Below are 54,125 nucleotides of genomic sequence, written 5' to 3' on the forward strand. Positions count from 1 at the left end.
TCGCGGCGCGTCGCCCGCTCGCGCCTGCACCGGCTGGCCAAGGACGCCGAAGTGCCATGGGAGGACGAGAAGTTCATCTATGTCGCGGCTTCGAGGCAGCCGGCGCCAGTCCGCGCGGCGCGGGTGATCGCGCCACCGAAAACCGGCTCGGGCAAGGCGGCGCTCAAGCTTTGCCGGCCGGACGGCAGTGCCGGCGAGACGCTTTTCAGCAAGCGTGACGGTGAACTGTTCAAGGCGGCACGGCGGTCGGACTGGGGCGATGTGCTCGATACAGCCTAGGGATTCGGGTGACGATTGTTCTTGCTTTGTTCTAAACCGTCGCGTAGAATCAGCACCTTGTCGAGTCAATCGGAATCAGGGCACGGGAATACTGTCCTGTGGACGGTTTTTTGTTTCTGTGAACAGTGGGCATCAAATCTGCTTGGGTGATAACTGTTGCAGATAAGTCAGCACTCAATTTTCCGATTCTGATATCGAGAGACCGGGATCGAAATCGGGGACATCATGGCAGAGGCAGCGCGGAAATTCGGCGTGGCGGAGCAACCGCTCTATCGCGAGGCGCCGAACAACATCGAGGCGGAACAGGCGCTGCTCGGCGCGATCCTGGTCAACAACGATGCCTTCTATCGCGTCTCCGACTTCCTGAAGGCCAGCCACTTTTACGAACCCCTGCATCGCAAGATCTTCGAGATCGCGGCAGAGCTCATTCGCATGGGCAAGGTGGCAACGCCGATCACGCTGAAGACCTTCCTGCCGGCCGACGAGAAGGTCGGCGACATGACGGTAGCACAATATGTCGTGCGCCTGGCGGTCGAAGCCGTCACGGTCGTCAACGCCGCAGATTACGGTCGCGCCATCTATGACCTTGCGACGCGTCGCGCCCTGATCACCGTCGGCGAGGACATGGTCAACATCGCCTATGACGCGCCGGTCGACATGTCGCCGTCCGAGCAGATCGAGGATGCCGAACGGCGCCTGTTCGAGCTGGCCGAAACCGGACGCTATGACGGCGGCTTCGAGAGCTTCACCGACGCGGTCAAGACCGCGGTCGACATGGCCAACGCCGCCTACATGCGCGACGGCCACCTGTCGGGGCTGGCCACCGGCATGCGCGACCTCGACCGCCGCATGGGCGGCCTGCAATCGTCCGATCTGATCGTCCTTGCCGGCCGTCCGGGCATGGGCAAGACGTCGCTCGCCACCAACATCGCTTTCAACGTCGCCGAGGCCTATGTGCCGGCGCAGCAGGCCGACGGGTCGTTCAAGGCGGCGAATGGCGGTGTCGTCGGCTTCTTCTCGCTCGAAATGTCGTCGGAACAGCTCGCGACCCGTATCATCTCCGAACAGACGGAAATCTCCTCCTCGAAGATCCGCCGCGGCGAGATTACCGAAATGGACTTCGAAAAGCTGGTCGCCTGTTCGCAGACCATGCAGAAGATTCCGCTGTTCATCGACCAGACCGGCGGCATCTCGATCGCCCAGCTCTCGGCCCGCGCCCGGCGCCTGAAGCGCCAGCGCGGCCTCGACCTCATCGTCATCGACTATATCCAGCTGATGCAGGGCTCCAGCGCCAGGGCCTCGCAGAACCGCGTGCAGGAAATCACCGAGATCACCACCGGCCTCAAGGCACTGGCCAAGGAGCTCGCGGTGCCGATCATCGCGCTGTCGCAGCTCTCGCGACAGGTTGAAAGCCGCGACGACAAGCGCCCGCAGCTCTCGGACTTGCGCGAATCCGGCTCGATCGAGCAGGACGCCGACGTCGTGATCTTCGTCTACCGCGAGGAATACTACCTCAAGAACCGCGAGCCGAAGCTCGGCACCGACGAGTACATCAAGTGGGAAAACGAGATGAACGAGATGCGCGGCAAGGCCGAGGTGATCGTGGCCAAGCAGCGTCACGGACCGACGGGCACGGTCACGCTAGCCTTCCACGGCGAATTTACCCGCTTCTCGGATCTGGCGGAGGAACATCATATCGCGGAAAGGTTTGAGTAGCTTTTTTGACTCACCGTCACGCTCCGTCAAACCCCCTCTGTCCCGCCCACCTATCCAGCATCGGCGATCCCGAAGCAGGCCTCGCTAATGGCTAAATCCCGCGTCCAGTTCATCTGCCAGAACTGCGGATCGGTGCATCAGCGCTGGGCCGGAAAATGCGACGCCTGCGGCGAATGGAACACGCTGGTCGAGGAAGGTACGTCCGGCGGCATCGGTTCCGGGCCGGCCAATACGCGCAACGCCCGCAAGGGCCGCGCGGTGGTGCTGACCACGCTTTCCGGCGATATCGAGGACGCGCCGCGCATCGTGTCGGGCATCGGTGAGCTCGACCGCGCCACGGGCGGCGGCTTCGTGCGCGGCTCGGCGCTGCTGGTCGGCGGCGATCCCGGTATCGGCAAGTCGACGCTGCTCACCCAGGCTGCTGCTGCCCTTGCCTCGAGGGGCCACCGCATCGTCTATGTCTCGGGTGAGGAGGCGGTCGCCCAGATCAGGCTGCGCGCGCAGCGCCTCGGCGTCGCTTCCTCGCCGGTCGAGCTCGCGGCCGAGACCAATGTCGAGGATATCCTTGCCACGATCGCCGATGGCAAGCGGCCGGACCTGGTGATCCTCGATTCGATCCAGACGCTGTGGACCGACCTCGCCGATTCGGCGCCCGGCACCGTCACCCAGGTGCGTGCGGCCGCCCAGGCGATGATCCGCTATGCGAAATCCACGGGTGCTGCGATCGTGCTCGTCGGCCATGTCACCAAGGAAGGCCAGATCGCCGGCCCGCGCGTCGTCGAGCACATGGTCGACGCCGTGCTCTATTTCGAGGGCGAAGGCGGCCATCACTACCGTATCCTGCGCACCGTCAAGAACCGTTTCGGGCCGACCGACGAGATCGGCGTCTTCGAAATGTCGGACAAGGGGCTGCGCGAGGTTGCCAATCCGTCCGAGCTGTTCCTCGGCGAGCGCCATGCGAAATCGCCGGGAGCGGCGGTTTTCGCCGGCATGGAAGGCACAAGGCCGGTGCTGGTCGAAATCCAGGCGCTGGTCGCGCCCTCCTCGCTCGGCACGCCGCGCCGCGCCGTCGTTGGCTGGGACGGCGCCCGGCTGTCGATGATCCTGGCGGTGCTCGAGGCGCATTGCGGCGTGCGCTTCGGCCAACAGGACGTCTATCTGAACGTAGCCGGCGGCTACCGCATTTCCGAGCCCGCGGCCGATGTGGCGGTGGCGGCCGCACTGGTTTCCTCGCTCACCGGTCTTGCCCTTCCCGCCGATTGCGTCTATTTCGGCGAAATCAGCCTTTCTGGCGCCGTGAGGCCGGTTGCGCATGCGCAGCAGCGTCTCAAGGAGGCCGAAAAGCTGGGTTTCGCAAGCGCGGTTCTGCCCTTGGGCAGCGAGGAACTTGCCGGAGGAATCGGGGCCGGCGCTTTCCAGCCCACCGAGCTCGCCGACCTCGTGGCGCGCATAGCCGGCTCACGGCGCAGCCGCGCCAACGACGAAGAATGACGGGCTCACCTGGTGGTGAGCGACAGGGAGTGGGGCGACAAAGATGCCGATAACGCTGCTTGACGGAATTCTCGTCGGCTTCACCCTGGTCTCGGCGATGCTCGCCATGGTTCGCGGCTTTTCACGCGAGGTCCTGTCCATCGTGTCCTGGGCGGCGGCAGCCGCGGCGGCGTTCTTTTTCTACAAGCCCGTGCTGCCCTACCTGAAACCCTACATCGACAATGAAAAGATCGCCATGGCGGCCTCCGCCGGCGTCGTCTTCATCATCGCTTTGATCGTCGTCAGCGTCATCACCATGAAGCTCGCCGACTGGATCATCGATTCCCGCATCGGCGCGCTCGACCGCACGCTCGGCTTCCTCTATGGCGCCGCCCGCGGCATTCTGGTGGTTGCCGTGGCCCTGCTGTTCTTCAATTGGCTGGCCGGCGCCAAGGCACCGGCCTGGGTCACGGAGGCCAAGTCGCGGCCGCTGCTGGAACAGATCGGCGCCAAGCTTGAAAGCCTGCTGCCCGAGGATCCGGAAAACGCCATCCTCAAGAAGCTCAATCCGAATCAGCCGGCCGCCGAAACGCCCGCCGCACCGGACGCACCGGCCACGGATGCCCCGGCGGGAGGGGACGATGCCAATGCGCCGGCTCCTGACGACAGCGATGCCGGAACGCCTCCCGCGGACAACGCACCGGCCAATCCGGCCCCGGCGGCGCCGGCGAATTGATGAGTGATCGGGCGCCGCAGAACAGGCGCCCGAGACTGGCGGTGATCGTGAACCATCGCCGGGCGCGTTGCTTTTACGGCGCTGTCGCCTTATATGGCGATTTTAGCGGAGCTTGAGCCCCATGGCAGACGCAGACCACGTGCTTTCCGCGGAAGCTGACGATCACTTCCACGACGAATGCGGCGTGTTCGGCATTTTCGGCCGGCAGGACGCGGCGGCCATCGTCACGCTCGGCCTGCACGCGCTGCAGCATCGCGGCCAGGAAGCGGCCGGCATCGTCTCCTACGACGGCACCCAGTTTCATGTCGAACGCCATGTCGGCCTGATCGGCGACACCTTCACCAAGCAACGCGTCATCGACAGCCTGCAAGGCAATCGCGCCATCGGCCACACGCGCTACGCCACGACCGGCGGCGCCGGCATGCGCAACATCCAGCCCTTCTTCGCCGAACTGGCCGATGGCGGTTTTGCCGTGGCCCATAACGGCAATCTGACCAACGCCATGACCGTGCAGCGCGCGCTGCAGAAGCAAGGCGCGATCTTCTCCTCGACCTCCGACACCGAGACGCTTCTGCACCTCGTCGCCACCAGCAAGGAGCGCGATCTCAACTCGCGCTTCATCGATGCGGTGCGCCAGGTCGAGGGCGCCTTTTCGCTGGTGGCGATGACGGCCAAGAAGATGATCGGTTGCCGTGACCCGCTCGGCATCCGCCCGCTGGTACTGGGTGACCTCGACGGTGCCTGGATCCTGGCCTCCGAAACCTGCGCGCTGGACATCATCGGCGCGCGTTTCGTGCGCGACCTGAAGCCAGGCGAGATGGTCGTCGTTACCTCCAAGGGCATCGAGAGCCTGTTCCCGTTCGAGCCGCAGAAGACCCGCTTCTGCATTTTCGAATATGTCTATTTCGCACGCCCGGACTCTTCGGTCGAAGGCCGCAACGTCTACGAGGTGCGCAAGCGCATCGGCGCGGAACTCGCGCAGGAAAATCCCGTCGAGGCCGACATCGTCGTGCCGGTGCCGGATTCCGGCACGCCGGCGGCAATCGGCTTTTCGCAAGCCGCGGGCATCCCCTTCGAGCTCGGCATCATCCGCAACCACTATGTCGGCCGCACCTTCATCCAGCCCGGCGATTCGATCCGCCACATGGGCGTCAAGCTGAAGCACAACGCCAACCGCCGTATGATCGAGGGCAAGCGCGTCGTGCTGGTCGACGATTCCATCGTGCGCGGCACGACCAGCCAGAAGATCGTGCAGATGGTGCGAGACGCCGGCGCCAAGGAAGTGCACATGCGCATCGCATCGCCGCCGACCAGGGCCTCCTGCTTCTACGGCGTCGACACGCCGGAAAAATCGAAGCTTTTGGCATCACGCATGTCGATCGAGGAGATGGCCGAATTCATCCGCGTCGATTCGCTCGGCTTCCTGTCGATCGACGGACTCTATCGCGCCGTCGGCGAGGCCAACCGCGACAACGAGCAGCCGCAATTCTGCGACGCCTGCTTCACCGGCCAGTATCCGACCCGCCTGCTCGACTTCGAAGGCCACGACAATGTGCGCACGCTGTCGCTGCTGGCGACGAGCGGCGCATAGGATTGCCGCACTGCCAGTTGCCATAGCCATATTTCCGGAATCTATCGCATGACCTTCGACCTTTCCGGCCGCGTTGCGGTCGTCACCGGCGCCTCGCGCGGCATCGGTTACTTCATCGCCAGGGAACTGGCTGCCGCTGGCGCCCACGTCATTGCCGTGGCGCGCACCGTGGGCGGGCTGGAAGAACTCGACGACCAGATCAAGGCCGAGCGCGCCAAAACCGGCAAGGGCGAAGCGACGCTGGTGCCGCTCGACCTTGCCGACATGGCCGGCATCGACCGCCTGGGCGGCGCCATCCATGAGCGGTGGGGCAAGCTCGACATTCTCGTCGCCAATGCGGGCGTGCTCGGCGTGATCTCGCCGATCGGCCATGTCGAGGCGAAAACCTTCGAGAAGGTGATGACCATCAACGTCATCTCGACCTGGCGGCTGATCCGCTCGGTCGACCCACTGCTGCGGCTCTCCGACGCCGGCCGGGCCATCATCCTGTCGTCCAACGCTGCTCACTCGGCGCGCGCCTTCTGGGCGCCCTACGCGGCTTCCAAGGCGGCGGTCGAGACGATGATGCGCTCCTGGGCACATGAGACGCAGAGCCTGCCCTTGCGCGTCAATGCCGCCGATCCGGGGGCCACCCGCACCGCGATGCGCGCGCAGGCCGTGCCCGGCGAGGACCCGGAAACGCTGCCGCATCCCTCCGAGATCGCCAAACGCATCGTGCCGCTGGCAAGCCCCGATCTGAAAGAGACAGGATTGATCTTCCAGGCCAAACACAACCGTTTCGTCGCCTACCGACAGCCGGAATAGCCGCATCTTTTTTATCGGAAGAATTCGGCTCCGGGCGGCGTTCCTCGAATGTAGATTCGAAGCTCAAACCCGGAGGACCGACATGCGCAGACTTATTCTCATCGCCGCCACCGCCATTGCCTCAGCCTTGGCCGCCGGCACAGCCTTGTCACAAGATGCCAAGATGAGCTTCTTCGTCACCAGCGTCGGCTCGGGCAAAGGGGCAGACCTCGGCGGCCTGAAGGGCGCCGACGCGCATTGCGCCTCGCTGGCGGAAGCAGCCGGCGTCACCGGCAAGACCTGGGCCGCATATCTGTCGACCAGCACCGAGGATGCGCGCGACCGCATCGGCAAGGGACCCTGGGTGAATGCCAAGGGCGTCAAGATAGCCGACGACGTCGCCTCGCTGCACGGCGATGCCAACGGCATCACCAAGCAGACGGCGCTCAACGAAAAAGGCGAGATGGTGAACGGCCGCGGCGACACGCCGAACCGCCACGACATGCTGACCGGCTCGAAGCCCGACGGCACCAGGATCGCCGACCAGACCTGCGGTGACTGGACCCTGAGCGGCGCGGAAGGCGCTGCCATGATGGGCCATCACGACCGCACCGGGCTCGACGATTCGGCTGCCGCCAAATCCTGGAACTCTTCGCATGCTTCGCGCGGCGGCTGCGGCCAGGAGGCGCTGAAAGGCACCGGCGGCGACGGCTTGTTCTATTGTTTCGCAACGAATTGACCAGACCCCGCCCGCCCGCCACATCACGCGGCTGTGATGTGGCGGCGGAAAGCTGAGTCGCGGTCATGCTTTCGTCATTTCCGCAGAGTTGATAGGATCGCATAGATTCCCACAACAAGCCCGGCTGGGCAGAGCAAGGAAATTCCCATGGCTTCGAGCGTAGCGTTGGTCTGGTACCTAGTAATCGCCGGCCCGCAAGGCGGCATGGTCGTGTTGCCCAGCACGTTCGACAAGCGCGAACAATGCACCGCCGCCATCACCGAATACCAGAAGCAGCCGGCCCCGACCGGCTGGTCGCTGCAATGCGTGCCGAGCGCGTCACCCTTCACCGACGAGGGCGACGCGGAGGAACCGGCAGCGCAGTAAGGCGCGATGCGGCGTCAGCGCCGTGCGCTGACCGTCAGTTCCGGCTTCTGGTTGATGGTCTGGAACACCACGCAGTAGCGTTCGGTCAGCTTCAGCAAGGAATCGATGCGCTCCTGCGGCTCATCGGTGTCGAGACTGAAATTCAGCCTGATGGCGCGAAAACCGACCGGCGCATCCTTGGCAACGCCAAGCGTGCCGCGAAAATCAAGGTCGCCTTCGGCCTCGACCGTGGCGGCGCCGAGCTTGAATTCGAGCGCCGTCGCCACCGCCTTGAGCGTCACGCCGGCGCAGGCCACAAGTGCCTCCAGCAGCATGTCGCCCGAGCAAAGCTCGAGCCCCGAGCCGCCCGTTGCCGGATGCAGACCGGCAATCGCGAGAGCCCTGCCCGTCTCGACCTTGCAGGCGATCGACTGGTCATCGAGACTGCCTCTGGCCCTGAGCGTGATGAGCGCGCGCGAAGCATCATCGCGATAGGTCTCTTTCAGCGGCGCCTGCATGGCCTTCAGTGCGGTGGCGTCCATTTCGCTGCCCCTTTCGACGATCGTTTCTGGCGCTGGCATGCGTCAACCCACCGAGATTTGACCCGATCACACCGGAAAGCAAACATAATCATCGCGTTGGGACACAGGCGCGCAATCACTATCCCAAATGGACATTGACGGACGAGGTCTCAAAGACCGTCTGAGCCGTGCGAGTGCCGTCGTCCCATTTTCTGGTGACCGACTCGGGTCAACAAGGGCTGGCGATGGGCAGTCGGGTGTGCCAACGGTTTCTCCTGATAGGAATTTTTTCTTGACAGGGTGAAGGCAGCTATGGTACATTTCTGGTTATGGTGCTGAGTTGCGCCAGGGACCCGCCGTACAGGCGGTTTTTTTCATTCAATGCTCTCTCAATAGCGCGTCGAGAAGGCTTGCACGGAACCCGCTGACCCGGATTCGTTGCTTGATGGCGGGCGATCCGTCTTCAGCCGGACAAGCCTTTCCTTTGACTTCGATCGCATCGGCTATAGCTATGCGACAAGCGTTCTCGCGGAGGCGTCATGCCGTTCAAGTTGAAACTGATCTCTCTCATCCTGCTGATGCTTGCTGCCTTCGCACAGCCTGTCCTGGCTGAAACGCCGGAGAGGCCGGCGCCGACCGGCGGTGTGCTGTCGCTGCTGCCGCCGCCGCAGGTCACCAGCCATTCGATCACGGTTGCCGGACGCAAGCTGGACTATCAGGCCAAGACCGGCACGCTGTCGCTGCTTTCAGGCAAGGCCGACGTCACGGCGGAGATCTTTTATGTCGCCTATACGCTGCGGCCACCGGCTGACGCGGCAAAAACGGCACCACGCCCCATTACCTTCGTCTTCAATGGCGGCCCCGGGGCGGCTTCCGCCTATCTGCATCTCGGTGCGCTCGGTCCGCGCATCATCACGACCGGAGCCGATGGCGAATTCCTGCCGCCGCCGCAAAAGATCATCGACAATCCGGACAGCTGGCTCGACATGACCGACCTCGTCTTTGTCGATCCGGTCGGCACCGGCTACAGCCGCGAGGCTCCCGGGCAGAACACCCACGACTTCTGGGGCGTCAACCAGGACGCCAGCTCGATCGGCGCCTTCATCCGGCTCTATCTGGCGCAGAACGGCCGCAGCAGCTCGCCGCTTTTCCTGGCCGGAGAAAGCTATGGCGGGTTTCGCGCGGCGCTGCTCGCCAGGACTTTGCAGGAAGATGTCGGCCTTAGCCCGAGCGGCATCGTGCTGATCTCGCCGGCGCTGGAATTCATGCTGGTGCAACCCGACGAATTCGAGCCGCTGCACTGGGCTCTCGAACTCCCCTCGCTGGCGTCGGTGCGGCTCAGTGCCGACGGCGTTACCGGCGAGGCGCTGCGGGCGCAGTTGGCCGCGGTCGAGCGCTATGCGCTTGGCGACTACCTCACGGCGCTGGCCAGCGGGCTGGAGCAAGGCGGGCGGCTGGCGAGCCAGCGGGTGGCCGAGATCACCGGCCTGCCCCTCGACCTCGTGCAGCGGAATTTCGCGCGTATACCGACCAGCCTTTTCGCGAGGGAGTTTGCCCGCTCGAAAAGCAAGGTGCTCAGCCCCTATGACGCCATGATCGGCACGGCCGACATCGCTCCTGAAAGCGCTCGCACCGCCGGACCCGATCCGGTGCTCGACCGCAGCGTTCCAGCATTGACCTCGGCTTTTGTCGGCTATGCCCGGGACGAATTGAACTACCACACCGATGTCAGCTACCGGCTGCTCAATGGCGAGATCAGCCGCAATTGGGACTACGGCACATCGCGGCAAGGCTATGCCGGCGTGATGAACGATCTGCAGCGGGCGCGCTCGCTCAATCCCGCACTCGGCGTCGTCATCGTCAACGGCTACACCGACCTCGTCACGCCCTATCTGGCGTCTCGCTATCTGGTGAACCAGGTACCGACGCTGGCCGGTGCAAAGCCCATCCGCGTCGATGTGCTGGACGGAGGACACATGATGTATTTCAGGCCGGACGGAAGGCGGGCGCTCAAGGCAGCGGCGGCGGAGCTTTACCAAGCGACGCAGTAAGCGTCGCTTGGTAGCACCGGAGTGACCGGCAGTCCGCGACACGCTGGCGGGACAGTGCCCTCCTCTGTCCTCCAGGCAAAGGAGCCGCGAAGGACATTGCAGTTCATCTTGGCGGCCGGCCGCCTTCAACCGGCCTGCGGCGCCGAAGCGATCTCACACCCGTGGCTGTGACTTCACATGGGCAATGTAGCCGCGCACGTCGCTGGCCGGGTCTGCATAGGCCTTGCCGAGCTTCTTCTCCATCGCGGCCATGTAGTCGCTGGCCCATTCGGGCAGGGCATAGTCGATGACGGCGAGAAATTCGAGTGTCGCCGCCAGGCGGATATCGGCGATAGACGGGTTCTTGCCTCCAATGAAGGGCTTGCCGTCCCTGAAGAAGGAGTGGAACACCTCCAGCGGTTCGGAGATGGCGGCGATCGCCGCCTTCTGGGCCTCGGCCTTCCTGTCGGGATGAGCGTCGCTGTGGCCGACCTCTCCGGCATATTGCGGGAAACCGAGCGCCGGATAGGTGGCGCGCGCCACATAGGGATAGAGCGTGCCGATCAGGTAGAACATGGCGCTGTCGATCATCGCCCGCTTGGCAGGCGCCTTGGGGTAGAATTTCTCCAGCCCGTGCTTGTTGGCGAGATACTGCATGATGGCGCAGCTTTCCCAAAGCACCCCTCGCGGCAGGCCCTTGTCCTCGATCATCGGAGTCAGATGGGCCGGGTTGCGCGCCATGAATTCGGGCGAACGCGTGCTGCCCCAGGCGTCGGCCTCGGCATGGTCCAGCCCGGCGGCGCGGGCAAACACCCGAACCGTCATGTTGTTGACGCTCGGCTTCAGCATGCTGATCATCAGGGCGGGTTTCTTCGCCGACTTCCCCTTGGTCCTGGACGCGGCTTTGCCGGCAGTTGCTGCTTTTGACGTCGCCTTGGCCGAAGGCTTTGCCGATATTTTTGGCGCCGGCTTGGTTGAAGCTTTTGCTGCTGGTTTTGCCATAGCCTTTGGTGTGCCCTTAGCTGCCGGCTTCCTCGCACCCTTCGTCGCTGTCTTTGCCATGTGTTCCTCCCTTTGCTTATTCAAAAATCAATAAGGATTGCGCGGCGCCCTGTCGGCCGACAATGTCGCGCGCGAGCGCTCGACCAGCGCCTGGATGGCGTCGGCCAGATGCGCCTCGGCGATGTTGTAGTCGCCACGCGCGACGCGGAGCTTGTGCGCTTCCATCAGCACGTCGGCATGGCTAAAGCCGGCCGGCGGCTCGAAACGGTAGGAAGCAAGTTCGATCAGCAGGCCAAGCGGATCCTCGAAATAGATCGAATCCATGAAACCGCGGTCCTTGACGCCACTGTGCTTGATGGCGCGCTCGTCAAGCCGGGCGACCGCCTGCAGGAAGGTCACGCGCGACACGGCAAAGGCGATGTGGTGGACGCAGCCCGTGTCGGTCGGCGTGCGGCGCTTTGCCGGCGTGCGGGTCTCGTCGGTAAAGATGGTGATCAGCCGCCCGTCGCCCGGATCGAAATAGAGATGGCTTTCGGCTGCCTTGTCGAGGTTGGGTTGCTCGAAAATGAATGGCATGCCCAGCACGCCTTCCCAGAAATCGATCGACGTCTGGCGACCGGCGCCGACCAGCGTGATGTGATGTACGCCTTGCGATTGCAGTTTCTGCATTGCGTTCTCCCCCTGATGTCGGCGTCTCGATGTCCGTAAGTGCCGGCTGTCAGGCCCGCCGCGCATGATGCGAATGGCGTCTCTTATGCGAGGGCTTCCTGATCCGCACCGTTCCCTTGGCCCGCCGACCTTACGCGCCGGCTTTGTGAGACGATGCTAAACCAATCAGCTGCGCCGCGCCAGAAGCCGCATCCGGGATCGGACCTGCCCCAACGCAAGAATGGCGCTGGAGCAGCGCCATGCAAGGTTTCGCCCCTATAGCTGGCGGGAGCGGAGCCGACAGGGGCCGGAGCCGTTTTCACACAAGGCCGGTTGCCGCATGGCCGACGTCGCCATTCTCGAAACACGCGAAAGGGTTCTCGCCGGTATCCTTCTGACCGGCGCCGCCTATTTGCTTTTTTCGACGCAGGACGCTTCGATCAAGCTGCTCGTCGCCGGCATGAGCGTCTGGCAGATCATGTTCTTCCGCAGCATCACCATACTGACCGCCTGCGCGGCGATCGGCGGACGGCATCTCTATGCGGAGACGGCGCGGTCGCCGATCGTGTGGCCGATGCTGTTGCGCAGCGTCTTCACCCTGGCGGCGTGGCTTTGTTATTACAATGCCGCGCGCAGCCTGCAGCTCGCCGAACTGACCACCGTCTATTACGCGGCCCCGATCATCGTCATCGTGCTTTCGGTGGTGATGCTTGGCGAAAAAGTGCCCATGCTACGCTGGCTGGCGGTGGCGATCGGCTTCGCCGGCGTCTTCGTCGCCTGCGACCCTGCCCATCTCGGCCTGTCCGTGCCGGTGCTGCTGGTGCTGGCCGCCGCTTTCCTGTGGGGCGTCGCCATCGTGCTGTTGCGCAAGACAGCACTTGCCGAGCGCTCGATGATCCAGCTCCTGCTCAACAATTTCTATTTCCTGATATTCTCGGCGGTGCCCGCGCTACTCTGGTGGCAGATGCCCGGCTGGAGCGAACTGCTTCTGCTTGCCAGCGTCGGCGCGCTCGGCGGCTTGGCGCAGTATCTTCTCTTCGAAGGCATGAAACGGACGCCGGCCTCGATCATCGCGCCGCTGGAATATACTTCGCTGTTGTGGGCCTTCGCGCTCGGCTTCGCCATCTGGGGCGACGTGCCGCGTCGCGAAGTGTTTTTCGGCGCTGCTCTCATCATCACCGCAGGGCTCCTGATCGTCGGCGGCGAGCATTTCCGCAAACGGCTGTGACGGGCCAGACTGCTGACACTACGATGTCAGGACAGAACCACGTAAATTGGCTTTCATGACCGATGTAGCAGCCGCCACCGACACCGCAGAACGGACACTTGGCATCATCCTGGTGTCGTCGTCGGCGGCGGTGTTCGGATTGACCGGCGTGCTGACGAAATCGATCCATGCCGATCCGCTGACCATCACCTGCTGGCGCGGTTTCGTCGGCTCGATCCTGATCAGCCTCTATGTGCGGTGGCGCCGCCACCGCTCCGGCAACCGCGAAACGCTGCGGCTCGGCTGGCGCGGCTGGCTGCTGGCGGTGGAAGGCGCGCTGGCCAGCATCGCCTTCATCTGCGCCTTCAAATTCACCTTCGTCGCCAATGTCACGGTCATCTACGCGACGTCGCCTTTCATTGCCGCGCTGCTCGCCTTCCTGCTGGTGCGCGAACCCTTCCGCCTGCAGACGATGTTAGCCGCCGCCCTCTCGCTTTGCGGCGTCGCGGTCATGGTCTGGTCGAGCTTCGGCACTGGCAATCTGTTCGGAGACGGGCTGGCGCTGCTGATGACGATCGGCAGCGCGCTCTACATGATCATGGTGCGCGCCTTCCGCGACACCCCGGCGGTCTGGGCAGGCGCGGTCTCGGCCCTGCTGTTGTTCATACTCGGCTGGTTCGTCACCGACCCGCTTGCCGTCTCGGCAAGGGATGCCGTGCTGCTCGTCGCCTTCGGCTCGAGCTTCGCACTCTCCTCGATCCTGTGGACGGAAGGCGCGAGGCTCATCCCGGCGGCTGAATCCGGCCTGCTCGGCTCTGCCGAAGTGCCGTTCGCGATCCTGTTTGCCTTCCTTTTCCTGGCCGAGATACCGCCCATGGCCAGCATGATCGGCGGCGCAATCGTGCTTTGCGCGGTCTTTGCCCATGCCGGCCGCGACTGGCTGTCGGCAAAGCAGCAACAAGCGCCAGGGCCGTTGTGAAAGCCGAGCCCAAAAAAATTTGCGCAGTCACGGAACCATCATCCCGTTCAGGCATTGTTGAGCTGACGGACCACCCCCCGAGTCCCCCCAAACCCCTCGGTCCGTCCTACTCCAAGCCGACCGCAAGGTCGGCTTTTTCTTTGGCCCCGCGCGGGACGACAGGCGGCTGTCAGCCAAAAAGTTCTGGCACAGCCAGGCCGGTGCCGAGCAGTGCGGCCAGATCCCGCGCCGGGTTCTCGGCATCGGCGCGCAGCCGGATGGCGAATTCGGCAACGGGCACGGGCGGCAGGTCGAACGCGCGCGGTGCTTCGACGATGCCGGAATGGGCAAAGCGCGCGGTGCGCAGCGTCAGCGCGATGCCGGCCTTGACCGCCGTGCGCAGGCCGGCCAAGCTCGCGCTGCTGGCCGCGATGCGATAGCGCCGGCCGGCCGCATCGAGCGCCGAGATAGCCGCTTCGCGGAAGCCGCAATGCGGATCGAGCAGTGCAAGCGGCAACTCGTCCTGTCGCGCTGCCAGTCCTTTTTGCGAACAGAGCCACATCATCGGCTCGCGCAGCATGCCGATTTCGTCCGGCGTCGCAGCTTGCCGCATAACGATCGCCAGATCCAGGCTACCGCCCTGAAGGGCTTGCGCCAGCTCGGCGGAGCGGCCGACGCGCAGCTCGATCCTGACGCGCGGATGGCTTTCGGCGAAGGCACGCAGCAGATCGGGCAAGCCGCTGTCGGCGAAATCCTGCGTCGTGCCGATCGCGATGCGTCCATCGGCCTTTGCGCCCTTCAAGCCGAGCCAGGCTTCACGATGCGCTGCAAGGATACGCCGGGCATAGCCGACAAGCTCCTCACCGGTCGGCGTCAGGCCGCGGCCCCTGCCCTGCGGCGCCAGGAGCGGTTCGCCGACAGCCTCTTCCAGCCGCTGCATCTGCGCCGTCACAGCCGACGGTGAACGGCCGACAATAGAGGCCGCCTGCGCCAGCGAGCCGCCGTCGGCGAAGGCGAGGAATGTCCTCAGGAAGTCGGGATCGAGCGTTTTCATAATTTGATATTATCGAACTATTCTTTGAAAACAATTCGATTTTCATGATTCATGGTTGGTGACATGGTTGCGTCATCGGCTGACAGAGGCCGCCAGAACCAAGGAGAAGGACAATGCCCATCATCAACGTCAGCGTCACCGGGAAGCCCGACGCCACGCTGTCCGCCAGGATCGCCACGGAGGCGACCGAACTCACCGCCACGCACCTTCGCAAGGATCCGACCATAACGGCGGTTGCCGTCTCTTATCTCGATCCGCAGCACTGGTTCGCCGGCGGCACGTCGCTGGCCGAGCATGGGACCAATACGTTCTGGCTCGACATCAAGGTGGTCGACGGCACCAACACCAAGCTCGAGCTGGAAGCCTATCTCAAGGCGATCTTCGCCGCCTTCGGGCGCCTGCTCGGGTCCGTGCACGAAGAAAGCTACGCCTTCGTCCACGAAGTGCCGGCCGCCGCCTACGGTTATGGCGGCAAAACGCAGGAATTCCGCTTCATCAGCGGGAGACTGAAGGCGGCGTAAAGGATGCCGCTTTTGCCCTTCCCTTCGTGAGAGGCGGCAAGAGGCCCTTGCGCATTGACCTTGCCCGCACATCGTCTAGGTTCTTGCCGAAGCGGCCGCAGAGCCGAGGTGCAAGGAACGTTGGGAGAGACGCGGCATGATCCTGACACTGGCGCTGCTTGCGGGTCTGGTCGTGGCCTGGCTGCTGATCGGGGTAGTGGAAAAGTTCCGCCTCGGCCTGCGCTTTGCCCAGGCGCTGCTCTACGTGCCGTTCAAGCTCGCCTACCGGATCAGCGACAGCCGCATAGCAATCGCGCGCGATGCGGCGGCGCCAGTCATCTATGTCATCTCACATCAGTCGCACTTCGAACCGGCGCTGATGCTGTCGCTGCTGCCTGACGACACGCTGCACATCCTCGACGGAGCCTCGGCCAGGGCGCCATGGCTAGAGCCGTGGCGCGAGCTTGGCCGCACCATCGCCTTCAACGCCGAGCACGTCTTCGTCAGCCGCAGGCTGGTGCGCGTGCTGAAGGGCAAGGGCCGGCTTGCCGTCTACCTGCCGGACGCGGTCGAGCCCGACGTCAAGTCGTTCCGGCTGTTTCGCGCTGTCACCCGCATCGCCATGCAGGCCGACGCCCGCATCGTGCCGATCTTCGTCGGCGGCGCCCGCGACCTTCCTGTCTCGCTGACGCCGGCCAGCATCGCGCCAAGGCGCTGGTTCCCTCGCCTGTCGATCAGCGCATTGGAACCAATGACCATCGCCGAGCTGGTGGCGCGCATTCCCGACCAGGCCTCGAACACCAACGCGCTGTTCGACCGCTTCGCCGAGGCGCGCTTCGCAGCCGCCGATCTCGATCGCGGCCTGTTCCTGGCCATGCGTGACGCCGCAACCAGGGTCGGCGCATCGCATCCGATCATCGAGGACGTCGTCTCGGGCGCGCTCAGGTATCGAAAACTGTTTATCGGCGCGCGCGTGCTGGGCAGGCGTTTCGAGACGGTGACGGCGCCCGGCGAAGCGGTCGGCCTGCTCCTGCCCAACGCCAATGGCGTGGTGCTGTCCCTGGTCGGGCTGCTCTCGGCCGGGCGGGTGGCCGCGATGATCAACTACACCGCGGGTCCGGCCAGCGTCACCGCCGCCATCCGCACGGCGGTGATCCGCACGGTCGTCTCCTCCCGCGCCTTCATCGAGAAGGCCGACCTCGGCGATATCGTGACGGCGGTCGAAAAGAGCGGCGCGAAATTTCTCTGGCTGGAGGATACACGCGCAAGCGTGACAGCGCTGGAAAAGCTTACCGCCGCCTTGCTGTGGCGCTGGCCGCTGCAGCGCCAGGACGCAGCCAAACCCGCGGTCATCCTGTTCACCTCCGGTTCGGAAGGCACGCCGAAGGCGGTGGTGCTGTCGCACAAGAACCTTTACGCCAACGCCATGCAGGCGGAAGCCCGTATCACCATCTCGCCGGCCGATATCCTGCTCAACGTATTGCCTGTGTTCCACTCCTTCGGGCTGACGGGCGGCACCATCCTGCCGCTGGTTACAGGCGTAAAGCTGTTCCTCTACCCCTCGCCTCTCCACTACAAGATCATCCCCGAGATCGCCCGTAAGGTGAAGCCGACGGTCATGTTCGGCACCGACACTTTCCTCGCCAATTACGCGCGCACCGCCAAGGACGGCGATTTTTCCAGCCTGCGCTTCGTCGTCGCCGGCGCCGAAGCGGTGAAGCCGGAAACCCGCCGCACCTATCGGGAGCGTTTCCAGGCCGAGATCATCGAAGGCTTTGGGCTGACCGAGGCCGCGCCCGTGGTTGCCGTCAACACCGCAATCCATAGCCGCGACGGCACCGTCGGGCGGCTGCTGCCGGCCATCCGCATGAAGCTCGAACCCGTCGACGGCATCGATGGCGCCGGCCGTCTGTGGCTCGACGGTCCGAATATGATGATGGGCTACATGACCGCCGACCGCCCGGGCGAATTGCAGCGGCTCGAGGGCTGGCACGACACCGGCGACATCGTCTCGGTCGACCGCGAGGGCTTCATCACCATTCGCGGCCGGGCCAAGCGTTTCGCCAAGATCGCCGGCGAGATGGTGTCGCTGGGTGCGGTCGAGATGCTGGTGGAGTCGCTGTGGCCGGAAGAGCGCCATGCCGCCGTGGCGGTGCCCGACAAACGGCGCGGCGAGCGCATCGTGCTGGTGACCACCGCCGACGATGCGAGTGCCGAGGAACTGCGCCAATTCGGCAAGAAGGCCGGGGCGGCCGAACTGATGGTGCCCAACGACATCGTCAAGGTGGAAGAGATCCCGGCGCTGGGCTCGGGCAAGACCGACTACGTGTCGGCCCGCAGACTGGCCATCGATCGTCTGGGGCTGAGTGCGGCGGCGTAGGCGAAACGGCCTGAAGGGTCGTCTCGCCTAAATCGCAGGCCCGGGCGCAAAGCGTTGGCGTTCAATGCACCCTCTGTCGCCTTCAAAGAGGGATAACAGCGTTATCCTATATCCGAAGGCGGCACCTGCTCGCCTTCCAGCCTGGCGCGCTTCGAATAGGCACGCACGCTGAACGGCAGGAAGAGGAGATAACCGGCGACGGAGGCCGTCAGCGTGTACCAGGGATAGGTCATCAAGAGCAGGATGTAGAGCACGACCCCCAGGATGACCGGCAATACCTTGTCACCCGGCACCTTGACGCTCTTTCCCGAATAGACCGGCAAACGGCTGACCAGCAGGAAGGCGACCAGTATGGTGAAGCCGGTGGCGATGAAGGCGGCCGGGCGGCCGGGCTCCAGCCCAAGCCGCAGGAAATACAGATAAAGCGGCAGCATCACCAGCACGGCGCCCGCCGGCGCCGGTACCCCAACGAAATATTCGGTCTGCCATGCCGGCCGCTCGGCCTTTTCCTCGTCAAGAACATTGAAGCGGGCGAGCCGCATGCCGCAGGCGATGGTGAACAAAAGGGCGGCAATCCAACCCGGCGATCCCGCGCGGTCGAGCAGGAAAGCGTAAAGCACCAGCGCGGGCGCGACGCCGAAATTGACGATGTCGGCCAGCGAATCCATCTGCGCGCCGAATTTCGACGTTGCCTTCAGCATTCGCGCCAACCGGCCGTCTATGCCGTCGAGGAACGCGGCGAGCAGCACCATGACCACCGCGGGCTCGAAGCGGTTCTCGAAAGCGAAGCGGATGCCGGACAAGCCGGCACAGATGGCGAGCACCGTAACCAGATTGGGCAGCACCATGCGCATCGGGATTTCGCGGATGCGCGGGCCGCCGCTGGCATGCGCCTCGAATTTCTTGAACGGCGCGCCCACCGGTCAGGAGATCCGCACGAGAGGCGTGGCGGCGATACCGCCGAATTCCGCCAGCACCGTTTCGCCGGCGACGGCCGTCTGGCCGACGGCCACCCGTGGGGTCGCCGCCTCCGGCAGGAAGACATCGACGCGCGAACCGAAGCGGATCAGGCCGAAACGCTCGCCGATGGCGATCGAGCCGCCGGTCTCGGCCCAGCAGACGATGCGCCGCGCCACGAGGCCGGCGATCTGCACCGCCGCGACGGTGCCGTTGGGGCTGTCGATGACCAGCCCGTTGCGCTCGTTCTCGGTGCTTGCCTTGTCGAGTTCGGCATTGAGGAATTTTCCGGGCCGATGCTCGATGCGGGAAATCTTGCCGCGCACCGGGGCGCGGTTCACGTGGCAGGAAAAGACGTTCATGAACACCGATATCCGGGTCATTTCGGTATTGCCGAGGCCAAGCTCGCGCGGCGGCACGGCCGGGCCGACCGCCGAGATGACGCCGTCGGCGGGGCTCACCACCAGACGGTCGTCGACCGGCGTCACCCGCTCGGGATCGCGGAAGAAATAGGCGCACCAGGCGGTGAGGATGAGCCCGATCCAGAACAGGATCGAGGAGAAATAGCCGAGGAAAAGCGTGCCCGCGCCGAACGCGGCGATGAACGGATAGCCCTCGCGATGGATCGGTACGAACGCGTTCTTGACCGTATCGACAAGGCTCATGGGATGGGGCAGTCCCTGTTTCAGGTCCGGCCTCAATAACCGAAACACCCTCTGCCCGCAACGCGACAATGGGAAAGGAGGGTGGACGAGCTAGCCCGCAGCAGCGGAACGATCAAAGTGCTCGGCGAGTTCCGGGATTGTAGCGTCGGCAAGCTTTTCGTTATCTTTGCCACGCAAGAGCACACTACCATTCCACGAAGACAGCAAGAGGAAGGCCCGGTCAGACGCCAACACCACCCAGTTCACGACCACGCCTTCCGCCGTTTGCACGATTGAGTTCGCTGAAACGATGGCGTCCGTCGGGTCGAATCCGGCTTTGCGCAGTAGAAGGTCGACAGCAGCCGGGGCATGATACTGCTCAGCCAATTCGACAACCATTTTGATTTCCGAGCCTTCAGCGTGGCCAAGTCGGTTGCCTACTCGCGGAGCGATGGCTCCCAAAGAATTCTCACCCGGGCGTATGACCGGTGGGTCTTCCGCCGCGATGTATTCGTAGATATCGGCGTGCGTCTCAGTTGCAACGCATAGCCGAGGCTCCTTCGCACTGGTACGCAGTTGGAAAACCATCTGCATCTCACCCCCGACATCCAGCATTCTTGCCATGCCAAAGCCCAATCTGACCTCAGGCGGAGACACCTTGGCGCAGGCGAGACCGGCCCCAACGTCGCGCCAGCCGATCATCTGGCGCACCAGCTTGCTAATCGAACGATGAAGAAGCCTGGCTTCGCGTTGCGGGTTGGCCATCACCAGACCGTGTATAACATCGCTGTAATCGTCATCTTCGACAATCTGTAGATCAGGCCACGAGACGATCCAGCGCGCCAAGAAACCCTGCATCGGTGCAGCCTCATCTGCGTGGTAGAACTCACCGTCAAGCGCATCCAGAAAATCGTCGCAACCACCCTCGAAGCCCGTTTGTTCGGCCGCCTCATCGGGATGCTCGGCAATCCAGGAGGACATCTTTTCCAAAGTCGCCAATTGGCCGCTCGCACCGCTAGCAGCGAGTCCAACTCGGGCGTTCGTAATCATGGCGTTGGTTTCCTCTGCGCCATTGTAGATGAATTGACTGTGCCCGCCATTCTTCACCTCAGCCGAGTACGAGTTTGCGTGGGAAACCTGCATCGCCCTCGGGCTGATCTCCGGATATCGGTAGAGCCCTTCATAAGTCATGGTTTGGATGAAATCTCAACGGCGAAGACGAGCTCCGAGGGGCTATCGATTGCCTGTTCTACTGTTGAACGGCGCACAAAAACCGGCAGCGGCAGCCTGACCTGTGGCCACCTGGCAGCATTCGACGCGAGTTTTTCAGACGTTTTTCTGGACTTGCGAAAGAAAAATCCGAACATCGAAAATGCTTTCATAGACCGCAAAGCAACCGCAGCTGGTTGTTCCCGAGGTGACAATATCACCTGTTCTTAGATTTGAAAGAGACCCAGGTATGTGCAGATTTGGCGGGGTCACCATCGCGCAGTAGCCTTTTAGAATTGTCGGCCGCCATGTCGGCAAGCCATACGCTCGCCCGTCCTTGGCAGGACAGTGCCCCGCGACGCCTTCGGAACGGTGACGTGGGTCACGCAGCCAAGGAGCCAGCCAATGTCATCCGTTGCCGAGAACGCCAAGATTATCGCCAAGGGCCTCGCTTTCGGGGAATCGCCGCGTTGGCATGAGGGACGCCTGTGGCTCTGCAACTGGGGTACCGGAGAGATCGTCGCCGTGAGCGACGAGGGCAAGAGCAGGGTGATGCTCACCGTGCCAGCGGTCCTGCCCTACTCCATCGACTGGCTGCCGGATGGCAGGTTGCTCGTGATTTCAGGCCGCGAAGGCCTGCTGCTAAGGCAGGAGGTGGATGGCAGGCTCGTCACCCATGCCGATCTGCGCGACCTTTCGAAAAGCCCCTGGAACGAGATCGTCGTCGATGGGCGCGGCAATATCTATGTCAATGGCGGCGGCCCGGCGCCGGCACCCGGCCAGCATTTCGGCCCGGGCACGATCGTGCTGATCACGCCGGACGGGACGGCCAGGCAAGTGGCTGAGAATATCGCGTTTGCCAATGGCATGGCTGTGACCCCGGACAACAGGACGCTGATCATTGCCGAATCCCACTCCAACCGGCTGACCGCCTTCGACATAGCCGCCGACGGCACTCTGGCTAATCGGCGGGTGTGGGCCGATCTCGACGGCTATCCCGATGGCATCTGCCTCGATGCCGAAGGGACGGTCTGGTACGCGGATGTTCCCAACAAGCGCTGTGCGCAGGTACGCGAAGGCGGTGAGCTGCTGCAGACCGTGACCGCCGATCGCGGCTGCTTCGCCTGCATGCTGGGCGGTGTCGACGGCAGGACGCTGTTCATCACCGCAGCCGAGTGGCGCGGCTTCGACCACATGTCGAGCGACGCCCGCACTGGTCAGGTGCTGGGCGTCGCTGTTTCCTCGCCTGGCGCGGGATGGCCGTCTTACATTTCGGGCACACGCTGATTGGCGAAAGCGACGGAGATAGCCAACGCCGCTACGACAGCTCCGACGTGCGCCTGCGCACCACAACACCCAGTTCGTCGCTTTCGCGGGCGATGCGCAGACGCTCCTCGGCTTCGGTCGCCTCGCGCTGGCGGTCCCACATCGAGGCATAAAGCCCGTGCTTGCGCATCAGATCGGCATGGGTGCCGCGTTCGGCGATCTGGCCGTCCTTGAGCACGATGATTTCGTCGGCCGTGATCACCGTCGACAGCCGGTGGGCGATGACGATGGTGGTGCGGCCCCGGCTGACCAGGTCAAGCGCGGCCTGGATCTCCTGTTCGGTATGGCTGTCCAGCGCCGAGGTCGCCTCGTCGAGCATCAGGATCGGCGGCGCCTTGAGAATGGTGCGGGCAATCGCCACGCGCTGCTTCTCGCCGCCGGAAAGCTTCAGCCCGCGCTCGCCGACCATCGAGCGGTAACCCTCGGGCAGCCGCTCGATGAAGGGGCCGATCTGGGCGAGTTCGGCCGCCTTGCGCACCTCCTCCTCGCTGGCGCCGATGCGGCCGTAGCGGATGTTGTAGGCGATGGTGTCGTTGAACAGCACGGTGTCCTGAGGCACCATGCCGATCGCCGCGCGCAGGCTCTTCTGCGTCACTTCCCTGACATCCTGGCCGTCGATCAGCACCTGGCCCGACTGGATGTCGTAGAAGCGGAACAGCAGCCGCGAGATGGTCGACTTGCCCGCGCCCGAAGGACCGACGATGGCGACCGTCTTGCCGGCCGGCACCTCGAAGCTGATGCCTTTCAGGATCTTGCGGTTCGGATCATAGGAGAAATGCACGTCGCGGAATTCGACCTTGCCGGCTTCGATCGCGAGCGGCCTGGCACTGGGCTTGTCGACGATCTCCTGCGGCACGTCGAGCAGGTCGAACATCTGCTCGATATCGGTGAGGCCCTGGCGAATCTCGCGGTAGATGAAGCCGATGAAATTGAGCGGCACCGAGAGCTGCATCAGCATGGCGTTGATGAAGACGAAATCACCGACAGACTGCGTACCGCGCTGCACTTCGAGCGCGGACATGCACATGACGATGACCGTGCCCAGCCCATAGATGACGCCCTGGCCGAAATTCAGCCAGCCGAGCGACGTCCAGATTCTCGTCGCCGACATCTCGTAACGCGCCATGGAGCGGTCGAAGCGCTCGGCCTCCATGGCCTCGTTGTTGAAATATTTGACCGTCTCGAAATTGAGCAGAGAGTCGATCGCCTTGGTGTTGGCGTCGGTGTCGCTGTCGTTCATGTCGCGGCGGATCGAAATGCGCCAGTCGCTGGCGCGAACCGTGAACCAGACATAGAGCCAGACGGTGACCGCCACCACGGCTACGTATTTCCAGCCATAGGTGTAGGCGAAGATGCCCGTGGTCAGCGCGAATTCGAGGATGGTCGGCGCCGTGTTGAGCATGATGAAGCGCACGATCGTCTCGATGCCCTTGGTGCCGCGCTCGATGATGCGCGACAGGCCGCCGGTGCGTCGTTCGAGATGGAAGCGCAGGGACAACTGGTGCATATGGACGAAGGTGCGGAAGGCAAGCTGGCGCACAGCGTACTGGCCGACGCGGGCAAACAGCGCGTCGCGCAACTGGTTGAAGCCGAGTTGCACGAGCCGCACGACATTGTAGGCGACAACCAACATGACCGGGGCGAGCAGGAAGGCGGGCAGCGGCGGCGTCGATCTGCCGTCACCGGCCAAGGCGTCGGTCGCCCATTTGAAGAAATAGGGTCCCGCGACCAATGTCAGCTTGGCAACCACCAGCAGAATTGTCGCCCAGGTGACGCGCGCGCGCAGATCGGCACGATCCGCCGGCCACATATAGGGCCAGAGGTTAAGCAGCGTCTTGAAGGTCGGGGAATCGGCGGAGACGGTTTTTACGGCCACTTTTCTTGCCTTTTGGGTGAGAGGGTCAGCGGCTGGTCGAGCAGGAAACGACGAGCGCGCTCAGCGAAGCCGACACGCCGGCAAGCGCGGCTTGGTCCACCTCGTAGCGCGAGCGCTGGCGGTCAGGCGCGAAGCGCACCAGCCCCGCCTCGACCAGGATCTTCAGATGCTGCGAGACGGTCGACTGGGCGAGATCGAGATGGTCGACAACGTCCCGACAGCAGCAGAAACCGCTGGCGGACAGGCGTTTCAGGATCTCGATGCGCGCAGGGTGCGAGAGCGCGGCGAAGCGGGCCGCGATGGAGTGGCTGTCGGTGGTGCAAGAGGTTGGCGCGCTCGTCGCGCGGTCCAATTCAGGCAGGGATTCGGTCATCGTTCATCGGCGATAGACGATGAACGATGACGAGGCAAGCTGGCCGGATGGGGAGATTGCAGGCGGAGGGCTGCGAAGGATCGGCTTCGGAACGGCTTGCAGCCGCCCCGCTGACGCTTGCCTACTCCGTCTTCGCCGAATGCGTCGTCATCTGGTCACCCATCGCTTTGAGGTCGGCGGCCTCGCCTTCCTTCGACCGTGGCGGGACCTTGAACACCTGTCCCGGCCAGATGCGGTCGGGATTGCGGATCTGGTCCTGGTTGGCGAGATAGATGGTCGAGTAGCGCATGCCATAGCCGTAAACGCGCCGCGAAATCCGCCACAGCGTGTCGTGACGGCGGATGATCACGGCTCCATTGGCATGTTCGAGCTTAGGTGAAACGGTCTCGGCCACATCGGAAGGCGGCGTAGCCGCTGCATCGGCCGGAGCCGGTTCCGCCGGGTTGGCGGGCGCTTCAGCGGCAGCCGACGGTTCGGCAGACTTTGCATCGGCCGCCTTGGATCCAGCAGGCGCCACGGCAGCGACCGCCTCGCCCGGTTCGCGCTCGAACGGTACGGCGGCGCGGGCCACCACCTTCACCCCGTCGGCATCGAGGCCATCGACACGGATGGTGTAACTGCCGACCGGCACGTCGCGCCTCGCCTCAACCAGGAAGTGGCCATTCGGCGATGCCTGCGCCTCGCCAAGCAGGATGTCGTTGGCATAGGCGCGCACCTTGCGGCCCGGGTCGGCGAGGCCGGCGACAAAAATCTTGCTGCCGTCAATCTCGACCGCTTCGACGACGATCTTGGGTTCAGCCACGGATGGCGCGGGCGGCGTTGTCGGCGCCGCAGGAGCAGGCGTTGCTTCGATGGCGGCGGACGTGCCTGGCGCCGGAGCCGCGGCTGCAGGCGCTTCCGATGTTGTCTGCGGCTGGGGCACGGTCAGCAGTTCGGCCGGCTTGCCCGGTTCCTCGACCATGGCCAGCACCTGGCCGCTCGCATTGGCGGGAATGGAGACGACGGCCGTCTGGGCGGAAGCGGTCGCGACATCGCCGGCGGTGGAGCGCAAGGCAATCGTATAGTCACCAGGCTTCAGCGGATCATCGAGCACGATGACGAAGGCGCCATCCGGACCGGCGACCGTCGAGCCGATCACGGTCGAACCGTTGAGGATCTCGACCTTTGAATTGGGCGCGGCATTGCCGGCGACGACGATCGAACCATCGCCTTCAACGCGCACCACGTCGAAGGTCGGGGCGATCGGACCCGCGACGGCAGGCGCGGTTGCCTCAGAGGTGGGAGCGGACGGTGCCGCAGCCTGCGGCAGCCGCGCTTCCGTGCCCGGATTGGCCGGCTCCGGCGCCACAGGCGGAGCCTGCGCCGCGACGTCCGCCGGCGGCGTGCGATTGAAATATGGGTCGAGCGCGCCCGACACATAGGCGGTTCCCGCGACCGCAACGGTCCCACCCGCCGCGAACAGAAACGCCTTCAACGGATTGATCGCCATCTACTTCCCTGCCCCTTAGCCACCTAACGCCGGTCTAGCCTGTTTTACCATCACCGACAAGAAAAAGCCCGGACTTCTCGGCCCTTAGGGCTTGACCGCGCTTTCAGACCCAATCACCAATCATCGGCATGAATACGATTCGATCCGTCTGCGTGTATTGCGGCTCGTCTCCGGGCCGTGATGAAACCTATGCCAAGGCTGGTCACCTGCTCGGGCGATCGCTTGCGCGCTCCGGCCTCAGGCTGATCTATGGCGGCGGCACCAAAGGTATCATGGGCGCCGTCGCTGAAGGCGCGCTCAAGGCCGGCGGCAAGGTCACCGGCATCATTCCCCGCTTCCTGATCAACAGGGAAGCAACCGAAACCGCGCTAGACCGGCTCGACGAGCTCGTGATCACCGAAAACATGCACGAGCGCAAACATAAGATGTTCGAGAAATCCGACGCCTTTGTGGCGCTGCCGGGCGGCATCGGCACAGTCGAGGAGATCGTCGAGGTCATGACCTGGGCGCAACTTGGCCATCACCGCAAGCCGATCGTCTTCGGCAATGTCGGCGGATTCTGGGATCCCATGCTGGCGCTTATCGACCATATGGCAACCGAAGGCTTCATTCACACCGCACAGCGGGTCAAGCCGCTGGTCGTCAATGACCCCGAGGCAATCGTCGCCGCCATCATGGTGGCAGGCTCCTCGGTCGATGCGCCGACGGAGGGCGTGCAGTCGGTGATAGATAAGATGTAGGGGAGTAAGGGAGTAGCGGAAGACAGAACCTACTGCCCTACTGCCCTACTGCCCTACTGCCCTACTGCCCTACTGCCCTACTGCCCTACTCCAGCCTGCCGCAGATCAGCGATTACCGCCCGCCGATCTTGGCGCCGCCAGGCAAAATGGATCGAGACCTTGCGCTCGAACCATGGCAGGTCCCGAAACAGGATCCCGGGAGGCGCGGCGATGCGCAGGCTCGACTGGACGGTGGCAAGACCGAGGCCGGCGCTGACAAGGCCGAGCGAGGTCAACGGGTCCGCCGTCTCATAGGCGATATCGGGCAGGAAACCCGCCTTGGCGCAGGCGGCCAGGAACTGGCCGCGATTGGTGTCGTCTGGCTGGCGCACGACGGTGATCCAGACGCGGCCGTCGAGATGGTGCGGCTGGATATCGGCCACTTCGGCGAGCGGATCGCCTTCGGGCATCGCTAGCGCCAGCGGCTCGTGGCGCAGCGGCATGCTGGCGACATCGGGATCGTCCGCGGCGGGCGGCGAATAGACCAGGCCCAGATCCAGCGACCGCTGCCGCAGCTCCTCGATCTGCGCCGCCGAGCGCAGGCTTCTCAACTGGAGATGAAAATCCGGCCGGTCGCGGCGGAATTGGCGTAGCATCGCGGCGACAAGCCCGGCATGCACGGCGCCTTCGACATAGCCGATGGCAAGACGCCCGACAGACCCTCTGGCAAGGTTTCGACCAAGTTCCTCCAGCCGGCGCGCGTTTGACAGCAGCGCGCGGGCCTCGGCGAGAAAGGCGCGGCCCTCGGCATTGAGATGGACGCGCTGTTTTACCCGTTCGAACAGGGTTACGCCAAGCTGCTGTTCAAGCTGCATGATCTGCCGGCTCAGCGGCGACTGCGAAATATGCAGCAGCTCGGCGGCGCGACCGACATTGCCGGTTTCCGCGACGGCGACGAAATATCGGATCTGGCGCAAGTCGAACATTTTTTGCTCCGCGCGGCATCAAGTCTTCAAAAGTCTCAACTTTAGCCTAATCAGTCTTGGACAGTCTGACCATCCAGCGCGATACCTGCCGTCACCTACCGCTGACAAACAGGAGACCGACATGCAGTTCTTTGCCCTCCTCACCCGCAACACCGAAAAATTCGCCGATGCCGATTTCGCGCCGCTGCTGCCCGGCGAGGCCGAGCAGCGGCGCACGCTCTACGCCCAGGGCGCGGTTCGCCAGGTCTGGAACCGTGGCGACATTCCCGGGAGCGGCATGATGTTCGAGGCGGCCAGCGATGCCGACGTGCGCAGTCATCTCGGCAGCTTGCCGCTGGTCAAGGCCGGCATGATGGACATTGCCGCAATCGTGCCGCTGAACCCTTATCCCGGTTTCGGTCCGAAGCGCTAAGTGTGGCAGTCGCAATGCGGTGGCGGCGAAAGGCGCCGCCGCACTGACGCGGCCGCTCGAGAGAGTGTGATCGGCTGTCAAGGAACCGTCACACGAAACCCCGCCGCCCATGCTAGATGTTGCAATCACGCGCCGCCAAGCGGTGCGATGCTCGAAATATGCATCCGGCACTACACCATGGATACTGCTCTCGCCCCGGAAGGCGCCGACCTGTCGCCCTACCTGCCAGACGAGCATGGGCTGTTCTTCATCTATCATTTCACCGCCGACGGCCTGCGCACCAAGGATGCCGCCGGCGCGCAATGGACGTGGCGCAGCTACCAGCTTTCCGACATGCGCGCACGCCACGAGATCGCCGCCGAACAGGCCCTGCCGGCGCCAGTGCGCGAGGCCTTCCTGTCCGCCAGCCATGGCTGCCACATCGACCTCGAGGATGACTGGCTCTACGGCGACCTGCCGGACCTGCGTCACGACTATTCGGCGGAAGCCGGCGGGCTTGGCCATTTCCGTTTCGCCCTCAACGACACCATGCTGGTCGGCGCCCGCAAGCAGCCCTTGCAGTCGGTCGACAATATCCGCAAGGCGATCGAGAACGGCTCGCGCAAGTTTCGCTCGCCGGCCGAGCTGATCGAGGCGGTCGTGGGCCAGTCGTTCGACGGCATGGCGGTGGAACTCGCTGCACTTGGCGACAGTCTCGACGGCATCGAGGACCGCATCGTCTGCGACGCATGGCACAATGAGCGGCAGGCGCTCGTCGATGCGCGCCGGCACCTGGTGGTGATTCACCGGCAGATGGCGACCCTGACCAATCTGTTTCGCCATCTCGACCATTCGCACCGCAACGACCTGCCCGATTCGATCAACGACATGGCAGCACGGCTTTCGCACCGCGCGCAGACGCTGCACTATGATGGCGAGCAGTTGCAGGCGCGCGCCAGGCTGTTGCAGGACGAGCTGATGGCCAAGCTGACGACGCAGTCGAACCGGCTGCTCTACGTGCTGTCGGTGATGACCGCGGTGCTGTTGCCAATGACGATCATCTCGGGCCTGTTCGGCATGAATGTCGGCGGCTTGCCGCTGGTCAACACGCCGATAGGCTTCTGGGTGGTGACTGCGGTTTCGATGCTGATCGCCGGAGCGACCTATCTCTTCGTCAGGCGGCTCGGGCAGATGTAGCCCGGCGCGCCGTCGCCAGCATCGACCAGGAATACATGGCCAGCGCCGCCCAGATCAGGGCAAAGGCGACAGCCTGGGTGGTGTCGAACGGCTCTTTGAAGATCAGCACGGCGATCAGGAACACAATGGTCGGCGCAATATATTGCATGATACCTATGGTGGAGAGACGCAAAAGCCTGGCGCCGAATGCGAACAGCAGCAGCGGCACCGCGGTCACCGGCCCGCAACCGGCCAGCAACGCCGCATCGACGCCGTTGCCGGAAACGAAATGGTCCTGTCCGGTGGCGATCAGCCAGGCGATATAACCCAAGGCCGGCACCGACAACAGAAGCACTTCGAGCAGAAAACCCTGGCTGGGGCCGATCGGCAGCGTCTTGCGGAAAAAACCGTAGGCGGCGAAGGAAAAGGCCAGCGCCAGCGATACCCATGGCAACTTGCCAGCCTCGATCGTCAGCACGGCGACCGCGATCGCCGCAAGCACCACGGCCGCGATCTGCAGCCGATCGAGCCGCTCGCCGAGCAGCAGGGCGCCGACCACGACGCTGACCAGGGGATTGATGTAATAGCCAAGGGCGGTTTCTACGGTGCGGTCGACGGCGATCGCCCAGACGTAGACGCCCCAATTGACCGAGATCAGCGCCGCCGTCAGCGCCGCCATGGCGATCGTGCGGGGCGAACGGATTGCCGCCTTGAAATCCGCCGTGCGGCCGGCCCAGACCAGAACCGCGGCGGCGATCGGCACCGACCAGACGATGCGGTGGGCAATCACCTCGGCAAGCGGCAGGTGCGCAACCGCTTTCATGTAGAAAGGCAGCAAACCCCACAAGAAATAGGCACCCAGCGCCAGCAGGAAGCCGCGGCGGGCTTTTGAAACTGCGTCCTGGGTAATTGCTTCAGCGGCCATGGCCCAACGCTATGGCCCAGTAACCTTGGCAAGACCATCGCAAAGTTCTGATGGATCAATGGACTTTCGCTGATGGTTCAAACTTACTCCGCCGCCACCAGACCCGCCATGTCCCGGTTCTTCATCAGCTTGTAGATGATGGAATCCATCAGCGCCTGGAACGAGGCGTCGATGATGTTTTCGGAAACGCCGACCGTCCACCAGCGGGCACCTGTCGCATCATGCGATTCGATCAGAACGCGAGTGATCGCCTCGGTGCCGCCATTGAGGATACGCACCTTGAAGTCGGCGAGTTCCAGATCGGCGATTTCGCCCTGGTATTTGCCGAGATCCTTGCGCAGTGCGATGTCGAGCGCATTGACGGGGCCGTGCCCCTCGGCCACCGACATCTTCTCCTCGCCCTCGACCAGCACCTTGACCACCGCTTCCGACACCGTCTTCAACTGGCCATTGGCATCGAAGCGGCGTTCGATCATGCAACGGAACGAGGTGACGTGGAAGAACTCGGGCAAGCCGTGCAGCATCTTGCGTGCCAGGAGCTCGAAGGAGGCGTCGGCGCCCTCATAGGCATAGCCGGAGGCCTCACGCTCCTTGACCACCGATATCAATGCGTCGAGCCGGTGATCGTCCTTCGGCACATCGATGCCGCGCCGCTTCAGCTCGGCCAGGAAATTGGCCTTGCCGCCCTGGTCGGAAACCATGACGCGGCGGCGGTTGCCAACCGCTTCCGGCGGCACATGCTCGTAGGTCGCAGGTTCCTTGGCGAGCGCCGAAGCGTGGATGCCGGCCTTGGTGGCGAAGGCGGAAGCGCCGACATAGGGCGCCTGCGCCTCCGGAGCGCGGTTCAAGAGTTCGTCGAAGGCGCGCGACAAGCGCGAAATGCCGGTAAGCGCCTCGGCGGAAATCCCCGTCTCGAAACGGTCGGCGAAGGCCGGCTTCAACGCCAGCGTCGGCACGATGGAGATCAGATTGGCGTTGCCGCAGCGTTCGCCAATGCCGTTCAGCGTGCCCTGGATCTGGCGCACGCCCGCTTCGACCGCGGCCAGCGAATTCGCCACCGCCTGGCCGGTGTCATCATGGGCATGGATGCCGAGATGGTCGCCGGGAATGCCCGCGGCGACGACCCTTTCGACGGTTGCGCGTAGTTCCGAGGGCTGCGTGCCGCCATTGGTGTCGCACAGGACCACCCAGCGCGCGCCGGCATCATAAGCGGTCTTGGCGCACGCCAGCGCATAATCCGAATTGGCCTTGAACCCGTCGAAGAAATGCTCGCAATCGACCATCGCCTCCTTCCCCGCGGCAATGGCGGCTTCCACCGAGGCCTTGATGGACTCCAGATTCTCCTCATTGCTGCAGCCGAGCGCCACACGGACATGATAGTCCCAGCTCTTGGCGACAAAGCAGATGGCGTCCGACCGCGACTGGACGAGTGCGGCAAGCCCAGGATCGTTGGAAGCCGACACCCCCGCCCGCTTGGTCATGCCGAAGGCGACGAACTTTGCCTGCGCGGTGCGCTTCTCCCTAAAGAAGGCCGTGTCGGTCGGGTTGGCGCCGGGGTAACCGCCCTCGACATAGTCGAGGCCGAATCCGTCGAGCAGCTTGGCGATGGCGATCTTGTCCTCGACCGAGAAGTCGATACCGGGCGTCTGCTGGCCATCGCGAAGTGTTGTGTCGAAGAGGTAGAGGCGTTGCTTTTTCATCGTCCTGTGGGCGCTTGAACGCCCCCCTCTGTCCTACCGGACATCTCCCCCTCAAGGGGGGAGATCGGCAGTTCGAATGTCCCGCCATCACCTGCGGCGCTGAAAATTTGCGAAACCCCAGGTGATGGCCAATCTCCCCCTTTGAGGGGGAGATGGCCGGCAGGCCAAAGGGGGGTGAGCGCCGACATCAGTTTTTCCCCACAAACCGATCCGTCGCCCGGATCAGCCGGTCCAATATCCCTGGCTCGGAATAGGCATGGCCGGCACCCTCGATCAGGTGAAAATCCGCCTTCGGCCAGGCCTTGTGCAGCGCCCAGGCGTAGCGTGCCGGGCACGGCATGTCGTAGCGGCCGTGGACGATGGTGCCGGGAATGTCCTTCAACTTCCAGGCATCGCGCAGCAACTGTCCCTCCTCCAGCCAACCGGCATGGACGAAGTAGTGGTTCTCTATGCAGGCGAAGGCGACGGCGTAGTCGTCCTCACCAAACGGTCCGCTGGTCTCCGGCTCGGGCAAAAGCGTGATCGTCTCGCCTTCCCACAGGCTCCAGGCGCGGGCCGCCTCGATCTGCGCGTTTCTGTCGGACCCCACCAGCCGCTTGCGATAGGCGGCCATCAGGTCGCCGCGCTCGGCCTCGGGGATCGGCGCCAGGAAGCGCTCCCACTTGTCGGGAAACATCTCGGAGACGCCGAACTGATAGTACCATTCGAGTTCGGGGCGGGTCACCGTATAGATGCCCCGTACGACGAGCTCACTGACGCGTTGCGGGTGCGTCTCGGCGTAGGCGAGCGCCAGCGTCGAACCCCAGGAACCGCCGAAGACCAGCCATTTGTCGAAGCCGGCCATTTCGCGCAAGCGCTCGATATCGGCGACCAGGTGCCACGTGGTGTTGGCCTCCAGCGAGGCATTCGGCGTCGACTTGCCGCAACCGCGCTGGTCGAACAGGATGACGTCGTAGAGATCGGGATCGAACAGCCGCCGATGCTTTGGCGAGATGGTGCCGCCCGGCCCGCCATGCAGGAATACCGCCGGCTTGGCGCCTTTGGTGCCGGAGCGTTCCCAATAGACCTGGTGGCCGTCGCCGACGTCGAGCATACCGCTCTCGAAAGCTTCGATCTCGGGATAAAGCGTGCGCAGTTCAGAGCTCATAGTTGCAAACCTTTGGACGGCCAGTCCGTCGTTTCATGGTCGGGATGCTGGAAGGAGATGATCTCCTCCTGCCTAGCGTAATAGTCTGGATCCTGGTGGACGGGCTGGTCGAAGATCGTCTCCACCCAAGGCAGCCGCCCGGCGTAATTGACCTGGATCTGCGGCGCCAGGTCGGAGCGATCGTCGAAGGCGCCGATGGCGATCTCGAAGCCGCCGGGCTGGCGGTAGGTCAGCGGCGTGCCGCAGCGGGCGCAGAAACCGCGATCGATGTTGACCGAGGACTGGAAATAGCTCGGCTCCTCACGGGTCCATTCGACGCCGTCCTTCGGCGCTGTCACCAGGGCGCCGAAAAAGGAACCGAACTGTTTCTGGCACATGCGACAGTGGCAGATGGACGGGCGTCCAAGCTTGCCTTTGATGCGGAAGCGCACGGCGCCGCACTGGCAGCCGCCGGTTCGAATGGTCTCGCTCATGATGTTTTCTCCGGCGGCCATTGCTCGGTGTCGTGGTCGGGATGCTGGTAGGAGACAAGCTCTGCCAGATAGGGGGCCGAACCCATATCCGCCATCGTATCCTCGCCCGGCAATTCTGGAATGGAATCGACGTAAGGCAGCTTTGCCTCGGTGCCCCATTGGATGGTCGGCGCGATATCAGCCGGAGCGTCGAAGGCGGCAATCGCCAGCGCCATGCCGTCCGGCGCCTCGAAAGTCAGCGGCGTTCCGCATTCGGCGCAGAACCCACGCCAGGCAGCGTTCGACGAGCGGAAGCGCTTGGGCTCGCCGCGCGTCCAGTCCACCTTGGCGCCGCGCACCGAGACCAGCGGAAGGTAGAAATTGCCGCTCGCCTTCTGGCACATGCGGCAATGGCAGACCGAGGCATCGCCGAGTGCGCCCTCGACGCGAAAGCGCACGGCGCCGCACTGGCAGCCGCCGGTGTAGATCGGCCGGTTGTCGAGGCTCATGGCAGGTCACTCCGCATCATGGCAGACGGCCTCGACATTGTTGCCGTCGGGATCGAACACGAAGGCGCCATAGTAGTCCGCATGATAGTGCGGGCGCAGGCCCGGCCCGCCATTGTCCTTGCCGCCGGCGGCGAGAGCGGCAGCATGGAAAGCATCAACCTCGGCGCGGCTGCGCGCGGTGAAGGCAACGTGCTGGCGGGCCTTTTGGCCCTCCTTGCCTTCCTGGAGCCAGAACACCGGCCGATCGCGGCCGTAGCCACCGACCTTGGCGCCGCCGGTGTATTCCAGCGGCACCATATGGAGCAGCGAGGCCCCAAGCGGCGCCATCGCCTTGTCATAGAAAGCCTTCGAAGCGTCAAAGTCAGCAACGTCGATGCCGAGATGGTCGATCATGGAACGAACTCCTCCGTTGCTGGTTCCGGCATTTCCGCGCCAGCCAGGCCGGCCGCAATCACGATGTGCTGACAGACATTGTCGATATCCCGGATCACGTCATCATTCCAGAAGCGCAGGGCGGTCCAGCCGAGCGCTGTGAGCTTGGCTGTTCGCGCGGCGTCAGACGCCGAGACCTCATGAGAGGCGTGCTGAGAACCATCCAGCTCAACGATCAGCTTCCTGTTAGGGCAAGCAAAATCGACGATGTAGCCCGCTATTGGCATTTGACGTCGAAACGCCAGCCCCATGAGTCGGTGTGCGCGTATCTCATTCCAAAGCTTCAGTTCGGCGTCGGTCATAGCCTTGCGCATCTTGCGCGCATTGCCTCGATTGACAGGAGACACACGATAATGGATCACGGCGAGGCGCCCCCCTCTGTCCTGCCGGACATCTCCCCCTCAAGGGGGGAGATCGGCAGTTTCGCTGACGGTACCCAACCTCCAACGTCAGCGATTGGCGAAAGCCTCGGTGATATCCAATCTCCCCCCTTGAGGGGGAGATGTCCGGCAGGACAGAGGGGGGTGCTTCGCGCCAACCTCTCCATTCCCGCCACAAGAACAGTCGCCCTCACCGCTTTACCTCCCACGTCGTCACACGTTCGCCGGTGACCGGGTCCTTGCCGTCCTTCAGTTGTACGCCTTGCGCCAACAACTCGTCGCGGATGCGGTCGGCTTCGACCCAGCTCTTGGCGGCGATCAATTCCAGGCGCCTGGCGATCGCCTTGGCGAGCGCGGCTTCGTCGACCTTGGCCGCCCCGACATCGAAACCCAGGAAGGCAAGCGCACCCTTCAGCGAGGCCGCTGCGGCGTTTTCGCCATCGCCGCTGAAGTCGACCGCCTCGCCGGCCAACTGGGTCAAAACCTGGAAGGCGGCGTAGGTGGCGAGATCATCCGACAACGCCTGCACGACCTCGTCCGGCAATTGCCCGACCGCCGGCGCCAGATCGGCCGCGCGTTTCCACTTGCGCAGCGTGTTCTCCGCTTCCTCGAGCTTGCGCACGGAAAAGTCGATCGGTTCGCGATAATGGGTCATCAGCATAGCCAGCCTGAGCACCTCGCCGGGCCATTTGCGGCCGCCGAACGTTTCGGTCTCCAGCAGCTCGTTGATCGAGTAAAAATTGCCGAGGCTCTTCGACATCTTCTGCCCTTCGACCTGCAGGAAGCCGTTGTGCATCCAGATGTTGGCCATCACATCGGTGCCGTGCGCGCAGCGTGACTGGGCGATCTCGTTCTCGTGGTGCGGGAAGATCAGGTCGAGACCGCCGCCATGAATATCGAAGACCTCGCCCAGATAGGCGGCGGACATGGCCGAGCATTCGATGTGCCAGCCCGGCCGGCCCCTGCCCCATGGGCTCTGCCAGCCCGGCTCCTCCGGGGACGACAACTTCCACAGCACGAAGTCGCCAGGATTCTTTTTGTGCGCGTCGACTGCAACGCGAGCACCGGCCTGCTGCTCGTCGAGATTTCGCTTCGACAACTGGCCGTAGTCGGACATCGAAGCGGTGTCGAACAGCACTTCGCCTGCGGCAACATAGGCATGGCCGCGTTTGATCAGGCTTTGAATCAAGGTGATCATGTCTGCCTTGCCGTCGGCGCGGGGCTCGACGAACTCGGTGGCGCGCGGCTCGACTGTTGGCTCCAGGCAGCCGAGCGTCGCGACGTCCTTGTGGAATTGGCCCGCGGTCTTCTCCGTCACCCGCCTTATCGCCTCGTTGAGCGACAGTCTGCCGGCTGATATCTCGCTGCCGAAATCGCGCAGTGCGCGTGCGTTGATCTTGTCATCGACATCCGTGATATTGCGCACATAGGTGACGTGCGTCTCGCCATAGAGATGGCGCAGCAGCCGGAACAGCACGTCGAAGACGATCACGGGCCTGGCATTGCCGATATGGGCGAAGTCGTAGACGGTCGGACCGCAGACATACATGCGCACGTTCAGCGCGTCGATCGGGACGAAATCCTGCTTCGCGCGCGTCAGCGTGTTGTAGAGGCGCAGGCCCTTCGATGCGTCAGACATTCCATGCCTTTCCGGTTCAGAACTTTTGCCTGGATGAAGCCAGCTCCGCGCCGAGGCGCAAAACGGACTCCAGCCTGCTGGCCGGGGCGTTTGTCCAATCTAGGGGAAGATGAGGCGAAAACGTCCGGACCAGCGCGAAGCTAGCCAATAATGCAAATGCCACAAATGGCGAAAGACGTTTTCATAGGCGGCTTTATCGCCTTGGCCAGTGTTGCCGTCAAGTCGCTTATCCCGAGAAAAACGACGCCAGAACCTGCAAATGCGTCGCCCGATCACACGGAATCAGCCACTGAAACATTTTATTAAACATGTCGGCACAGTCATGAAACATACGCCGGCTAGATCAACCTGCGTCACGATTTGGTCGGATTCGGCCGCCAAACGCAGACACGGAAACGTTATCTGGGAAGAGACACATGCCTCGAAGCAAGCAGGAAGCCAACCGCGCCAAGCAACCAGCGCTGGCAAACCATTATCGCGCAATCGGCCCGGCCGCGATCGTCGCCGCCCTGCTCCACACCGCGAAGAAGAAAAAGCCGGTGCAGAAAATCGTATCGCCCCGCGCTGCCTGAAGCAGTGCGCGATCGGCCCAAGGGTCGGAACGAGGCGCCAAACCGCACCTCGAACAGAGTTCCTGCTAAAACAGCGTCATCTGACTGTCGTCCGCGCCGGGTTTCCGGCGCTTGACCTTCTCGGGCTCGGGCCCGATCTCCCCCTTCTCCTGAATCTCCGGCCCGGTGTTGGCGACCTTGTTGACGAGGTCGGAGACCGGAATCGCTTCGAAGAAGTCGCGTTGCGCCGGCCGCAACAGGTCGGCGACGTCGCGCGGCTCAAGTCCGCGGCAATCGAGCCAGCGGGTGAAGTCTTCAGGTGCGATCACCACCGGCATGCGGTCATGGATATGCGCGATGTCGGCATTGGCCTCGACCGTCAGAATGGCGCCGGTGTCCAACTCCGAGCCGCCCGGTTCCGCATAGGTTTCAACCAGCCCGGCAAAGGCGACCAACTCGCCATGCCGCGGCCTGATCCAGTAAGGCTGCCCCTTCCTGCCGCCCGCCTCTCCGGGCCGCGCCTGGCGCCATTCGTAAAAACCTGATGCCGGCACCAGCGCCCGGCGATGGCGCATGGCGGCTTTGAACGAGGCCTTTTCGATCACGCCTTCGGAGCGTGCGTTGAACAGCAGCGGAAATTCGCCGACATCCTTTACCCAGGCGGGGATCAGGCCCCAGCGCACCAGCATCGGCCGGCGGTCCGGCAGGTTGGAACCCGGCGCCCGCGGCGGGCCTGAGATCGCCATCAGCACCGGCTGCGTCGGCGCTATATTGTAGCGCGTAGGAAACTGCTCCACCTCCGCCAGCCCGAGGAAAGCGGCTGTCTGGTCCGGTGTCGCGGTCAAGGCAAAACGTCCGCACATGTCTATTGGTCCTGATGTCCGGTTTCGAAAGTGGCGATGGAACAGCTGCACTGCAACCGTTAAAGCTGTCCGGCGTCGGCCGGTCCACAACAGGCTGCCGTAAATCAGGGCGATCGGATATCCATGGACGAAGTGCGAAAAGTCATTCCCGCGGTCTCGGTCGCCGTTGTGCGCGGCGACGCCGTGCTTCTGGTCAAGCGGGCGCGACAACCCTCGCAAGGGTTCTATGCATTCCCGGGCGGCAAGGTCGAAGCCGGTGAGACGCTGGAACAGGCGGCACGGCGCGAATTGCTGGAGGAGACGCAATTGCAGGCCGAAAACTACCGACGGCTGCGCGAAATCCTCATCGACGGCACGCTCGACGGGCATCCGGTCGATTACCTGCTGACGGTATTCGGTGCGGCCCATGCCGGGGGCGAGGCCGTGGCCAGCGACGACGCCGAGACCGCCGCCTTCTACACGCTGGCCGAAATGGCTGATCTGCCGCTTGCCGGTTCGGTGCTCGCGGTCGCCGAGGAACTGCTCGGACGGCCGTCGCAAACCCCTGAGCGACCCTGAAATCCGGAATTCGCCCGGCACAATCGCCTTGCAGGCGGCAAATTGTTTGGCCAGATTGACTTATGCGTTGCCTTCCTCTCCTTCTCGCGACATGCCTTGCCGTCAGCCCTGTGGCGGCACGACCGGCGTTCAGCGCCGAGGCACCCTTCGAACCGGGGCTGATGCGGCTGGCGGAGGTTCTGGGGTCGCTGCATTTCCTGCGCAATCTGTGCGGCGAAAAGGGCGACCAGTGGCGCGGCGAGATGCAGAAGCTGCTCGAATCGGAGAACCCGGATCCGCAACGGCGCGCCCGCTTCATCGCCAGCTTCAATCGCGGCTACCGCTCATTCGGCGGCACCTACACGCAATGCACCGCGTCGGCGACCGAAGCCATCGGCCGCTACATGAAGGAAGGCGAGACCCTGTCGCGCGACATCGCCTCGCGCTACGGAAACTAGCCCATATCGCCCAAAGTGCCCTCGCAAGAGCGCATCCGGCCTTCATCAACAGATATCCGGTCCATTGGCGGCGACTGCGGGCATATCCAGCTTGTGTCGAGAACTGTCATGGTGCAATCCTTTTGTTGCGCTTATGCAACAGCGTTAATGAAACGTTAGCGCGCGGATGTGGAATTAACTCAAACTGAAGGTTTTCACCCCGCAGGCACGCCTAATCGGCTAAGTTTGACCAGGATTGAATGCAGCTTCGCAAGCGCAACCGGCCTCCTGTAAAGAACGATCAAAAAAATGTCGTATTTACAAAGACTTATTTGCGGCTGCGTGTAAACGGAACAGATCAAGCCTGATCCATCGAAGGATCGCTGCTTGCAAGGGTGGACATCGCTTATGGAACATGGTGTCAACGACATCGACGCGCTGGTCAGGGAAGAAAAGCGCCTGACCGCGGTGGAGAGCCACAGCGAGGCCTGGGCCGAAGGTCTTTCGGCAGGCATAGAACCCGAGATCATCGCCGAAGCGGCGCTTGAAACCGCGTTCGGCGAAATGCTGCGCGCCAACGGCGAGACATCGGCCCTTGCCCTGCTCGACCGCATGCGTGAAAAGGTGATTGCTGGCGCCTTCGAACCCGAACGGCTGCGGCACTGAACCGACGTCCGGTTCTTTGACGGCAAATGCCGCTCGGGCATCATGCCCGGAAGCAGGGAGAAACGGGCAGTGAATTTTTCGATGTCAGGCGAGCCGCGCGGCTTGGTCCTTTGCATCTGTTTCGCCGCGTGCAGTGCCGCGATTCCCTTGGTTGCGTGTCTGACAAGCAGTCCCGCTTATGCGCTGAGCGAGATCAAGCGCGAAGAACTCCCTTCGCCGGTCCAACCGATGGTAGACGACGACGTGTCGTCGCCGGGAAGCACCGTGCCGATACCCGATCCGGTCGGAACGCCATCTTCGACCAGCCAGCCAACCGCCCCGGACAAGGCCGAGCCGGTCACCCCGCCGAACGGCGATGGTGCCACCAACAGGCCGCGCGTCGATCCCGACGCGCCCACGCCGGAGGTCGTCTACGACCTCGGCAAGCTGCCTGAACCGGTGCGGCGCATGCATGACCTGATCATCGAAGCCTGCGAGAGCGGCGACGTCGAAAGACTGAGGCCTTTGATCGGCAAGGGCGACGGCATGACCCAATTGTCACTGACCGACATAGATGGCGACGCCATTACCTTCCTCAAGGGGCTCTCCGGCGACCAGGATGGCCAGGAGATTCTTGCCATACTGGAGGAGGTGCTCAATGCCGGCTATGTCCATGTCGATGCCGGCACGCCACAAGAGCTCTATGTCTGGCCGTATTTCTTCGCTCTACCCCTGGACAAGCTCGACGCCAGGCAACGGGTCGAGCTGTTCAAGATCGTCACCGCGAGTGACTTCGACGACATGAAGCAGTTCGGCGCCTACATCTTCTACCGCGTCGGCATCACGCCCGCTGGGCAATGGACGTTTTTCGTCGCCGGCGACTGAAACTCGGACACGCGAGTGCCTATTCGTGCGGATCGTCTCGGCGAATGCCTGCATCGGGCCATAGGCGGATAGCTTCATCCCGAAGAGCCGAGATCGCCTTTGTGGCCATGTCGGGATTCATTTGCAGGACTTCGGCAGCGTTGCGTAGCTCGTCCTGGTCCTGAAGCTTGTTTGCGACCCAGGCAACCTTGTTCTGGATATCAGGGCCGTAGGCGGTCTGCGCCTTGACGCGAGCCTGCGCCGGGATGCGTCCATAGATGCCAATCAAGATCCCAAGATCGATGGCATCGCGATATGCGGTCGCGCGATCCTGACACCGATCGGCATTGGCCAGCAGCTTCTCGGCAAACATGTCCGCTGCAACGAGGACGGGCACCTTTAGATCATTGTCGACATGACCTTGAAGTTGGATGCGCCCTTCGCGGATCACTTCGAATTTGATCGGGTTGGCCCTGCAATCTTACGATTGTCCTCAAACCATACTGATCGATCTGGAAATCTCGGACGGCTTCGACGGGTTCGGGGAAAAATGCCCTGATCCCTCGTTGGACCGCATGGGTCCGCAATTCACGATAACCATCGGCATCGGCACACAGGAAATCAACATCCAGGGATCGTCGGTACTCGCCGAATTTCATGACAATCGCCGTCCCACCCCCAAACCAGCATTTGTTCGCGGTCAGGAGATGGTGGTCCATCAAGCCGAGAGCCTCAGCGATGATCCGGTGTTCGGGCTTCTTGAATTCCTTCATGATTTCCGCTCGCGTATGTTCTTGTGAATATTCCAGTTGCGGAGAAATCAGGAAGGAAACGAAACTTCAGCCAGTGGTCAAAAGAATGCCCTGGCCGAATTTTTCCGCCAGGTTCTGGATAAGCAGCCTTTCAGATGTTGTAAGGCGCTCTTGATCGACAAACCGCCAGTTGCGCTCGTAGATGGCGAAAGCTTCCTCGGCAGGAATTGGGCGCGTTGCATCGCGGCTCCAGACGAGTGCCTGGAGCTCCGGAAACTCAGCGGGAACAATCATTGGCGTGATATCTGTGCGCATAACCCACTCAACTTAGTGGATCGTGCCTAAGAAATCCAACGATGTGAAATGGCTATGCGGGCAACGCCTCGGAGAACTCCACTGCCCTGCCCTGGCCCGGCGTCACGATCTCGCCCTCCCACATGATGCGCTGGCCTCGAATGACAGTGCCGACCGGCCAGCCGGTGACTTCCTTGCCGTCATAAGGCGTCCAGCCGGCCTTCGAGCCGGCTTGTGCATTGGTGATGGTCTCGCGCCGCTTCATGTCGACGATTGTGAAATCGGCATCATAGCCGGCGGCGATACGGCCTTTCCTGGCCATGCCGAAGATGCGCTGCGGGCCGTGGCTTGAAAGATCGACGAAGCGCTGCAAGGTCAGCCGACCGGCATTGACATGGTCGAGCATGATAGGCACCAGCGTCTGCACGCCGGTCATGCCCGAGGGCGATGCCGGATATGGTTTTGCTTTTTCGGCCAATGTGTGCGGGGCATGGTCGGAACCGAGTACGTCGACAATGCCTTGCGCGATTCCGTGCCAGACGCCGTCGCGATGGCGCGGGGCACGGACGGGCGGGTTCATCTGGATCAGCGTGCCGAGCCGTTTGTAGTCGTCCGCCGACAGTGTCAAATGGTGCGGTGTCGCCTCGCAGGTGGCGACATCCTTGTGCTGTTCGAGGAACAATATCTCCTCGGCCGTGGAGATGTGCAGGACGTGGATGCGGGCACGGGCGGCCCGCGCGACGCGCACCAGCCGCTCGGTGCAGCGCAGGGCGGCGATCTCGTCGCGCCAGACCGGATGCGATGAAGGATCGCCCCCGATGCGCTCGCCAAGGCGTTCGCGCAGCCGGAACTCGTCTTCCGAATGGAAAGCGGCGCGGCGGCGGGTGTTCCTGAGGATCGAGGCGACGCCTTCATCGTCCTCGACCAGCAGGTCGCCGGTGGACGAGCCCATGAAAACCTTTATCCCGGCCGCGCCCGGCAGGCGCTCGAGCTCGGCGACATCGTTGGCGTTGTCGCGGGTGCCGCCGACCCAGAAGGCGAAGTCGCAGTGCATACGGCCGGTGCCGCGTCGGACCTTGTCGGCAAGCGTTTCTTCGCTGGTGGTCAATGGATTGGTGTTGGGCATTTCGAACACGGCGGTGACGCCACCGAGCACCGCCGCCCGAGATCCAGTCTCCAGATCCTCCTTGTGCTCCAGTCCCGGCTCGCGGAAATGCACCTGGCTGTCGACGACGCCCGGAAGGATATGCAGGCCCCGGCAGTCGATCGTCTCGCCGGCCGAGGCCTGGCGCAGATCGCCGATGGCGGCGATGCGCCCATTCTTCACGCCGACATCGCGTTGCCCCTCGCCGTCATGGTTGACCACCATGCCGCCTGTCAGGATGAGGTCGTAGGTGTTGGCCATGCTGATCGATCTCTTGCGGGGGGAGTGTCAGCGGCTTACGTAATGGCCAACCGTTTTGCAAGATCAGGCTTTTATTCGCCCCATGCCCTTTGCCCTGCTGAAAGACCGCGCGCTCATCTCCATCTCCGGCCCTGATGCCGAACACTTCCTGCAGAACATCCTGACCACCGACCTCGACGCGCTCGGCGCCGGCGAGGCAAAACCGGGCGCGCTTTTGACACCGCAAGGCAAGATCCTGTTTGACTTCCTGATCTCACGGGCCGGCGAAAACGCGTTCCGCCTCGAATGCCGCGCCGACATCGCTGACGATTTCGTACGCCGGCTGATGCTGTACAAGTTGCGCGCCAAGGTCGAGATTGCCAAATCCGAACAGACGCTTGTCTCCATTGCCTGGGGAAATGAGTCAGCTCCCTCACAAAAGGATTCAACCGTGCTGGCCGACCGGCGCTTTCGCGATGAAAGCGTCACCCGCTACTATGGCAGCGCTCAAGAGACTGACGACGGTGCCGCATGGCAGGCCTTGCGCATCGCGCATGGCATTGCCGAGAGCGGCACCGACTACCAGCTCGGCGACGCCTTCCCACATGACGTGCTGCTCGACGAGACCGGTGGCGTCGGCTTCAGGAAAGGCTGCTATGTCGGCCAGGAGGTCGTCTCGCGCATGCAGCATCGTGGCACGGCAAGGCGGCGGGTGCTGATCGTCAGGGCCGAACGGGCCTTGCCTGAGGCCGGCGCCGAATTGACCGTCGACGGGCGATCGGTGGGCACTCTCGGCTCGAATGCCGGCACGATCGGCCTCGGCATCGCCCGTATCGACAGGGTCAAGACAGCGCTCGACGCCGGCCAGCCGATCCTGGCCGGAGACGTGCCGGTTACGGTGGCCATTCCACCTTTCGCCAAATTCAGCTTTCCCCAGGAAGCCGCCGGCACGGAGGAGGCCTGATGGCGGCCGACCGCATCGGTGCGCCGCCACGCGCCTGGCAGCGCATGCTGTCCGGCCGCCGGCTCGACTTGCTCGACCCCTCACCCCTCGATATCGAGATTTCGGACATCGCCCACGGGCTCGCCCGCGTCGCGCGCTGGAACGGCCAAACCCGCGGCGAGCACGCCTTCTCGGTCGCCCAGCATTCGTTGCTGGTGGAAGCGCTGTTTTGCGACCTGATGCCCGATGCGCCGGCGGACGCCCGGCTTATGGCATTGCTGCACGATGCGCCCGAATATGTCATCGGCGACATGATCTCGCCGTTCAAATCGGTGATGGGCGGCAGTTATAAGGACTGTGAACTGCGCTTGCAGCGCGCCATCCATCTGCGCTTCTCGCTACCGCCGGAACCAGGCGCCGGCCTGCGCAAGGAGATCAAGCGCGCGGACCAGATCGCCGCCTATTTCGAGGCAACGCTGCTCGCCGGCTTTTCGACCGCGGAGGCGACCGAGTTCTTCGGTCGTCCACGCGGCTTCAGTGCCGAGCGCTTCGATTTCACGCCGCGCTCGGTAACCTGGGCACAGAATGCCTTCCTGAAGCGTTTTTCCGCGATCGAGAAGTCGCGGCGCAAGGTTGCTACGGCGGTAGGGTAGAAAACGCTAAATTAACCGGAACAGCCGACAGTGCGGTGTTCGATCACGAGCCGCAGGCACGCTCATGCCCGTCGTTGACGACAAGGATGGTTCGACCGTCCCTGAACAGGGGGCCGAAGGCGTGGATCGTCGTGATATGGAAGACGAACTGCGCGAACAAAACGAACGCTTTTCGGCCGCCGTCGAGAACATGTCGCATGGTCTTTGCATGTTCGACGCCGACGAGCGCATGATCATCTGCAACGGCAACTATATCAACATCTTTTGCCTCGACGCCAACGTGGCGCAGCCGGGCATCCATTTCATCGACATCCTGCGGCACAGCGTCGATGTCGGCATCGCCTCGCAAAGCGCCGAAGAACTTTACGCCATCCGCAAGCCCTATATCGATGGAGCGAAACCCTCGACCTATGAGGAGGCGCTCTCTGATGGACGCATCATCAGCATCTCGCACCGGCCATTGGCATCGGGCGGCTGGGTTTCGATCTACGAAGACATCACCGAGCAGCGGCGCGCCGAACAGGATCTCAAGGAACAGCATCGCCGCTTCGACGCGGCGCTCGCGAACATGTCGCAGGGCCTGCTGATGTATGACGCCGGCGGCAGGCTGATCGTACGCAATCAGCGCATCCTGGAGCTTTATGGTGTGACCGAGGCGGATCTGCCGCTCGGCATGACTCACCGCGAACTCCTCGAACGGCTGGTGCGGCTTGGCGTCTATGCGCCCATAGATGTCGAGGACGAAGTTTCGAGGACCGAGGCTCGCGTGCTGGCCGGCCAGACGCGGTCGACCCCCCGCCGGCTCGCCGACGGACGAACGCTGATGGTTGCCCGCCGGCCGATGAGCGGCGGCGGCTGGGTCGCCACTTTCGACGACGTGACCGAGAGCAGGCTTGCCGAGGAGCGCATGACCCATCTTGCGCATCACGACGTGCTGACCGGGTTGCCCAATCGCTCGGTGTTTCGCGACCGGCTCGACCGGGCACTGGAGGATGCGGCCGCGGGACCGCTGGCAATCTTCTCGCTCGACCTCGACCGCTTCAAGGTCGTCAACGATACGCTGGGACATCCGGCTGGCGACCGGCTGCTGAAAGGCGTGGCCGCAAGACTGCTGCGCTGCGTGGACAACGACGCAGATATCGTCGCCCGTTTTGGCGGCGACGAGTTCGTGATCGTCCAGTTCAACGTCGAGGGCCTGGCCAGCGCGGAAAAACTGGCGAAACGCATTGTCGAGGCCATCGCCAAACCATTTCATGACAAGAGCCGGGACATGCATGTTGGCGTCAGCGTTGGCATCGCGCTTTCTCCCGGCGATGGCAGGGACGCCGATACATTGCTGACAAACGCCGACATGGCGCTCTACCGGGCAAAAAGCGAAGGGCGCAACCTGTACCGTTTCTTCGAGCCCGGCATGGATGCCACGGTGCGCGCGCGCCGGGCGCTCGAAGCCGATCTCGATACGGCGCTGCCGAGCCGGGAATTCGATCTCGATTTCCAACCGATCATGGCCATAGCTTCGGGCGAGATTGTCGGCGCCGAGGCCCTGATGCGCTGGCATTCGCCGTCGCGCGGCACTGTGGCGCCGGACGAATTCATTCCGGTCGCCGAGGAAACCGGGCTGATCGTGCCGCTTGGCGAATGGGCGCTGCGAAAGGCCTGTGCGACGGCGGCAGCCTGGCCACCTGGCCTGCGCATTGCGGTCAATGTCTCCGCCGTGCAGCTCAAAAGCGGCGGCTTTGCTCGCAGCGTCATCTCTGCCCTGGCCTTTTCGGGCGTGCCGGCCAGACGACTGGAACTGGAGATCACCGAAACCGTGCTGATGGACGAGAGCAAAGCCGTCCTGAAGACGCTGCGACAGTTGCGTGAACTCGGCATCCGCATCGCGCTCGACGACTTTGGCACCGGCTATTCCTCACTCGGCTATCTCAGGCGCTTTCCCGTCGACAAGATCAAGATCGATCGTTCCTTCATCTCCGACATCGGCAATCTCGATACCGCAGCGATCGTGCGCACCATCATCGGGCTGGGCGCCGAACTGGGCATCACCGTCACCGCCGAAGGCGTGGAAACCGAAGCACAGCTCGACATGCTGCGCCGAAACGGCTGCGTGGAGGCGCAAGGCTATCTGATCGGCGTGCCGTCAAAGGCGGCGGAGATTCAGCACCTGTTGAAATCGAGCGCGGTGCGCAGCCAGACCGGCTGACGCCATAAATCAGCGCAGCGTCTCGATGTATTTTTCATGGAAGCCGATATAACCCGGCTCGACAACCTTCAGATGCCGCTCGATCAGCGCGTGAAACTCCGGCAACCGGTGGAAGGGCACGCCCGGATAGGCGTGATGCTCGGCATGGAAGGGCATGTTCCAGGCAAGCTTGCGCACAGCCCAGTTGGTCAGCGTCGTCCTGGTGTTCTCCAGCATGTTGGCGACGAAGGGGCAGCGGCCATGCTCGGCCAACAGGTAGAGCCGCAGGAACGGCTGGCCGAGCAGCGCGGGAAAGATCCAGACATGGAGCAGCACCGTCGCCTTGAACCACAGCGCGAGCACCAGCACGACGGCATAGAAGGCAATCATCGCGCGTGCCTCGGCGCGTACCTTCGGACGCCCCTTTGGGGGCACGTAGCTGTCCTGGCAACGTCCCATGGCATTGGCCTGGAGCGTCTTCAGATGCCCCAACCACACTGGAAGTCCGGAAACGTGGACCAGGTACTGCCGCCAGGTTTCCGGCTTCGGGAAAGCCAGCTCCGGATCGCGTTCGGGATCCTGGGTGAAACGGTGATGGGCGAAATGGAAATAGCGGAACCAGTCGGCCGGCAGCGCGATCGCGAGGCTGCAGACGCGCGCGACTGCGTCGTTCAGCCATTGACTTTCGAAAGCCGTGCGATGCACCGTCTCATGCAGCAGCGTGAACAGGAACACGATCAGTATGCCTTGCGGCAGCATCAGCAGCGGCCAGAACGGCACCTTGGCGGCGATCAACCATCCGAGGAGCAGGATCGCGCCGAGGTGGAAAGCGAGCTGAACAAGGCCGGGCCCATCCGACTTGCCGGTTAGCCGGCTGCGCTCCTCATTCGTCAGCGAGGCGATCACGTCACGATGATCCATAGGGGCATCCCGGCTGATTGAATTCATTCGGTCAGCATACCCCAGCAAGAAACCTTTCTAACAACGAGGATTTCTGCAATATAGATAAGCTGAACTTATCTTTTTGGTCACCGCCATGGTTGCAATGCCATCGTTGCGAGGTCTTCAGGCCTTCGAGGCGGCGGCGCGCACCGGCAGCTTCGCCGCGGCGGCGGAAGAGCTTTCGGTCTCGGCCGCCGCAGTCAGCCAGCTCATCCGCATGGTCGAGGAGCAAGTCGGCCGCAAGCTCTTCCACCGCGCCAACCGGCGTGTCGTCCTGAGCGAGGCTGGCGTCGAGATGCTGCCTCGATTGACCATGGCCTTCCAGGAAATCGGCAGCGTCTCGCGCCAGCTTGCAGGCGATGCGTTCCGCCCGCGGCTCGTCGTCTCGGTCCCGCCGTCCATGGCCATGGGCTGGCTTTCCGAGCGCCTTGCCGGCTTCATCGCCATCCACGGTGCCGTCGACATATCTCTCAGGGGCGATGACGACCCGGTGTCGTTCGACCGCGACCTGATCGACCTCAGGCTCTCCTACGGTCCGCACTATCGTGAGCACCCGATCGAGGACATTGTCCAGGACGCGGTCTATCCCGTCTGCGCGCCAAAGCTCGCCAGCGTGCTGGAGGCGGATGGCGGTCCGCTCGCCGGGCTGCCCCTGATCCACACCGACTGGGGACCGACCGGCGCATCCTTTCCCTCATGGCGCAGTTGGTTCGAGGCGGCCGGCATAGCGCCTGGGCGCGGCATTCAGCGCGGCCTGTCGGCAAACTCCTCGCGCGCGGCGCTCGACCTCGCCATTTCGGGACTGGGCGTGGCGCTGGCGCAAGGGATCTATTGCGCCGAGGCCGTGGAGGACGGCCGGCTGGTCCGGCCTGTCGCCAAGGCGATTGCGCTGCGCCAGCCCTATTGCCTGACAATTCCGCAGCGGAGCGCAAGAAGGGACGTCGTGGCGGCGTTCCGTGACTGGCTGGTCGATGAATGCCAGCGCGCGGTGGGCTCGCCGGCGCTCCGCTGAGCCAGCAAGCGGCGATGGTCAGAGGTGCCCGCTCAATGCCTCGACCATGTCCTTGTTCGCCGCCACGGGCACGATCTCGAACTCCACCAGATCCGCCCACTCGATCACCCAGCGCTGCAGCAGCGTGACGTCGTCGGTCTCCACCAGCAGGAAACAGCGGCTCATGTCCGCCGCGATCCAGCTATGGTGCACCAGAAGCTCCTCGGCTTCAGGCGACCGTAATCGCGGAAGCGGCGGTAGATCTCCTTGCGGTCGCAGCCGCGAAAATCCTCGGTCACCAAAAACAGCATCTCTGCCCCAATCGGATAATTATCGGCCCGGCCGCTCCAAACGTTCCAGGAACCATTGCGTCAGCCGTACCCAGACCTCGTCCTTCTCGCCGGAGTCCTCCCAGCCATGATCGAGGTTGGGATTGTCGTTGACCTCGATGACGAAGACGCCGTCCTTGGTCTCCTTGAGGTCGACGCCGTAGAGGCCGTCGCCGATGCAGCGCGCCGCCTTGACTGCCGTCTCGACGACATGGGGCGGCGTCTCCTTCAGCGTGAAGGTCTTGATGCCGCCCTGGTCGGGCTTGCCGCTGGCCTTGTGGTTGACGATCTGCCAGTGCTTCTTGGCCATTAGGTAATGTACGGCAAACAGCGGTTGGCCGCCGAGCACGCCGACACGCCAGTCATATTCGGTCGGGATGAATTTCTGCGCGATCAGAAGATCGGAATCCTCCAGCCATTCGGTGGCGAGTGTCTTCAATTCCTCGAAATTGGCGCATTTCTTGACGCCGCGCGAGAAGGAGGAATCCGGGATCTTCAGCACCAGCGGAAAACCCAGCGTCTGCGCCGCCAGTTCAAGGTCGGAAGTGCCGGCTATCATCACGGTCGGCGGAACCGGCACCTTGTTGTAGGCCATCAGCTCGTTGAGATAGACCTTGTTGGTGCAGCGGATCATCGACAGCGGGTCGTCGATGACCGGCATGCCTTCCTGCTGGGCGCGGCGCGCGAAACGATAGGTATGGTTGGAGATCGAGGTGGTCTCGCGGATGAACAGCGCGTCGTAATTGGCGAGCTTGGCGAGGTCCCTCTTGGTGATCGGCTCGATTTCGACGCCCATCTTTTCGGCGATCCTGGCCCAGTAGCGCAGCGAGGAGATTTCCGAGGGCGGCAATTCCTCATGCGGATCGACCAGCGTGGCGAAAGTGTAGCGCGCCGGCGTGCGGCCCTTGGTGTCGCGCCATTCGCGATTGGTATAGGTGTCCAGGCATTGCAGGAAGAAGCTCTCCTCCTCCTCGGTCATGCGCGCAAGGGGATGAAAGCCGATCTTGCGGATCGAGGCCCACTCGGCGCTGTCCTTGATGTGGACCTCGAGCGCCGGCGCGCGGAACCAGTCGAACAGGAGCTTGGCGAATCGGTCCCACACCTTGGACGGGCCAATGCCGAAGAAGATGCAGACCTTCGCCGGAAAAGCGCCGCCAAGATCCTTGCGGCACTTGTTGAGCGCCAGCTCCAGTTCGGGCAGCGCATGTTCGTAAAGCTTGCGCTCCGACAGATCGATCATGGTTTCTACGGTCGGGATGACCTTGTGGCCGCGCGAACCCGCCAGCAGCGAGGCATAATAGCCGCGGCTCTGGTAGCCGTAATTGTTCGACAGGTTGATGACCTTGGGACGCTGGCCGCGAAACAGCGCCGGATGCGCGAGATAGTCGCGGTTGGTGATAATCTTGTGCGGTGTCGCCACCTGGTCGAGATCGCTCTGCCGGCCAGTTAAGATAACCCAGGTCATTGTTATCAGCGCTTCCCCAGAGTGATGGCGGCGCGCAGTCCGTCGCGGCCGAACTGCGCCATGTTCATAAAGATGCCGTAAGGCACGGGAATGTTGGCGGCATCAAGGATGGTCTCCTGCCTCTCGTCCTCAACCCAGGGATCGTGGATCAGGATATGGTCACCGTCGTCGCCGATGGCCAACACCCAGTGCGGCACCTTCTTGCCGAACATCAGGAAGCCGCTGATCAGCACCAGCACCAATTTTCCTTTCGCGATCGCGGCGCGAATGTCGTCGATGGTGAATGAACGGTAATTCACCGGGATGCCGTAAAGTTCCGCGCGTCGGCGAAAGTCGACCTGGGCCAGTTCCATCACCCGGCGCTTGTCCGCGCTGCGCACCGACTGGAGGAACAACGCGCCGTAGAACGACACGTAAATCTCGGCCGCAAGGCCGCTCTCATAGCCGGCGACCGCGAGGCCGAACGGCTCGCAGCCACCCGGGCCCGACATCATGAAGACGGTCGTCGCTTCGCGCCAAAGACGAATTTCCCTGACCGGGTCCGGTACGAAGTCGTGATCGAAATTGCCCATGGCCATCATCAGGCAGCAGGGACCGCAAGTGAATTCGCAGGTCTGCTGGTAGAACGGCACGCTGGTGGCGGCCGGAAGTTCGCCGCGCAAGGTCTTCTCGTAGCGCAGCGCCGTGGCGCCGTCCTCGTAGTAATCGGGTTCGCGGCCGATCTTGCGGTAGCCGGCCCGCTCGTAGATGCTGATGGCGCGGGCATTATCCTCCCGCACTTCTAGGCGCAGCATCATGCGATCGTGTTCGAAGGCCGCCTCCTCCGCCGCCACTAGCAACCGGCGGCCGATGCCGAGGGCGCCAAAAAAGGGACTGGTGGCGATCGAATAAAGGCGCGCCACGCCGCTGCCCTTGCGAAACAGCACAATCGCATAACCGGCGACGCGGCCATCTCTTTCGGCGACCAGCGTCTCGGCGGTCTCGCGCTCGATGAACTGTCGGAAGGAGCGACGGGAAATGCGGTCGCTGGAGAAAACAGCTTTCTCGATGGCGGCGAGATCATCGACGTCAGTCGCGCGGGCCGTGCGAATCTCGGCAGGCATGCGGGCTTGGAAAACCTCGATTGGGTTGTGATGAAGGCCCTATTCGAAACGTCCAGACACCAGCCCAAAACGGCAGCGCCCATCCAGCGCTATCGCACCTCGATTAGGGCCGAATTGTGACAGATTGGCGCCAGCCCGGGAGGACAAAGGCTTTGAACCAGGTCACCGTTTTCGAGTAGGCGGCGGCGCCAAAAAACGATGCTGTTCAACTCGCCAGGCCGGCCAGAAGCTGGCTGTAGGCGCTCTTGGCCACGATGGCCAATTGCTCGCGCGGCACTGAGCCGACGACAGCGCAGCCATAGCCCTTGTCCAGCCAGTAGACGGCCTGCGGGCCGGCTTGCGCCGAAGCGTAGGTCCCCCTGGCGTTCTCCACCGATTCGGCCGTTACAAAGAGCGATATGCGCTCGCCCTTGTCGTCTTCATAGAGCAGCATTGCCGCCTTGCTCTCGCCAGCCGGCAGCAACCTGCCGCCGACCAGTTGGAACCCGCTGCCGGTCAAGTCCGGCGCAACCAGCTTCAATCCGACCCGGTTGGACAGCCAGGTCAGCAGATGATCCTTGTCGCTTGCCGGCACTTCCACCGCATGCCGCTTCTCGGCGGCATAGATGACATGCGCGGCGATCGCCTGCTCGGCCAACTGATCCTCGGCCTGATCTTCCCGGCCAATACCGTCGCTGCCGGCAAAGTAGCCGCCAAGCCCGCCCGCGGCCAGTAGACCGGCAGCGGCGGCGGCAAGCCACCAGCGCGAGCGTGGCATTGGCGTCCTGGCTGGCGTCTCGCCAAGCACCACCTTGCGCAACCGCACCGGCACCGGCTCGTCGATCACGCCAGCGAAGGCATCTCGCAATGCCGTCCTGTCGGCGATGAAACGGGCGCTTTTCGCCTTCATCTCGGGAGTGGCGTCGAGCCATGCGTCATAGGCGGCGCGCTCATCGGCCGGCAACTCGCCGTCGAGTGCCATGTGGATGTCGCGTTCGGAGAAATCGCGGCGGATCATTTCTAGACGATCCTTATCGAACGGCGGCGTGCCGTGTCGTCCAGCAGTCCGCGCAACTCCTCGCGCCCGCGCGCGATGCGCGACATCAGCGTTCCCGCCGGCACTCCCAGGATGTTGGCGGCCTCGGCATAGGAAAAGCCTTCGATCGCGACCATGACGAGTGCGGCACGGCGGTCGGGGCTGATCGCCTGCAATGCGTCGACGATCTCGCGCGAGGCGATGCTTTCCACCTGCTCGGCCGGCTGTGCAACCGCCTCGCCCGCTTCCAGCGACAGCATCGCGGCTTCGCCGCGCCGGTTCACTTTGCGCATCTGGTCAATGAACAAATGATGCATGATCGTAAACAGCCACCTCCTGGGGCTTTCTCCCGTCTGCCAGTTGTCGAGCCGCATGAGGGCCCGTTCGAGACAGTCCTGGACGAGATCGTCGGCGGCGTCGCGGTCGCGCAACAACGAGCGTGCGTAGCGGCGCAGGCGCGGTATTTCGCCGAGGATTGCTGCCTTCTTTTCGTCCATGACCGCTGGTTTCGGAATTGCCCTATTCATCAGATTGAACGCGCCTTCGCGGCGCGACGCAAGCAGCCAGTGCGAAGCGGTCCACCGCCCCGGTCACCCAAGCAATGATGTAACGATGGAAGCGGCGGGTTTATTCCCGCGATCAACAGGAGGCCAACTACGCCAAATCGGTCTTGAGAAAGTCATTGCCTTTAAAGAGCAACGGAACATCAAGAGCCTTGGCGCAGGCGTAGGAAAAGCAATCACCAAAATTAAGGTCGGCCGGATGACCGACCGCTTTGCCGTACCGGATGCTGGCATCAATGGCGCGCCCACCGATATCCTCGTTGATGGTTACATTGCGAGCGTCGATCTCAACAATGAACGCATCGACCAGATTGCGCGCCGCAGACAGCATTCCGGGAGTCGGCTTTTTGGCACCGGCATTCACTCGCCCGAGGGCAAGCGTAGCTTCGAGCCGAACAAGCGCTGAAATGTACAGCTGACCGTCGACGTCGGCGATCCGCTTCAGCAATTCCTCCCAACCCGATTCCTTCGCGAGAATTGCAACGACAACCGATGCGTCGACAAACATCAGTCTTCCCACATCTCGTCCATGAATGCCTTGATGTCGAAGGTGGTGTCGGACGGCCCCAACGCCGCTTCTTGCGCTTGAAGAACGGCAATCCTCTCCCGCAGCGGTTTGCGGGCGCGGCTTCGTTCAAGTTCGTGCAAAAGCGCGGTTCGCACGGCTTCCGTTTTGCTCGGCGCATTCGTCTCGCGCTGCAATTTCGTCGCCAGCGCATCTACCTCATCGTCGCGGATATAGAGCGGCATTTGAATATCTCCCGTGGAATATTCATATATTCCATTTTGAATATTCAAACAATCCTAACCCTCACGCCCCTTCGCCACCCTGGTCAAAAGCCGCTGGTAAAACAGGCCGATGCCAATCAGCACGGCGCCAAGGCCGATGAAGGACAGCGCGCGAAGCACACCCTCCAGCTCCGACATGTCGAAGAGGAACACCTTCAGTACGGCGACCGCGATCAATGCGGCCGAGGCGATGCGCAGCACCTGCGATTTCAGCCAGACGCCGGCGGTCAGCAGCGCCACGCCGATGATCAGCCAAAGTGCCGAATAGGTGTAGGTTTCCAACTGGCCAAGGCTGCTCCACAAGCCGATGAACTCGCCTTTGAACAGGCGCCGCACCGACAGCGTGGCATAGGCGAAGGCAAGCAGTGCCGCCACCAGCGCCAGCATGGCGGCATACCATTTCGGCCGCTTGTTGCGGGCATAGAGCGCAAGCCCTCCGGCCGCGACCGCCGGCAGCAGATAGGCGAGGAACAACAGGTTGAAGACCGGGATCTGCCCGGTCGACTCGTCGGTGAAAAGCGGGTTCAGCACCAG

Annotated in this window: 61 protein-coding genes (2 of these 61 cut by a window edge); 27 read left to right on the forward strand and 34 right to left on the reverse strand. The window is 63.3% G+C overall.

What is annotated here, in order from left to right; all coding sequences use genetic code 11:
* From FJ443_RS25525 to FJ443_RS25560, 8 genes are all read left to right on the forward strand, one after another.
* Positions 1-279, forward strand: the 3' end of a protein-coding gene (locus FJ443_RS25525) for a small ribosomal subunit Rsm22 family protein (protein ID WP_140666226.1). 693 nt of this gene lie to the left of the window's left edge; only the last 279 of its 972 coding nucleotides appear in the window; the start codon falls outside the window, past its left edge; its stop codon occupies positions 277-279.
* Positions 280-504: 225 nt separating this feature from the next.
* Positions 505-1,995 carry a replicative DNA helicase gene (locus tag FJ443_RS25530; protein ID WP_140494474.1) on the forward strand — a complete coding sequence of 497 codons (1,491 nt, stop codon included), beginning with the start codon at positions 505-507 and terminating at the stop codon, positions 1,993-1,995.
* A gap of 87 nt (positions 1,996-2,082) precedes the next feature.
* Positions 2,083-3,486, forward strand: a complete 1,404-nt coding sequence (radA, locus tag FJ443_RS25535) for a DNA repair protein RadA (protein WP_140520656.1) — start codon at positions 2,083-2,085, stop codon at positions 3,484-3,486.
* 43 nt (positions 3,487-3,529) lie between these two features.
* Positions 3,530-4,201 (forward strand): CvpA family protein, encoded by a 672-nt coding sequence (locus FJ443_RS25540; RefSeq protein ID WP_140494478.1) that lies wholly within the window; start codon positions 3,530-3,532, stop codon positions 4,199-4,201.
* Positions 4,202-4,322: 121 nt separating this feature from the next.
* The gene (gene purF, locus FJ443_RS25545) at positions 4,323-5,792 is read left to right on the forward strand and encodes an amidophosphoribosyltransferase (protein ID WP_140555758.1); all 1,470 of its coding nucleotides are present in this window, start codon (positions 4,323-4,325) and stop codon (positions 5,790-5,792) included.
* A gap of 48 nt (positions 5,793-5,840) precedes the next feature.
* On the forward strand, positions 5,841-6,596 hold the full coding sequence (locus FJ443_RS25550) for an SDR family NAD(P)-dependent oxidoreductase (RefSeq protein ID WP_140580931.1): 756 nt from the start codon (positions 5,841-5,843) through the stop codon (positions 6,594-6,596).
* Between the two features lie 82 nt (positions 6,597-6,678).
* Positions 6,679-7,314, forward strand: a complete 636-nt coding sequence (locus FJ443_RS25555) for a hypothetical protein (protein WP_140494484.1) — start codon at positions 6,679-6,681, stop codon at positions 7,312-7,314.
* 147 nt (positions 7,315-7,461) lie between these two features.
* Positions 7,462-7,680, forward strand: coding sequence for a hypothetical protein (locus tag FJ443_RS25560; protein WP_140494486.1), 219 nt, complete (start codon positions 7,462-7,464; stop codon positions 7,678-7,680).
* A gap of 14 nt (positions 7,681-7,694) precedes the next feature.
* Here FJ443_RS25560 and FJ443_RS25565 read toward each other — a convergent pair whose 3' ends face one another.
* A complete protein-coding gene (locus tag FJ443_RS25565; protein WP_140494488.1) occupies positions 7,695-8,201 on the reverse strand; it encodes an OsmC family protein in 507 nt (168 codons plus the stop codon).
* 518 nt (positions 8,202-8,719) lie between these two features.
* Between FJ443_RS25565 and FJ443_RS25570 the strand changes: the two genes are divergently transcribed.
* A complete protein-coding gene (locus FJ443_RS25570) occupies positions 8,720-10,231 on the forward strand; it encodes a peptidase S10 (protein ID WP_140517839.1) in 1,512 nt (503 codons plus the stop codon).
* Positions 10,232-10,384: 153 nt separating this feature from the next.
* Here FJ443_RS25570 and FJ443_RS25575 read toward each other — a convergent pair whose 3' ends face one another.
* Entirely contained in the window at positions 10,385-11,167 is a 783-nt protein-coding gene (locus FJ443_RS25575; protein WP_246672560.1) for a glutathione S-transferase family protein, read from the reverse strand.
* On the opposite strand from FJ443_RS25575, the gene FJ443_RS31820 reads away from it, so the two are divergent.
* Complete coding sequence (locus tag FJ443_RS31820) at positions 11,058-11,306, forward strand: hypothetical protein (RefSeq protein ID WP_246681245.1); 249 nt, start codon at positions 11,058-11,060, stop codon at positions 11,304-11,306. The genes FJ443_RS25575 and FJ443_RS31820 overlap by 110 nt on opposite strands.
* Here the strand turns inward: FJ443_RS31820 and FJ443_RS25580 are convergent.
* A complete protein-coding gene (locus FJ443_RS25580; protein ID WP_140633401.1) occupies positions 11,300-11,881 on the reverse strand; it encodes a VOC family protein in 582 nt (193 codons plus the stop codon). The two genes, FJ443_RS31820 and FJ443_RS25580, sit on opposite strands and share 7 nt — an antisense overlap.
* Positions 11,882-12,200: 319 nt before the next feature.
* Between FJ443_RS25580 and FJ443_RS25585 the strand changes: the two genes are divergently transcribed.
* Together FJ443_RS25585 and FJ443_RS25590 are read left to right on the forward strand one after the other, a co-directional pair.
* Positions 12,201-13,088 (forward strand): DMT family transporter, encoded by an 888-nt coding sequence (locus FJ443_RS25585; RefSeq protein WP_140666228.1) that lies wholly within the window; start codon positions 12,201-12,203, stop codon positions 13,086-13,088.
* Between the two features lie 55 nt (positions 13,089-13,143).
* Positions 13,144-14,046 (forward strand): DMT family transporter, encoded by a 903-nt coding sequence (locus FJ443_RS25590; protein WP_140666230.1) that lies wholly within the window; start codon positions 13,144-13,146, stop codon positions 14,044-14,046.
* Between the two features lie 169 nt (positions 14,047-14,215).
* Here FJ443_RS25590 and FJ443_RS25595 read toward each other — a convergent pair whose 3' ends face one another.
* Positions 14,216-15,079: a LysR substrate-binding domain-containing protein gene (locus tag FJ443_RS25595; protein WP_140666232.1), complete on the reverse strand. Its 864-nt coding sequence runs from the start codon at positions 15,077-15,079 to the stop codon at positions 14,216-14,218.
* Between the two features lie 113 nt (positions 15,080-15,192).
* On the opposite strand from FJ443_RS25595, the gene FJ443_RS25600 reads away from it, so the two are divergent.
* Positions 15,193-15,600, forward strand: coding sequence for a 4-oxalocrotonate tautomerase family protein (locus FJ443_RS25600; protein WP_140666234.1), 408 nt, complete (start codon positions 15,193-15,195; stop codon positions 15,598-15,600).
* Positions 15,601-15,736: 136 nt separating this feature from the next.
* Entirely contained in the window at positions 15,737-17,959 is a 2,223-nt protein-coding gene (locus FJ443_RS25605) for an AMP-binding protein (protein WP_140666236.1), read from the forward strand.
* A gap of 101 nt (positions 17,960-18,060) precedes the next feature.
* Here FJ443_RS25605 and FJ443_RS25610 read toward each other — a convergent pair whose 3' ends face one another.
* The 3 genes from FJ443_RS25610 to FJ443_RS25620 all read right to left on the reverse strand — a co-directional run bounded on the left by FJ443_RS25610 (position 18,061) and on the right by FJ443_RS25620 (position 20,751).
* Entirely contained in the window at positions 18,061-18,879 is an 819-nt protein-coding gene (locus FJ443_RS25610; RefSeq protein WP_140666238.1) for a phosphatidylcholine/phosphatidylserine synthase, read from the reverse strand.
* Between the two features lie 3 nt (positions 18,880-18,882).
* A complete protein-coding gene (locus FJ443_RS25615) occupies positions 18,883-19,581 on the reverse strand; it encodes a phosphatidylserine decarboxylase (protein ID WP_140494507.1) in 699 nt (232 codons plus the stop codon).
* A 90-nt stretch (positions 19,582-19,671) separates the two neighbouring features.
* Positions 19,672-20,751 carry a DUF4375 domain-containing protein gene (locus tag FJ443_RS25620; RefSeq protein ID WP_140666240.1) on the reverse strand — a complete coding sequence of 360 codons (1,080 nt, stop codon included), beginning with the start codon at positions 20,749-20,751 and terminating at the stop codon, positions 19,672-19,674.
* A 423-nt stretch (positions 20,752-21,174) separates the two neighbouring features.
* On the opposite strand from FJ443_RS25620, the gene FJ443_RS25625 reads away from it, so the two are divergent.
* Positions 21,175-22,056 carry an SMP-30/gluconolactonase/LRE family protein gene (locus FJ443_RS25625; RefSeq protein ID WP_140666242.1) on the forward strand — a complete coding sequence of 294 codons (882 nt, stop codon included), beginning with the start codon at positions 21,175-21,177 and terminating at the stop codon, positions 22,054-22,056.
* 31 nt (positions 22,057-22,087) lie between these two features.
* Here FJ443_RS25625 and FJ443_RS25630 read toward each other — a convergent pair whose 3' ends face one another.
* The 3 genes from FJ443_RS25630 to FJ443_RS25640 all read right to left on the reverse strand — a co-directional run bounded on the left by FJ443_RS25630 (position 22,088) and on the right by FJ443_RS25640 (position 25,833).
* Positions 22,088-23,971 (reverse strand): ABC transporter ATP-binding protein/permease, encoded by a 1,884-nt coding sequence (locus FJ443_RS25630; RefSeq protein WP_140666244.1) that lies wholly within the window; start codon positions 23,969-23,971, stop codon positions 22,088-22,090.
* Positions 23,972-23,996: 25 nt separating this feature from the next.
* Entirely contained in the window at positions 23,997-24,344 is a 348-nt protein-coding gene (locus FJ443_RS25635; RefSeq protein ID WP_140624541.1) for a metalloregulator ArsR/SmtB family transcription factor, read from the reverse strand.
* A gap of 121 nt (positions 24,345-24,465) precedes the next feature.
* Positions 24,466-25,833 (reverse strand): Ig-like domain-containing protein, encoded by a 1,368-nt coding sequence (locus FJ443_RS25640; RefSeq protein ID WP_140624540.1) that lies wholly within the window; start codon positions 25,831-25,833, stop codon positions 24,466-24,468.
* A gap of 128 nt (positions 25,834-25,961) precedes the next feature.
* On the opposite strand from FJ443_RS25640, the gene FJ443_RS25645 reads away from it, so the two are divergent.
* Entirely contained in the window at positions 25,962-26,573 is a 612-nt protein-coding gene (locus FJ443_RS25645) for a TIGR00730 family Rossman fold protein (protein WP_140494518.1), read from the forward strand.
* 77 nt (positions 26,574-26,650) lie between these two features.
* Here the strand turns inward: FJ443_RS25645 and FJ443_RS25650 are convergent, their stop codons facing one another.
* A complete protein-coding gene (locus FJ443_RS25650) occupies positions 26,651-27,538 on the reverse strand; it encodes a LysR substrate-binding domain-containing protein (protein WP_140666246.1) in 888 nt (295 codons plus the stop codon).
* A 121-nt stretch (positions 27,539-27,659) separates the two neighbouring features.
* Between FJ443_RS25650 and FJ443_RS25655 the strand changes: the two genes are divergently transcribed.
* Together FJ443_RS25655 and FJ443_RS25660 are read left to right on the forward strand one after the other, a co-directional pair.
* The gene (locus FJ443_RS25655; RefSeq protein WP_140666247.1) at positions 27,660-27,950 is read left to right on the forward strand and encodes a muconolactone Delta-isomerase family protein; all 291 of its coding nucleotides are present in this window, start codon (positions 27,660-27,662) and stop codon (positions 27,948-27,950) included.
* A 177-nt stretch (positions 27,951-28,127) separates the two neighbouring features.
* Positions 28,128-29,126, forward strand: coding sequence for a transporter (locus FJ443_RS25660; protein ID WP_140494524.1), 999 nt, complete (start codon positions 28,128-28,130; stop codon positions 29,124-29,126).
* Here the strand turns inward: FJ443_RS25660 and rarD are convergent.
* From rarD to cysS, 8 genes are all read right to left on the reverse strand, one after another.
* The gene (rarD, locus tag FJ443_RS25665) at positions 29,104-30,030 is read right to left on the reverse strand and encodes an EamA family transporter RarD (RefSeq protein WP_140494526.1); all 927 of its coding nucleotides are present in this window, start codon (positions 30,028-30,030) and stop codon (positions 29,104-29,106) included. The two genes, FJ443_RS25660 and rarD, sit on opposite strands and share 23 nt — an antisense overlap.
* 83 nt (positions 30,031-30,113) lie before the next feature.
* Positions 30,114-31,730 (reverse strand): citramalate synthase, encoded by a 1,617-nt coding sequence (gene cimA, locus FJ443_RS25670; RefSeq protein ID WP_140666249.1) that lies wholly within the window; start codon positions 31,728-31,730, stop codon positions 30,114-30,116.
* A gap of 187 nt (positions 31,731-31,917) precedes the next feature.
* On the reverse strand, positions 31,918-32,877 hold the full coding sequence (gene pip, locus FJ443_RS25680; protein ID WP_140559468.1) for a prolyl aminopeptidase: 960 nt from the start codon (positions 32,875-32,877) through the stop codon (positions 31,918-31,920).
* Positions 32,874-33,350, reverse strand: a complete 477-nt coding sequence (locus FJ443_RS25685; protein ID WP_140494534.1) for a GFA family protein — start codon at positions 33,348-33,350, stop codon at positions 32,874-32,876. The genes pip and FJ443_RS25685 overlap by 4 nt, the downstream gene beginning before the upstream one ends.
* Complete coding sequence (locus FJ443_RS25690) at positions 33,347-33,838, reverse strand: GFA family protein (RefSeq protein ID WP_140494536.1); 492 nt, start codon at positions 33,836-33,838, stop codon at positions 33,347-33,349. Before FJ443_RS25690 ends, FJ443_RS25685 begins: the two co-directional genes overlap by 4 nt.
* 6 nt (positions 33,839-33,844) lie before the next feature.
* Positions 33,845-34,231 (reverse strand): VOC family protein, encoded by a 387-nt coding sequence (locus FJ443_RS25695; protein ID WP_140580914.1) that lies wholly within the window; start codon positions 34,229-34,231, stop codon positions 33,845-33,847.
* Positions 34,228-34,584, reverse strand: a complete 357-nt coding sequence (locus tag FJ443_RS25700; RefSeq protein ID WP_140666284.1) for an endonuclease domain-containing protein — start codon at positions 34,582-34,584, stop codon at positions 34,228-34,230. Before FJ443_RS25700 ends, FJ443_RS25695 begins: the two co-directional genes overlap by 4 nt.
* Before the next feature lie 256 nt (positions 34,585-34,840).
* The gene (gene cysS / locus FJ443_RS25710) at positions 34,841-36,289 is read right to left on the reverse strand and encodes a cysteine--tRNA ligase (RefSeq protein WP_140666253.1); all 1,449 of its coding nucleotides are present in this window, start codon (positions 36,287-36,289) and stop codon (positions 34,841-34,843) included.
* A 416-nt stretch (positions 36,290-36,705) separates the two neighbouring features.
* Between cysS and FJ443_RS25715 the strand changes: the two genes are divergently transcribed.
* Positions 36,706-36,861, forward strand: a complete 156-nt coding sequence (locus FJ443_RS25715; RefSeq protein WP_140494544.1) for a hypothetical protein — start codon at positions 36,706-36,708, stop codon at positions 36,859-36,861.
* A gap of 65 nt (positions 36,862-36,926) precedes the next feature.
* On the opposite strand, the gene FJ443_RS25720 is transcribed toward FJ443_RS25715, so the two are convergent.
* Positions 36,927-37,703 carry an SOS response-associated peptidase gene (locus FJ443_RS25720; RefSeq protein ID WP_140565025.1) on the reverse strand — a complete coding sequence of 259 codons (777 nt, stop codon included), beginning with the start codon at positions 37,701-37,703 and terminating at the stop codon, positions 36,927-36,929.
* A gap of 123 nt (positions 37,704-37,826) precedes the next feature.
* On the opposite strand from FJ443_RS25720, the gene FJ443_RS25725 reads away from it, so the two are divergent.
* The 4 genes from FJ443_RS25725 (at position 37,827) to FJ443_RS25740 (ending at position 40,207) form a co-directional block, all read left to right on the forward strand.
* Complete coding sequence (locus FJ443_RS25725) at positions 37,827-38,261, forward strand: NUDIX domain-containing protein (protein ID WP_140494548.1); 435 nt, start codon at positions 37,827-37,829, stop codon at positions 38,259-38,261.
* Between the two features lie 62 nt (positions 38,262-38,323).
* Positions 38,324-38,698, forward strand: coding sequence for a TIGR02301 family protein (locus tag FJ443_RS25730; RefSeq protein WP_140494550.1), 375 nt, complete (start codon positions 38,324-38,326; stop codon positions 38,696-38,698).
* 387 nt (positions 38,699-39,085) lie between these two features.
* Positions 39,086-39,343 (forward strand): hypothetical protein, encoded by a 258-nt coding sequence (locus FJ443_RS25735; RefSeq protein ID WP_008874920.1) that lies wholly within the window; start codon positions 39,086-39,088, stop codon positions 39,341-39,343.
* A gap of 69 nt (positions 39,344-39,412) precedes the next feature.
* Positions 39,413-40,207 carry a hypothetical protein gene (locus FJ443_RS25740; RefSeq protein WP_181168498.1) on the forward strand — a complete coding sequence of 265 codons (795 nt, stop codon included), beginning with the start codon at positions 39,413-39,415 and terminating at the stop codon, positions 40,205-40,207.
* Between the two features lie 19 nt (positions 40,208-40,226).
* Here FJ443_RS25740 and FJ443_RS25745 read toward each other — a convergent pair whose 3' ends face one another.
* The 4 genes from FJ443_RS25745 to FJ443_RS25755 all read right to left on the reverse strand — a co-directional run bounded on the left by FJ443_RS25745 (position 40,227) and on the right by FJ443_RS25755 (position 42,637).
* The gene (locus FJ443_RS25745) at positions 40,227-40,637 is read right to left on the reverse strand and encodes a nucleotidyl transferase AbiEii/AbiGii toxin family protein (RefSeq protein WP_281405532.1); all 411 of its coding nucleotides are present in this window, start codon (positions 40,635-40,637) and stop codon (positions 40,227-40,229) included.
* Positions 40,591-40,959 (reverse strand): nucleotidyl transferase AbiEii/AbiGii toxin family protein, encoded by a 369-nt coding sequence (locus tag FJ443_RS31985; RefSeq protein ID WP_348641939.1) that lies wholly within the window; start codon positions 40,957-40,959, stop codon positions 40,591-40,593. Before FJ443_RS31985 ends, FJ443_RS25745 begins: the two co-directional genes overlap by 47 nt.
* A gap of 66 nt (positions 40,960-41,025) precedes the next feature.
* Positions 41,026-41,253 (reverse strand): hypothetical protein, encoded by a 228-nt coding sequence (locus FJ443_RS25750; protein WP_140494553.1) that lies wholly within the window; start codon positions 41,251-41,253, stop codon positions 41,026-41,028.
* Positions 41,254-41,305: 52 nt separating this feature from the next.
* Positions 41,306-42,637: a dihydroorotase gene (locus FJ443_RS25755; protein ID WP_140666255.1), complete on the reverse strand. Its 1,332-nt coding sequence runs from the start codon at positions 42,635-42,637 to the stop codon at positions 41,306-41,308.
* Positions 42,638-42,719: 82 nt separating this feature from the next.
* Between FJ443_RS25755 and FJ443_RS25760 the strand changes: the two genes are divergently transcribed.
* From FJ443_RS25760 to FJ443_RS25770, 3 genes are all read left to right on the forward strand, one after another.
* Positions 42,720-43,580: a folate-binding protein YgfZ gene (locus tag FJ443_RS25760; RefSeq protein WP_140666257.1), complete on the forward strand. Its 861-nt coding sequence runs from the start codon at positions 42,720-42,722 to the stop codon at positions 43,578-43,580.
* Positions 43,580-44,212, forward strand: coding sequence for an HD family hydrolase (locus tag FJ443_RS25765; RefSeq protein ID WP_140517817.1), 633 nt, complete (start codon positions 43,580-43,582; stop codon positions 44,210-44,212). Before FJ443_RS25760 ends, FJ443_RS25765 begins: the two co-directional genes overlap by 1 nt.
* A gap of 64 nt (positions 44,213-44,276) precedes the next feature.
* Positions 44,277-46,415: an EAL domain-containing protein gene (locus FJ443_RS25770; protein WP_140666259.1), complete on the forward strand. Its 2,139-nt coding sequence runs from the start codon at positions 44,277-44,279 to the stop codon at positions 46,413-46,415.
* A 9-nt stretch (positions 46,416-46,424) separates the two neighbouring features.
* Here FJ443_RS25770 and FJ443_RS25775 read toward each other — a convergent pair whose 3' ends face one another.
* The gene (locus FJ443_RS25775) at positions 46,425-47,315 is read right to left on the reverse strand and encodes a fatty acid desaturase family protein (RefSeq protein WP_140580896.1); all 891 of its coding nucleotides are present in this window, start codon (positions 47,313-47,315) and stop codon (positions 46,425-46,427) included.
* A 115-nt stretch (positions 47,316-47,430) separates the two neighbouring features.
* Here FJ443_RS25775 and FJ443_RS25780 point away from each other — a divergent pair, with 115 nt between their 5' ends.
* Entirely contained in the window at positions 47,431-48,348 is a 918-nt protein-coding gene (locus FJ443_RS25780; RefSeq protein WP_140666261.1) for a LysR substrate-binding domain-containing protein, read from the forward strand.
* Positions 48,349-48,366: 18 nt separating this feature from the next.
* Here FJ443_RS25780 and FJ443_RS31825 read toward each other — a convergent pair whose 3' ends face one another.
* From FJ443_RS31825 to FJ443_RS25820, 9 genes are all read right to left on the reverse strand, one after another.
* Positions 48,367-48,540, reverse strand: coding sequence for a DUF3303 family protein (locus FJ443_RS31825; RefSeq protein ID WP_224706165.1), 174 nt, complete (start codon positions 48,538-48,540; stop codon positions 48,367-48,369).
* A complete protein-coding gene (locus tag FJ443_RS32115; RefSeq protein ID WP_318012572.1) occupies positions 48,510-48,638 on the reverse strand; it encodes a DUF3303 family protein in 129 nt (42 codons plus the stop codon). Before FJ443_RS32115 ends, FJ443_RS31825 begins: the two co-directional genes overlap by 31 nt.
* A 19-nt stretch (positions 48,639-48,657) precedes the next feature.
* The gene (locus FJ443_RS25790; protein ID WP_140494569.1) at positions 48,658-50,121 is read right to left on the reverse strand and encodes a RimK family protein; all 1,464 of its coding nucleotides are present in this window, start codon (positions 50,119-50,121) and stop codon (positions 48,658-48,660) included.
* Positions 50,122-50,126: 5 nt separating this feature from the next.
* Complete coding sequence (locus tag FJ443_RS25795; protein WP_140494571.1) at positions 50,127-51,224, reverse strand: GNAT family N-acetyltransferase/peptidase C39 family protein; 1,098 nt, start codon at positions 51,222-51,224, stop codon at positions 50,127-50,129.
* Between the two features lie 205 nt (positions 51,225-51,429).
* The gene (locus tag FJ443_RS25800; RefSeq protein ID WP_140517812.1) at positions 51,430-52,221 is read right to left on the reverse strand and encodes an anti-sigma factor; all 792 of its coding nucleotides are present in this window, start codon (positions 52,219-52,221) and stop codon (positions 51,430-51,432) included.
* Positions 52,222-52,223: 2 nt separating this feature from the next.
* Positions 52,224-52,736 (reverse strand): RNA polymerase sigma factor, encoded by a 513-nt coding sequence (locus tag FJ443_RS25805; RefSeq protein ID WP_140494575.1) that lies wholly within the window; start codon positions 52,734-52,736, stop codon positions 52,224-52,226.
* A 157-nt stretch (positions 52,737-52,893) separates the two neighbouring features.
* Positions 52,894-53,310: a type II toxin-antitoxin system VapC family toxin gene (locus FJ443_RS25810; protein ID WP_140633363.1), complete on the reverse strand. Its 417-nt coding sequence runs from the start codon at positions 53,308-53,310 to the stop codon at positions 52,894-52,896.
* On the reverse strand, positions 53,310-53,552 hold the full coding sequence (locus tag FJ443_RS25815) for a type II toxin-antitoxin system VapB family antitoxin (protein WP_140666263.1): 243 nt from the start codon (positions 53,550-53,552) through the stop codon (positions 53,310-53,312). Before FJ443_RS25815 ends, FJ443_RS25810 begins: the two co-directional genes overlap by 1 nt.
* A 54-nt stretch (positions 53,553-53,606) precedes the next feature.
* Positions 53,607-54,125 carry the 3' end of a DUF2339 domain-containing protein gene (locus tag FJ443_RS25820; protein WP_140666265.1) on the reverse strand. It continues 2,220 nt past the right edge of the window, so the window shows 519 of its 2,739 coding nt (coding positions 2,221-2,739); the start codon falls outside the window, past its right edge; its stop codon occupies positions 53,607-53,609.

The organism is Mesorhizobium sp. B2-6-1 (assembly GCF_006440475.1).
Taxonomy (GTDB): Bacteria; Pseudomonadota; Alphaproteobacteria; order Rhizobiales; family Rhizobiaceae; genus Mesorhizobium.

What these genes read in the sequence shown, in the direction of transcription:
- FJ443_RS25530 (WP_140494474.1), top strand. Translation starts at nt 505, where the DNA reads ATGGCAGAGGCAGCGCGGAAATTCGGCGTGGCGGAGCAACCGCTCTAT.
- radA (WP_140520656.1), top strand. Translation starts at nt 2,083, where the DNA reads ATGGCTAAATCCCGCGTCCAGTTCATCTGCCAGAACTGCGGATCGGTG.
- FJ443_RS25540 (WP_140494478.1), top strand. Translation starts at nt 3,530, where the DNA reads ATGCCGATAACGCTGCTTGACGGAATTCTCGTCGGCTTCACCCTGGTC.
- purF (WP_140555758.1), top strand. Translation starts at nt 4,323, where the DNA reads ATGGCAGACGCAGACCACGTGCTTTCCGCGGAAGCTGACGATCACTTC.
- FJ443_RS25550 (WP_140580931.1), top strand. Translation starts at nt 5,841, where the DNA reads ATGACCTTCGACCTTTCCGGCCGCGTTGCGGTCGTCACCGGCGCCTCG.
- FJ443_RS25555 (WP_140494484.1), top strand. Translation starts at nt 6,679, where the DNA reads ATGCGCAGACTTATTCTCATCGCCGCCACCGCCATTGCCTCAGCCTTG.
- FJ443_RS25560 (WP_140494486.1), top strand. Translation starts at nt 7,462, where the DNA reads ATGGCTTCGAGCGTAGCGTTGGTCTGGTACCTAGTAATCGCCGGCCCG.
- FJ443_RS25565 (WP_140494488.1), bottom strand. Translation starts at nt 8,201, where the DNA reads ATGGACGCCACCGCACTGAAGGCCATGCAGGCGCCGCTGAAAGAGACC.
- FJ443_RS25570 (WP_140517839.1), top strand. Translation starts at nt 8,720, where the DNA reads ATGCCGTTCAAGTTGAAACTGATCTCTCTCATCCTGCTGATGCTTGCT.
- FJ443_RS31820 (WP_246681245.1), top strand. Translation starts at nt 11,058, where the DNA reads ATGCTGATCATCAGGGCGGGTTTCTTCGCCGACTTCCCCTTGGTCCTG.
- FJ443_RS25580 (WP_140633401.1), bottom strand. Translation starts at nt 11,881, where the DNA reads ATGCAGAAACTGCAATCGCAAGGCGTACATCACATCACGCTGGTCGGC.
- FJ443_RS25585 (WP_140666228.1), top strand. Translation starts at nt 12,201, where the DNA reads ATGGCCGACGTCGCCATTCTCGAAACACGCGAAAGGGTTCTCGCCGGT.
- FJ443_RS25590 (WP_140666230.1), top strand. Translation starts at nt 13,144, where the DNA reads ATGACCGATGTAGCAGCCGCCACCGACACCGCAGAACGGACACTTGGC.
- FJ443_RS25595 (WP_140666232.1), bottom strand. Translation starts at nt 15,079, where the DNA reads ATGAAAACGCTCGATCCCGACTTCCTGAGGACATTCCTCGCCTTCGCC.
- FJ443_RS25600 (WP_140666234.1), top strand. Translation starts at nt 15,193, where the DNA reads ATGCCCATCATCAACGTCAGCGTCACCGGGAAGCCCGACGCCACGCTG.
- FJ443_RS25605 (WP_140666236.1), top strand. Translation starts at nt 15,737, where the DNA reads ATGATCCTGACACTGGCGCTGCTTGCGGGTCTGGTCGTGGCCTGGCTG.
- FJ443_RS25615 (WP_140494507.1), bottom strand. Translation starts at nt 19,581, where the DNA reads ATGAGCCTTGTCGATACGGTCAAGAACGCGTTCGTACCGATCCATCGC.
- FJ443_RS25620 (WP_140666240.1), bottom strand. Translation starts at nt 20,751, where the DNA reads ATGACTTATGAAGGGCTCTACCGATATCCGGAGATCAGCCCGAGGGCG.
- FJ443_RS25625 (WP_140666242.1), top strand. Translation starts at nt 21,175, where the DNA reads ATGTCATCCGTTGCCGAGAACGCCAAGATTATCGCCAAGGGCCTCGCT.
- FJ443_RS25635 (WP_140624541.1), bottom strand. Translation starts at nt 24,344, where the DNA reads ATGACCGAATCCCTGCCTGAATTGGACCGCGCGACGAGCGCGCCAACC.
- FJ443_RS25640 (WP_140624540.1), bottom strand. Translation starts at nt 25,833, where the DNA reads ATGGCGATCAATCCGTTGAAGGCGTTTCTGTTCGCGGCGGGTGGGACC.
- FJ443_RS25645 (WP_140494518.1), top strand. Translation starts at nt 25,962, where the DNA reads ATGAATACGATTCGATCCGTCTGCGTGTATTGCGGCTCGTCTCCGGGC.
- FJ443_RS25650 (WP_140666246.1), bottom strand. Translation starts at nt 27,538, where the DNA reads ATGTTCGACTTGCGCCAGATCCGATATTTCGTCGCCGTCGCGGAAACC.
- FJ443_RS25655 (WP_140666247.1), top strand. Translation starts at nt 27,660, where the DNA reads ATGCAGTTCTTTGCCCTCCTCACCCGCAACACCGAAAAATTCGCCGAT.
- FJ443_RS25660 (WP_140494524.1), top strand. Translation starts at nt 28,128, where the DNA reads ATGGATACTGCTCTCGCCCCGGAAGGCGCCGACCTGTCGCCCTACCTG.
- rarD (WP_140494526.1), bottom strand. Translation starts at nt 30,030, where the DNA reads ATGGCCGCTGAAGCAATTACCCAGGACGCAGTTTCAAAAGCCCGCCGC.
- cimA (WP_140666249.1), bottom strand. Translation starts at nt 31,730, where the DNA reads ATGAAAAAGCAACGCCTCTACCTCTTCGACACAACACTTCGCGATGGC.
- pip (WP_140559468.1), bottom strand. Translation starts at nt 32,877, where the DNA reads ATGAGCTCTGAACTGCGCACGCTTTATCCCGAGATCGAAGCTTTCGAG.
- FJ443_RS25685 (WP_140494534.1), bottom strand. Translation starts at nt 33,350, where the DNA reads ATGAGCGAGACCATTCGAACCGGCGGCTGCCAGTGCGGCGCCGTGCGC.
- FJ443_RS25690 (WP_140494536.1), bottom strand. Translation starts at nt 33,838, where the DNA reads ATGAGCCTCGACAACCGGCCGATCTACACCGGCGGCTGCCAGTGCGGC.
- FJ443_RS25695 (WP_140580914.1), bottom strand. Translation starts at nt 34,231, where the DNA reads ATGATCGACCATCTCGGCATCGACGTTGCTGACTTTGACGCTTCGAAG.
- FJ443_RS25700 (WP_140666284.1), bottom strand. Translation starts at nt 34,584, where the DNA reads ATGCGCAAGGCTATGACCGACGCCGAACTGAAGCTTTGGAATGAGATA.
- cysS (WP_140666253.1), bottom strand. Translation starts at nt 36,289, where the DNA reads ATGTCTGACGCATCGAAGGGCCTGCGCCTCTACAACACGCTGACGCGC.
- FJ443_RS25715 (WP_140494544.1), top strand. Translation starts at nt 36,706, where the DNA reads ATGCCTCGAAGCAAGCAGGAAGCCAACCGCGCCAAGCAACCAGCGCTG.
- FJ443_RS25720 (WP_140565025.1), bottom strand. Translation starts at nt 37,703, where the DNA reads ATGTGCGGACGTTTTGCCTTGACCGCGACACCGGACCAGACAGCCGCT.
- FJ443_RS25725 (WP_140494548.1), top strand. Translation starts at nt 37,827, where the DNA reads ATGGACGAAGTGCGAAAAGTCATTCCCGCGGTCTCGGTCGCCGTTGTG.
- FJ443_RS25730 (WP_140494550.1), top strand. Translation starts at nt 38,324, where the DNA reads ATGCGTTGCCTTCCTCTCCTTCTCGCGACATGCCTTGCCGTCAGCCCT.
- FJ443_RS25735 (WP_008874920.1), top strand. Translation starts at nt 39,086, where the DNA reads ATGGAACATGGTGTCAACGACATCGACGCGCTGGTCAGGGAAGAAAAG.
- FJ443_RS31985 (WP_348641939.1), bottom strand. Translation starts at nt 40,959, where the DNA reads ATGAAGGAATTCAAGAAGCCCGAACACCGGATCATCGCTGAGGCTCTC.
- FJ443_RS25750 (WP_140494553.1), bottom strand. Translation starts at nt 41,253, where the DNA reads ATGCGCACAGATATCACGCCAATGATTGTTCCCGCTGAGTTTCCGGAG.
- FJ443_RS25755 (WP_140666255.1), bottom strand. Translation starts at nt 42,637, where the DNA reads ATGGCCAACACCTACGACCTCATCCTGACAGGCGGCATGGTGGTCAAC.
- FJ443_RS25760 (WP_140666257.1), top strand. Translation starts at nt 42,720, where the DNA reads ATGCCCTTTGCCCTGCTGAAAGACCGCGCGCTCATCTCCATCTCCGGC.
- FJ443_RS25765 (WP_140517817.1), top strand. Translation starts at nt 43,580, where the DNA reads ATGGCGGCCGACCGCATCGGTGCGCCGCCACGCGCCTGGCAGCGCATG.
- FJ443_RS25770 (WP_140666259.1), top strand. Translation starts at nt 44,277, where the DNA reads ATGCCCGTCGTTGACGACAAGGATGGTTCGACCGTCCCTGAACAGGGG.
- FJ443_RS25775 (WP_140580896.1), bottom strand. Translation starts at nt 47,315, where the DNA reads ATGGATCATCGTGACGTGATCGCCTCGCTGACGAATGAGGAGCGCAGC.
- FJ443_RS25780 (WP_140666261.1), top strand. Translation starts at nt 47,431, where the DNA reads ATGGTTGCAATGCCATCGTTGCGAGGTCTTCAGGCCTTCGAGGCGGCG.
- FJ443_RS32115 (WP_318012572.1), bottom strand. Translation starts at nt 48,638, where the DNA reads ATGCTGTTTTTGGTGACCGAGGATTTTCGCGGCTGCGACCGCAAGGAG.
- FJ443_RS25790 (WP_140494569.1), bottom strand. Translation starts at nt 50,121, where the DNA reads ATGACCTGGGTTATCTTAACTGGCCGGCAGAGCGATCTCGACCAGGTG.
- FJ443_RS25795 (WP_140494571.1), bottom strand. Translation starts at nt 51,224, where the DNA reads ATGCCTGCCGAGATTCGCACGGCCCGCGCGACTGACGTCGATGATCTC.
- FJ443_RS25800 (WP_140517812.1), bottom strand. Translation starts at nt 52,221, where the DNA reads ATGATCCGCCGCGATTTCTCCGAACGCGACATCCACATGGCACTCGAC.
- FJ443_RS25805 (WP_140494575.1), bottom strand. Translation starts at nt 52,736, where the DNA reads ATGGACGAAAAGAAGGCAGCAATCCTCGGCGAAATACCGCGCCTGCGC.
- FJ443_RS25810 (WP_140633363.1), bottom strand. Translation starts at nt 53,310, where the DNA reads ATGTTTGTCGACGCATCGGTTGTCGTTGCAATTCTCGCGAAGGAATCG.
- FJ443_RS25815 (WP_140666263.1), bottom strand. Translation starts at nt 53,552, where the DNA reads ATGCCGCTCTATATCCGCGACGATGAGGTAGATGCGCTGGCGACGAAA.